This window comes from Pseudomonas vancouverensis (assembly GCF_004348895.1).
Classification (GTDB): domain Bacteria; phylum Pseudomonadota; class Gammaproteobacteria; order Pseudomonadales; family Pseudomonadaceae; genus Aquipseudomonas; species Aquipseudomonas vancouverensis.
Window position 1 is genome coordinate 1 of record NZ_RRZK01000008.1, and the last position, 55,583, is coordinate 55,583.

At 62.2% G+C, this 55,583-nt stretch carries 57 protein-coding genes (1 of these 57 running past the window's edge); 41 read left to right on the forward strand and 16 right to left on the reverse strand.

Features of this window, described 5'->3' with window-relative positions; genetic code table 11:
• The first annotated feature begins 834 nt into the window (after window positions 1–834).
• From EIY72_RS07690 to ycaC, 4 genes are all read left to right on the forward strand, one after another.
• The gene (locus EIY72_RS07690; protein WP_093218427.1) at window positions 835–1,251 is read left to right on the forward strand and encodes a DoxX family protein; all 417 of its coding nucleotides are present in this window, start codon (window positions 835–837) and stop codon (window positions 1,249–1,251) included.
• Complete coding sequence (locus EIY72_RS07695) at window positions 1,244–1,852, forward strand: antibiotic biosynthesis monooxygenase (RefSeq protein WP_093218430.1); 609 nt, start codon at window positions 1,244–1,246, stop codon at window positions 1,850–1,852. The genes EIY72_RS07690 and EIY72_RS07695 overlap by 8 nt, the downstream gene beginning before the upstream one ends.
• Entirely contained in the window at window positions 1,852–3,690 is a 1,839-nt protein-coding gene (locus EIY72_RS07700; protein WP_093218432.1) for an amidohydrolase, read from the forward strand. The genes EIY72_RS07695 and EIY72_RS07700 overlap by 1 nt, the downstream gene beginning before the upstream one ends.
• A 69-nt stretch (window positions 3,691–3,759) precedes the next feature.
• Window positions 3,760–4,386 carry an isochorismate family cysteine hydrolase YcaC gene (gene ycaC / locus EIY72_RS07705; protein ID WP_093218435.1) on the forward strand — a complete coding sequence of 209 codons (627 nt, stop codon included), beginning with the start codon at window positions 3,760–3,762 and terminating at the stop codon, window positions 4,384–4,386.
• 124 nt (window positions 4,387–4,510) lie between these two features.
• Here the strand turns inward: ycaC and EIY72_RS07710 are convergent, their stop codons facing one another.
• Together EIY72_RS07710 and EIY72_RS07715 are read right to left on the reverse strand one after the other, a co-directional pair.
• On the reverse strand, window positions 4,511–5,938 hold the full coding sequence (locus EIY72_RS07710; protein ID WP_093218437.1) for a mechanosensitive ion channel family protein: 1,428 nt from the start codon (window positions 5,936–5,938) through the stop codon (window positions 4,511–4,513).
• Window positions 5,939–6,010: 72 nt separating this feature from the next.
• On the reverse strand, window positions 6,011–7,030 hold the full coding sequence (locus tag EIY72_RS07715; RefSeq protein WP_093218440.1) for an alpha/beta hydrolase: 1,020 nt from the start codon (window positions 7,028–7,030) through the stop codon (window positions 6,011–6,013).
• Window positions 7,031–7,188: 158 nt separating this feature from the next.
• On the opposite strand from EIY72_RS07715, the gene EIY72_RS07720 reads away from it, so the two are divergent.
• A complete protein-coding gene (locus tag EIY72_RS07720) occupies window positions 7,189–8,085 on the forward strand; it encodes a LysR family transcriptional regulator (protein WP_093218441.1) in 897 nt (298 codons plus the stop codon).
• A 152-nt stretch (window positions 8,086–8,237) separates the two neighbouring features.
• On the opposite strand, the gene EIY72_RS30085 is transcribed toward EIY72_RS07720, so the two are convergent.
• From EIY72_RS30085 to gspG, 3 genes are all read right to left on the reverse strand, one after another.
• On the reverse strand, window positions 8,238–8,942 hold the full coding sequence (locus EIY72_RS30085; RefSeq protein WP_231985547.1) for a hypothetical protein: 705 nt from the start codon (window positions 8,940–8,942) through the stop codon (window positions 8,238–8,240).
• Between the two features lie 148 nt (window positions 8,943–9,090).
• Window positions 9,091–10,278, reverse strand: a complete 1,188-nt coding sequence (locus EIY72_RS07735) for a type II secretion system F family protein (protein WP_093230405.1) — start codon at window positions 10,276–10,278, stop codon at window positions 9,091–9,093.
• A gap of 14 nt (window positions 10,279–10,292) precedes the next feature.
• Window positions 10,293–10,727, reverse strand: a complete 435-nt coding sequence (gene gspG, locus EIY72_RS07740; protein WP_093218455.1) for a type II secretion system major pseudopilin GspG — start codon at window positions 10,725–10,727, stop codon at window positions 10,293–10,295.
• 195 nt (window positions 10,728–10,922) lie between these two features.
• Between gspG and EIY72_RS07745 the strand changes: the two genes are divergently transcribed.
• The 20 genes from EIY72_RS07745 (at window position 10,923) to EIY72_RS07840 (ending at window position 33,316) form a co-directional block, all read left to right on the forward strand.
• Window positions 10,923–11,531, forward strand: a complete 609-nt coding sequence (locus EIY72_RS07745; protein ID WP_093218456.1) for a lytic transglycosylase domain-containing protein — start codon at window positions 10,923–10,925, stop codon at window positions 11,529–11,531.
• A 204-nt stretch (window positions 11,532–11,735) separates the two neighbouring features.
• Window positions 11,736–17,549, forward strand: a complete 5,814-nt coding sequence (mnxG, locus tag EIY72_RS07750) for a manganese-oxidizing multicopper oxidase MnxG (RefSeq protein WP_093218457.1) — start codon at window positions 11,736–11,738, stop codon at window positions 17,547–17,549.
• Window positions 17,550–17,713: 164 nt separating this feature from the next.
• Complete coding sequence (locus tag EIY72_RS07755; protein ID WP_093218458.1) at window positions 17,714–19,633, forward strand: YncE family protein; 1,920 nt, start codon at window positions 17,714–17,716, stop codon at window positions 19,631–19,633.
• A gap of 12 nt (window positions 19,634–19,645) precedes the next feature.
• A complete protein-coding gene (locus tag EIY72_RS07760) occupies window positions 19,646–20,302 on the forward strand; it encodes an SCO family protein (RefSeq protein WP_093218459.1) in 657 nt (218 codons plus the stop codon).
• The gene (locus tag EIY72_RS07765; RefSeq protein ID WP_093218464.1) at window positions 20,299–20,931 is read left to right on the forward strand and encodes an SCO family protein; all 633 of its coding nucleotides are present in this window, start codon (window positions 20,299–20,301) and stop codon (window positions 20,929–20,931) included. Before EIY72_RS07760 ends, EIY72_RS07765 begins: the two co-directional genes overlap by 4 nt.
• A gap of 9 nt (window positions 20,932–20,940) precedes the next feature.
• The gene (locus tag EIY72_RS07770; RefSeq protein WP_093218465.1) at window positions 20,941–22,491 is read left to right on the forward strand and encodes a cytochrome c/ABC transporter substrate-binding protein; all 1,551 of its coding nucleotides are present in this window, start codon (window positions 20,941–20,943) and stop codon (window positions 22,489–22,491) included.
• A gap of 13 nt (window positions 22,492–22,504) precedes the next feature.
• Window positions 22,505–23,458 carry a peptidylprolyl isomerase gene (locus EIY72_RS07775; protein ID WP_093218466.1) on the forward strand — a complete coding sequence of 318 codons (954 nt, stop codon included), beginning with the start codon at window positions 22,505–22,507 and terminating at the stop codon, window positions 23,456–23,458.
• 234 nt (window positions 23,459–23,692) lie between these two features.
• Window positions 23,693–24,223, forward strand: a complete 531-nt coding sequence (locus EIY72_RS07780; RefSeq protein WP_093218467.1) for a response regulator — start codon at window positions 23,693–23,695, stop codon at window positions 24,221–24,223.
• An 84-nt stretch (window positions 24,224–24,307) separates the two neighbouring features.
• On the forward strand, window positions 24,308–26,014 hold the full coding sequence (locus EIY72_RS07785) for a GspE/PulE family protein (RefSeq protein ID WP_093218470.1): 1,707 nt from the start codon (window positions 24,308–24,310) through the stop codon (window positions 26,012–26,014).
• A complete protein-coding gene (locus tag EIY72_RS07790) occupies window positions 25,995–26,798 on the forward strand; it encodes a hypothetical protein (RefSeq protein WP_093218471.1) in 804 nt (267 codons plus the stop codon). The genes EIY72_RS07785 and EIY72_RS07790 overlap by 20 nt, the downstream gene beginning before the upstream one ends.
• A 1-nt stretch (window position 26,799) precedes the next feature.
• Window positions 26,800–27,345 carry a pilus assembly protein gene (locus EIY72_RS07795; protein WP_093218472.1) on the forward strand — a complete coding sequence of 182 codons (546 nt, stop codon included), beginning with the start codon at window positions 26,800–26,802 and terminating at the stop codon, window positions 27,343–27,345.
• Complete coding sequence (locus EIY72_RS07800) at window positions 27,332–27,880, forward strand: pilus assembly protein PilO (protein WP_093218473.1); 549 nt, start codon at window positions 27,332–27,334, stop codon at window positions 27,878–27,880. Before EIY72_RS07795 ends, EIY72_RS07800 begins: the two co-directional genes overlap by 14 nt.
• A complete protein-coding gene (locus EIY72_RS07805; RefSeq protein WP_093218474.1) occupies window positions 27,880–28,398 on the forward strand; it encodes a hypothetical protein in 519 nt (172 codons plus the stop codon). Before EIY72_RS07800 ends, EIY72_RS07805 begins: the two co-directional genes overlap by 1 nt.
• Window positions 28,395–30,224 carry a secretin N-terminal domain-containing protein gene (locus tag EIY72_RS07810; RefSeq protein WP_093218475.1) on the forward strand — a complete coding sequence of 610 codons (1,830 nt, stop codon included), beginning with the start codon at window positions 28,395–28,397 and terminating at the stop codon, window positions 30,222–30,224. The genes EIY72_RS07805 and EIY72_RS07810 overlap by 4 nt, the downstream gene beginning before the upstream one ends.
• A gap of 2 nt (window positions 30,225–30,226) precedes the next feature.
• Window positions 30,227–30,700, forward strand: a complete 474-nt coding sequence (locus tag EIY72_RS07815) for a type II secretion system protein (protein WP_093218476.1) — start codon at window positions 30,227–30,229, stop codon at window positions 30,698–30,700.
• A 4-nt stretch (window positions 30,701–30,704) separates the two neighbouring features.
• Entirely contained in the window at window positions 30,705–31,079 is a 375-nt protein-coding gene (locus tag EIY72_RS07820) for a type II secretion system protein (protein ID WP_093218477.1), read from the forward strand.
• A complete protein-coding gene (locus tag EIY72_RS07825) occupies window positions 31,054–31,593 on the forward strand; it encodes a type II secretion system protein (protein WP_093218479.1) in 540 nt (179 codons plus the stop codon). The genes EIY72_RS07820 and EIY72_RS07825 overlap by 26 nt, the downstream gene beginning before the upstream one ends.
• Window positions 31,590–31,982, forward strand: a complete 393-nt coding sequence (gene csgE / locus EIY72_RS07830; RefSeq protein WP_093218481.1) for a curli production assembly/transport protein CsgE — start codon at window positions 31,590–31,592, stop codon at window positions 31,980–31,982. The genes EIY72_RS07825 and csgE overlap by 4 nt, the downstream gene beginning before the upstream one ends.
• Window positions 31,979–32,422 carry a curli assembly protein CsgF gene (locus EIY72_RS07835; protein ID WP_093218482.1) on the forward strand — a complete coding sequence of 148 codons (444 nt, stop codon included), beginning with the start codon at window positions 31,979–31,981 and terminating at the stop codon, window positions 32,420–32,422. Before csgE ends, EIY72_RS07835 begins: the two co-directional genes overlap by 4 nt.
• Before the next feature lie 30 nt (window positions 32,423–32,452).
• Complete coding sequence (locus EIY72_RS07840; RefSeq protein ID WP_093218483.1) at window positions 32,453–33,316, forward strand: CsgG/HfaB family protein; 864 nt, start codon at window positions 32,453–32,455, stop codon at window positions 33,314–33,316.
• 602 nt (window positions 33,317–33,918) lie between these two features.
• On the opposite strand, the gene EIY72_RS07845 is transcribed toward EIY72_RS07840, so the two are convergent.
• Together EIY72_RS07845 and ppnN are read right to left on the reverse strand one after the other, a co-directional pair.
• Window positions 33,919–34,359 carry an NUDIX hydrolase gene (locus EIY72_RS07845; protein WP_093218484.1) on the reverse strand — a complete coding sequence of 147 codons (441 nt, stop codon included), beginning with the start codon at window positions 34,357–34,359 and terminating at the stop codon, window positions 33,919–33,921.
• Between the two features lie 89 nt (window positions 34,360–34,448).
• Window positions 34,449–35,822: a nucleotide 5'-monophosphate nucleosidase PpnN gene (gene ppnN, locus EIY72_RS07850; protein ID WP_093218485.1), complete on the reverse strand. Its 1,374-nt coding sequence runs from the start codon at window positions 35,820–35,822 to the stop codon at window positions 34,449–34,451.
• Between the two features lie 214 nt (window positions 35,823–36,036).
• Here ppnN and EIY72_RS07855 point away from each other — a divergent pair, with 214 nt between their 5' ends.
• Together EIY72_RS07855 and EIY72_RS07860 are read left to right on the forward strand one after the other, a co-directional pair.
• Window positions 36,037–36,564, forward strand: a complete 528-nt coding sequence (locus tag EIY72_RS07855) for a DUF3087 domain-containing protein (RefSeq protein WP_093218486.1) — start codon at window positions 36,037–36,039, stop codon at window positions 36,562–36,564.
• A 76-nt stretch (window positions 36,565–36,640) separates the two neighbouring features.
• Entirely contained in the window at window positions 36,641–38,185 is a 1,545-nt protein-coding gene (locus tag EIY72_RS07860; protein WP_093218487.1) for a sensor domain-containing diguanylate cyclase, read from the forward strand.
• A gap of 12 nt (window positions 38,186–38,197) precedes the next feature.
• Here EIY72_RS07860 and EIY72_RS07865 read toward each other — a convergent pair whose 3' ends face one another.
• From EIY72_RS07865 to EIY72_RS07880, 4 genes are all read right to left on the reverse strand, one after another.
• Window positions 38,198–39,115 (reverse strand): LysR family transcriptional regulator, encoded by a 918-nt coding sequence (locus EIY72_RS07865; RefSeq protein ID WP_093218488.1) that lies wholly within the window; start codon window positions 39,113–39,115, stop codon window positions 38,198–38,200.
• A 23-nt stretch (window positions 39,116–39,138) separates the two neighbouring features.
• Window positions 39,139–39,513 (reverse strand): DUF2784 domain-containing protein, encoded by a 375-nt coding sequence (locus EIY72_RS07870; RefSeq protein ID WP_093218489.1) that lies wholly within the window; start codon window positions 39,511–39,513, stop codon window positions 39,139–39,141.
• 60 nt (window positions 39,514–39,573) lie between these two features.
• Window positions 39,574–40,449: a 4-hydroxy-tetrahydrodipicolinate synthase gene (gene dapA, locus EIY72_RS07875; RefSeq protein ID WP_093218490.1), complete on the reverse strand. Its 876-nt coding sequence runs from the start codon at window positions 40,447–40,449 to the stop codon at window positions 39,574–39,576.
• Window positions 40,450–40,734: 285 nt separating this feature from the next.
• On the reverse strand, window positions 40,735–41,670 hold the full coding sequence (locus tag EIY72_RS07880) for a GGDEF domain-containing protein (RefSeq protein WP_093230408.1): 936 nt from the start codon (window positions 41,668–41,670) through the stop codon (window positions 40,735–40,737).
• Between the two features lie 171 nt (window positions 41,671–41,841).
• Between EIY72_RS07880 and EIY72_RS07885 the strand changes: the two genes are divergently transcribed.
• The 3 genes from EIY72_RS07885 (at window position 41,842) to EIY72_RS29870 (ending at window position 43,063) form a co-directional block, all read left to right on the forward strand.
• The gene (locus EIY72_RS07885; RefSeq protein WP_093218491.1) at window positions 41,842–42,540 is read left to right on the forward strand and encodes an AzlC family ABC transporter permease; all 699 of its coding nucleotides are present in this window, start codon (window positions 41,842–41,844) and stop codon (window positions 42,538–42,540) included.
• Window positions 42,540–42,851, forward strand: a complete 312-nt coding sequence (locus tag EIY72_RS07890) for an AzlD domain-containing protein (RefSeq protein ID WP_093230411.1) — start codon at window positions 42,540–42,542, stop codon at window positions 42,849–42,851. The genes EIY72_RS07885 and EIY72_RS07890 overlap by 1 nt, the downstream gene beginning before the upstream one ends.
• A 65-nt stretch (window positions 42,852–42,916) precedes the next feature.
• Window positions 42,917–43,063, forward strand: a complete 147-nt coding sequence (locus EIY72_RS29870; protein WP_165939589.1) for a hypothetical protein — start codon at window positions 42,917–42,919, stop codon at window positions 43,061–43,063.
• Between the two features lie 47 nt (window positions 43,064–43,110).
• Here EIY72_RS29870 and EIY72_RS07895 read toward each other — a convergent pair whose 3' ends face one another.
• Window positions 43,111–43,386: a hypothetical protein gene (locus EIY72_RS07895; protein ID WP_093218493.1), complete on the reverse strand. Its 276-nt coding sequence runs from the start codon at window positions 43,384–43,386 to the stop codon at window positions 43,111–43,113.
• Between the two features lie 260 nt (window positions 43,387–43,646).
• Window positions 43,647–44,327, reverse strand: a complete 681-nt coding sequence (locus EIY72_RS07900) for an SOS response-associated peptidase family protein (protein WP_093218498.1) — start codon at window positions 44,325–44,327, stop codon at window positions 43,647–43,649.
• Between the two features lie 202 nt (window positions 44,328–44,529).
• Between EIY72_RS07900 and EIY72_RS07905 the strand changes: the two genes are divergently transcribed.
• Both EIY72_RS07905 and EIY72_RS07910 read left to right on the forward strand, forming a co-directional pair.
• Window positions 44,530–45,429 carry a polysaccharide deacetylase family protein gene (locus EIY72_RS07905; RefSeq protein ID WP_093218499.1) on the forward strand — a complete coding sequence of 300 codons (900 nt, stop codon included), beginning with the start codon at window positions 44,530–44,532 and terminating at the stop codon, window positions 45,427–45,429.
• A gap of 119 nt (window positions 45,430–45,548) precedes the next feature.
• On the forward strand, window positions 45,549–45,788 hold the full coding sequence (locus EIY72_RS07910) for a DUF1652 domain-containing protein (RefSeq protein WP_093230414.1): 240 nt from the start codon (window positions 45,549–45,551) through the stop codon (window positions 45,786–45,788).
• A gap of 6 nt (window positions 45,789–45,794) precedes the next feature.
• Here the strand turns inward: EIY72_RS07910 and EIY72_RS07915 are convergent, their stop codons facing one another.
• Entirely contained in the window at window positions 45,795–46,679 is an 885-nt protein-coding gene (locus EIY72_RS07915; protein WP_093218500.1) for a LysR family transcriptional regulator, read from the reverse strand.
• Between the two features lie 124 nt (window positions 46,680–46,803).
• Between EIY72_RS07915 and EIY72_RS07920 the strand changes: the two genes are divergently transcribed.
• The 8 genes from EIY72_RS07920 (at window position 46,804) to EIY72_RS07955 (ending at window position 54,474) form a co-directional block, all read left to right on the forward strand.
• A complete protein-coding gene (locus EIY72_RS07920) occupies window positions 46,804–47,952 on the forward strand; it encodes a muconate cycloisomerase family protein (protein ID WP_162276439.1) in 1,149 nt (382 codons plus the stop codon).
• Window positions 47,953–47,962: 10 nt separating this feature from the next.
• Complete coding sequence (gene catC / locus EIY72_RS07925; RefSeq protein WP_093218508.1) at window positions 47,963–48,253, forward strand: muconolactone Delta-isomerase; 291 nt, start codon at window positions 47,963–47,965, stop codon at window positions 48,251–48,253.
• A 55-nt stretch (window positions 48,254–48,308) separates the two neighbouring features.
• Window positions 48,309–49,238, forward strand: coding sequence for a catechol 1,2-dioxygenase (gene catA, locus EIY72_RS07930; protein WP_093218511.1), 930 nt, complete (start codon window positions 48,309–48,311; stop codon window positions 49,236–49,238).
• A gap of 209 nt (window positions 49,239–49,447) precedes the next feature.
• On the forward strand, window positions 49,448–50,407 hold the full coding sequence (locus tag EIY72_RS07935) for an AraC family transcriptional regulator (protein ID WP_093218514.1): 960 nt from the start codon (window positions 49,448–49,450) through the stop codon (window positions 50,405–50,407).
• A 344-nt stretch (window positions 50,408–50,751) separates the two neighbouring features.
• Entirely contained in the window at window positions 50,752–52,116 is a 1,365-nt protein-coding gene (gene benA / locus EIY72_RS07940; RefSeq protein ID WP_093218515.1) for a benzoate 1,2-dioxygenase large subunit, read from the forward strand.
• Entirely contained in the window at window positions 52,113–52,601 is a 489-nt protein-coding gene (gene benB / locus EIY72_RS07945; protein ID WP_093218516.1) for a benzoate 1,2-dioxygenase small subunit, read from the forward strand. Before benA ends, benB begins: the two co-directional genes overlap by 4 nt.
• A gap of 10 nt (window positions 52,602–52,611) precedes the next feature.
• Window positions 52,612–53,625, forward strand: a complete 1,014-nt coding sequence (gene benC / locus EIY72_RS07950) for a benzoate 1,2-dioxygenase electron transfer component BenC (RefSeq protein WP_093218523.1) — start codon at window positions 52,612–52,614, stop codon at window positions 53,623–53,625.
• Between the two features lie 75 nt (window positions 53,626–53,700).
• A complete protein-coding gene (locus tag EIY72_RS07955) occupies window positions 53,701–54,474 on the forward strand; it encodes a 1,6-dihydroxycyclohexa-2,4-diene-1-carboxylate dehydrogenase (protein WP_093218524.1) in 774 nt (257 codons plus the stop codon).
• A 10-nt stretch (window positions 54,475–54,484) separates the two neighbouring features.
• On the opposite strand, the gene EIY72_RS07960 is transcribed toward EIY72_RS07955, so the two are convergent.
• The gene (locus EIY72_RS07960) at window positions 54,485–54,847 is read right to left on the reverse strand and encodes an NUDIX hydrolase (RefSeq protein ID WP_093218526.1); all 363 of its coding nucleotides are present in this window, start codon (window positions 54,845–54,847) and stop codon (window positions 54,485–54,487) included.
• Between the two features lie 207 nt (window positions 54,848–55,054).
• On the opposite strand from EIY72_RS07960, the gene EIY72_RS07965 reads away from it, so the two are divergent.
• Window positions 55,055–55,255, forward strand: a complete 201-nt coding sequence (locus EIY72_RS07965) for an SPOR domain-containing protein (RefSeq protein ID WP_093218527.1) — start codon at window positions 55,055–55,057, stop codon at window positions 55,253–55,255.
• A 45-nt stretch (window positions 55,256–55,300) separates the two neighbouring features.
• On the opposite strand, the gene osmE is transcribed toward EIY72_RS07965, so the two are convergent.
• Window positions 55,301–55,583, reverse strand: partial view of an osmotically-inducible lipoprotein OsmE gene (gene osmE, locus EIY72_RS07970; RefSeq protein WP_093218529.1) — the 3' portion only. 68 nt of this gene lie beyond the right edge of the window; 283 of the gene's 351 nt are visible here — the last part of the coding sequence; its start codon lies beyond the right edge, outside the window; its stop codon occupies window positions 55,301–55,303.

The window sequence follows — 55,583 nt, forward strand, 5'->3', positions numbered from 1 at the left end:
ATTCATCCGGGGGCATCGCCTACGGTTTGCTTCGCTGCACCTCCTCTCGATGTGTGCGGCTTCGCCGCACGGTCGCTACGCTCCCACCCCCGGATAAACCCCTCCACTCAGCCTGCCGACGGGGCCTACAGATCAAAAGCTGCAGCCGAGCTAACGCTCATCCTGTTGAGTGGTGAAGAGCGGGCGGTGTGTGTGGTTCATGTTTTTGCTCTTGCTCTTGCTCTTCTGTGGGAGCGAGCTTGCTCCGGGCGGCGTTCCGACGATGACGGCCTACCAGCCGACCCAGCTCTCACTGTCGAACACATCTGCCAAACAGGCCGGCCGGTAGGCCGCCTCGGACGCTGTTGCGGTGCTCGCCCCATCGAGAGGCCGAGTGGAGGTTCTGCGCAGTGGGCAACCCGGCATGGATGCCGGGTTAGCCGCCCCCGGCCATGGATGGCCGATGGCGGCGGGCCCACGGAGCAGGACCGGAGCGAGGGCATGCCGAGCCTAGGCGAGGCACCGAACGAAAGGGGCAAGAGCCCTTGGTTACTTGGGGCTCTTCCAAGTGACCCGCTGTAAGAGCGGAACCCTAAGCGGCCGTTACCGCAGCAATGGATATGTACACCTGAAAAAACCACCTCGCCAGCCAGGCAGTCATCGCGAGCAAGCTCGCTCCCACAAGGCACAAAACCATCGCGAGAAAACCCACAAAAACCCCACTTCAACCACAGCCCCCCACCACACCCCGCAAAAAGAGCACGTACATCCAATTTTCCCCGCCGCCATCCCGTCACTATCCAAACCATTCCCGGTATCCCCACGCCGGTGGTTTTTCAATTGCACGGGCAGGCCATGGACGCTTCACAACGCAATGAATGGGCACAACACCTCGGGCTGCTGTTCCTGCGGGTCAGTGGCGGGCTGTTCCTGTTGTGGGTGCACGGCTTGCCCAAGCTGCTGCACTACAGCACCGAGCTGCAGAACATCGAAGACCCGTTCCACCTCGGCGCGAACCTCACGCTGATGCTGGCGATTTTCGCCGAGGTGCTGTGCCCGTTGCTGATCATCGCCGGGTTGCTGGTGCGTCTGGCATGTTTGCCTATTCTGTTTGTGCTGTGGGTGGCGATGTTGATCGTGCACCCGCAGTGGACATTGTTCGAAGGCCAGTTCGGCTGGCTGTTGCTGATTATCTTCACCAGCATTTTCATCGCCGGGCCAGGACGGCTGGCGCTCAATGGTCGTTTTGCCGGAGTTTTGCGTTATGTCTGATGCCAGCCGTCTCGAGCGGGCCAACCCGGGTCCTGATGAAGTGGTGACCCTGATCGTCAAGCACCGGGTCAAGGCCGGTTTTGAAGTGCCTTACGAGGCCTGGTTGCGCAACATCGTCAAGGTCGCGGGGCAGAACGTCGGGCACCTGGGGGTGGATGTGGTGCGCGGCAAGCATGCCGGGCTGGACACCTACACCTGCGTGCTGCGGTTCTGCTCCACCGAAGCGATGCAGGGCTGGCTCGACTCGCCGCAACGGCAAAAGCTGGTCGACGAAGCGGCGCCCATGCTCGCGGACGGCGACCAGACCGAGGTCAACCCCGTCAACGAGTTCTGGTTTGCCCCGCCGGCCGAGGCCGGTACGCCACCGCCGCGCTGGAAGCAGGCGGTGGTGACGCTGCTGGTGATCCTGCCGCACACCTTGCTGGTGCCGCTGCTCTGGGGGCCGTTGTTGCGCTTGCACGCTGTGCTCTCCAACTACGTGGTGGCCACGTTCCTGATCACCCTGACCATCGTCCTGTCGGTGGTGTACGTCTTCATGCCCATGGCGACGCGTCTGTTCGCGCCATGGCTGTCTCCCTCCACTTTGCATAAGGAACCGTGATGAACGCCGATCTGATTCTGTTCAACGGACAATTCCACACCGTTGACCGCGAAAACCCGCTTGCCAGTGCCGTGGCGATCCGCGACGGTCGTTTCGTCGCGGTGGGCGATGATGCCCAGGCCATGGCCCTGCGTGGCGCCAACACCCAGGTGATCGATCTCAAGGGCCGATGCGTCATCCCCGGCCTCAACGACTCGCACTTGCACCTGATCCGTGGCGGCCTGAACTACAACCTCGAACTGCGCTGGGAAGGCGTGCCGTCGCTGGCCGATGCCCTGCGCATGCTCAAGGATCAGGCCGACCGTACGCCGACGCCGCAATGGGTGCGGGTGGTCGGTGGCTGGAACGAGTTCCAGTTCGCCGAGAAGCGCATGCCGACCCTGGCCGAACTGAACCAGGCAGCACCGGACACCCCGGTGTTTGTCCTGCACCTGTACGACCGCGCTTTGCTCAACCGTGCCGCGCTGCGTGTGGCCGGCTACACCCGCGACACGCCGAACCCGCCGGGTGGCGAGATCGTCCGCGATGCCAATGGCGAACCGACCGGCATGCTGGTGGCGCGGCCGAACGCGATGATCCTCTACTCGACCCTGGCCAAGGGGCCGAAGCTGCCGCTGGAGTATCAGGTCAACTCGACGCGCCAGTTCATGCGTGAACTCAATCGCCTCGGCCTGACCAGTGCCATCGATGCCGGCGGTGGTTTCCAGAATTACCCGGACGACTATCAGGTGATCGAGCAGTTGGCCAAGGACCAGCAACTGACCGTGCGCATCGCCTACAACCTGTTCACCCAGAAGCCCAAGGAAGAGCTGACCGACTTCAAGAACTGGACTGGCAGCGTCAAGCTGCACCAGGGCGACGACTACCTGCGCCACAACGGTGCCGGGGAAATGCTGGTGTTCTCGGCGGCGGACTTCGAAGACTTCCTCGAACCGCGTCCGGACCTGCCACAAACCATGGAGGCCGAACTGGAGCCGGTGGTGCGTCACCTCGTCGAGCAACGCTGGCCGTTCCGCTTGCACGCGACCTACAACGAATCCATCAGCCGCATGCTCGACGTGTTCGAGAAGGTCAACCGGGACATTCCGTTCAACGGCCTGCCGTGGTTCTTCGACCATGCCGAAACCATCACCCCGCAGAACATCGAGCGGGTGAGGGCGTTGGGCGGGGGCATTGCGATCCAGGACCGCATGGCGTTCCAGGGCGAATACTTCGTCGAGCGCTACGGCGCGAAAGCGGCCGAAGCCACGCCACCGATCAAGCGCATGCTCGCCGAGGGCATTCCGGTCGGCGCGGGCACCGACGCCACCCGGGTGTCGAGCTACAACCCGTGGACTTCGCTGTACTGGATGGTCAGCGGCCGCACCGTTGGCGGCATGGAGCTGCACGCCGAGGGCCTGTCGCGTCTGACCGCACTGGAGCTGTTCACCCACGGCAGCGCCTGGTTCTCGTCCGAGCAGGGCAAGAAGGGCCAGATCAAGGTCGGGCAACTGGCCGACGTCGCTGCGCTCAGTGCGGACTTCTTCAGCGTCGATGAAGAGGCGATCAAGTGGATCGAGTCGGTCCTGACCGTGGTTGGCGGCAAGGTGGTGTACGGCGCCGGTGACTTCGAAAAACTCGGCCCGGCCAGTGTGCCGGTGCTGCCGGACTGGTCGCCGGTGGTGAAGGTACCGGGCCACTGGCGTCCGACATCCCCGATGCAGGCTCAGGTTCACCATTGCAGCGGCCCGTGCGCCGTGCACTCCCACAGCCATGAACGGGCGCGCCTGTCGAATGCGCCGGTCAGTGATTTTGCCGGTTTCTGGGGCGCCTTTGGCTGCTCGTGTTTCGCGTTCTGATGCATCCCGAAAAGCGCCGGCCACTCTGGTCGGCGCAACCCAATGTCTCACCCCCACGAGGAGTTTCACATGAGCAACGTTCCGTACAAACGTCTGAACAAGGATGATGCGGTTGTCCTGCTGGTCGACCACCAGACCGGCCTGATTTCGCTGGTGCAGGATTTCTCGCCGAACGAATTCAAGAACAACGTGCTGGCGCTGGGCGACATCGCCAAGTTCTTCAAGTTGCCGACCATCCTGACCACCAGTTTCGACAGCGGTCCGAACGGTCCGATCGTGCCGGAACTCAAGGCTCAGTTCCCGGACGCGCCGTTCATTGCCCGTCCGGGGCAGATCAACGCCTGGGACAACGAAGACTTCGTCAAGGCGGTGAAAGCCACCGGCCGCAAACAACTGATCATCGCCGGTGTCGTGACCGACGTGTGCGTGGCGTTCCCGACCCTGTCGGCCATCGCCGAAGGCTTTGAAGTGTTCGTGGTCACCGATGCCTCCGGTACCTTCAACACCACCGTGCAACAAGCCGCCTGGGCGCGCATGTCGGCGGCCGGTGCCCACCTGATCAACTGGTTCGCCGTGGCTTGCGAGCTGCAAGTCGACTGGCGCAACGACATGGAAGGACTGGCCAACCTGTTGTCCGAACGCCTGCCGAACTACCGCAACCTGATCAACAGCTACATGAAGTTCACCGCCAAGTAACACCGCCACACCTGTAGGAGCGAGCACGCTCGCGATGGCGGAGTGTCAGTCGGCAATTTCGTCACTGACATGCCATCACGAGCAGGCTCGCTCCTACAGTTTCTGGTTCGCTGTGCATTGGCTTTCAGCGACTCTGTAACCACCCCAAAAAACCACCTTTCCTGACCGGCACCGGTTTGGCCATCAACGCCAGCCGGCTGTTCTGCTGCCTCACTGCTTGCAGTTTGTGCAAGGCCCGATCGACTTCGCTGCGTTGTGCCATGCAGTGGCGAGTCAGGCTTTTGTCGAGACGATAGATGATGCTTGAAGTCATGGCTGTGAAGCGCGCCTGGGACGGCGTGTCGGCGAGGATGCTCTGCTCGCCCATCACTTCACTTGGCCCCATGCGACCTGCCTCGATCTGGCCATTGCCGTCAGGCACGGTGGCGCTGACTACGCCTGTGGCGATGACAAACAGGCTGTCGGGCACTTCTTCCAGGTCCAGCACCACATCACCGGCCGCGTATTGCTGTGCGACCATGCCCTGGGCCAGGCGATCGCGTTCATCGGCACTCAGGGAACGGAACACCTTCACTTCATCGAGCAAGGTTCGGGCGCGGCTTGAAGGCTCGATCACGCCATCGGGCTGGCGGGAAATGCCGGCAGCTTCCAGATGCCGATGAGCCAGATCGAACAGCTGATTGCGCACCTCACTCTTTTTGCCCAGCTCAGTGATGAACCCGCTGGCGACGTACTCGGACATGGTCTCGCCGGCTTCCTTGAGCACGGCTTTCGGCGCCGGGTCCAGCAGCAAACTGCTGCTGCCTTGCAGGGTACGGTCCAGCGCATCCAGAACGCGACGTGGGCGGATGTGGTTGGGTACCTGAATGCTGATCGAAACACCGTGCAGGTTGACCGGACGGCTGAGATTGACGATTTTCGCCTTGGCCGCCACCGAGTTGGGCACCACGGCCGTGCTGCCGGCGCTGGTGAGCAAATGGGTGGCGCGCCAGTCGATGTCCAGCACTTTGCCTTCAACACCGTCGATCGAGATCCAGTCATCGACCTGATAGGGTTTTGTGGTGTTGAGCACGATCCCGGAAAACACGTCACTCAAGGTGCTCTGCAGCGCCAGACCGACGACGATGGCGACAACACCGGAGGTCGCCAGCAGGCCTTTGACCGGCAGTTCCAGCACATAACCGGCGGCTGCGACTGTGGCTGCCAGAAACACCAGCGCGCCGATGACATCCTGCAACAACCGGCCGCTGTGGCCGATGCGGCGCATCAGGATCAGGCCGACGCCTTCGGTGAGGACCCGTGCGGCATACAGCCACCAGAGAATGCCCAGTGCGGTGGCCCCCAGTTGTGCCACTTGGTCATCGACAAACAATGGCGCCTGCAACGGACTGACACCGGCATTGATGAGCACGGCGCTGAACGACAGGAACAGCGCCAGGCGCACGCCGACGCGGCTGACGCGATGCTTGAACGGCGCGAGGTGCCAGAGCATGGCGTCGACGGCCAGCAGCAGCGCGCTCAGGGACAGGAGGTGATCGAGGAGGAAGGGCATGGGCAAAGCTCCCGCAGAAATGAGGTCCCACAGAAAAAAACAGGCCCGCTGTGTAGCGAGCCTGTTTTGCGCTTACCTCAGATGGGTCTTCAGTTCCAGCGCCGCCTGGCGCATCGCCGCTTGCACTTCGGGAATCTGGCTCAGCGGGTTGAGCAGGCCGAAGTCATGGATCATGCCGTTGTAGCGCACCGAGGTCACCGGCACACCGGCCGCATCGAGGTGACGGGCATAACCTTCGCCTTCGTCGCGCAACACATCAAGCTCGGCAGTCTGCACCAGTGCCGCCGGCAAGCCCTTGAGCTGTTCGCTGCTGGCATTGAGCGGCGAGGCATGTACCTGCGCGCGTTCGCCGGCATCGGTGGTGTAGTTGTCCCAGAACCACTTCATCATGTTCTGTGTGAGGAAATGGCCTTCGGCAAATTGCTGGTAGGACGCCGTGTCGAACTGCGCATTAGTGACCGGCCACATCAGCAATTGAAAGCGCAGGGCCGGGGTTTTCTGTTCCTTGGCCATCAAGGCCACGACCGCCGCCATGTTGCCGCCGACGCTGTTACCGGCCACCGCCAGGCGCTTGCCGTCAACGTTGATTTCCTTGCCATGTTCGGCCACCCAACGGGTTGCGGCGTAGGCCTGGTTGATCGCAGTCGGGTAGTGCGCTTCCGGCGACGGCGTGTAGTCGACGTACACCGCGACCGCACCGGAGCCCACCACCAGGTCACGAATCAGGCGTTGGTGAGTCGGGAAATCACCGAGCACCCAGCCACCACCGTGGAAGAACATGAACACTGGCAGTTCACCCTTGACCTTCGCTGGGCGGACCACTTTGAGGTTGATGGTTTGCCCGTCGACCTTGATCGCCTTGTCGCTGACTTCAACGCCGGACAGGTCCACTTTCACCGACGCCTGGGCACCGGTCAGCACCGCACGCGCATCTTTCGGGCTCAGTTGCTCGAGGGGTTTGCCACCACCGGCGGCGAGGGCATCGAGGAAGGCCTGGGTGTTGTGTTCGGCGACGGCACCGTCAGCGGCAAACGCATTGCCGATGGACAGGGCGAGGAGGGAAGCGGTCAGGGTTTTTTGTGCGAAGTTCATGGGTAAATCCTTTTTAGCCGATTGATTTGAGTGCTTCGGTAGAGGTCGCTGCCGGCTCTGTATTTCAGGCTTCAGCAACACCGTGAGCACAGATTAATAGGGTGCCGGAAGGCGAAAAAGCGGCTATAAAGTGTTTAACTGTCCACCAGGATGTGACAATGAACCCCTTCGAAGATATGCGTATTTTTTGCCAGGTGATGGACTCCGGCAGCTTTACCGCCGCGGCCGATCAACTGGGCTTGTCCAAGCAGTTTGTCAGCCGTCGCCTGATGCAACTCGAAGAGCGCCTGGGCGTGCGCTTGCTCAACCGCTCGACCCGGCGCCTGGATGTGACGCCGCTGGGGCAGAGTTACTACGAGTCGGCCATGCGCTTGCTCAACGAAGTCGAGCAGGTGGAGCAGGGCATCGCCGGGCAGACCACCGAACCGCGCGGCACCATCCGCTTGAGTGCGCCGTTGTCCTTTGCGCTGGCGCATCTGGGCTGCTTACTGCCGGTGTTCTTGCAGCGCTATCGGGACGTGACGGTGGAAGTCGATTTGAGCGATCGCCCGGTCGACCTGCTCGGCGAAGGCTACGACCTGGCACTGCGTATCGGCACGCTCGAAGATTCGACGCTGATTGCCCGGCGCATTGCCTCGATCCAGCGGGTGTATTGCGCAAGTCCTGCGTACCTGGCCGAGCGCGGTACGCCGCTCAAGCCCGATGACTTGCACAACCACGACTGCTTGCCCTATGGCCACGGCCGGCAAGTGCAATGGCGTTTCGCCGGGCAGGGCAAGCCAATGTCGGTGAATGTCACCGGACGGATGCGGGTCAACAACGGCGAGTTGCTCAAGGACGCGGCGATTGCCGGTTTGGGGATTACCTACCTGCCGACCTTCATTGTCGGCGCAGCATTGAAGGATGGCCGGTTGCTGCCGGTGCTGGAGGATTACCAGCCCGAGCCATTGACCTTGTCGGCGGTGTATCCGCAACACCGTCAGGGCTCGCGGCCGGTGCAGGCGTTTGTCGAGTTTCTGCGCGAACGGCTGGATCGGGTAGAGGGTGGCCTGTAGGGACGCAGATTGTCTTAACCCTGAAAAACCTGTGGGAGCGAGCTTGCTCGCGAAGGCGGAGTGTCAGTCGACATCAGTATTGACTGAACTAATGCATTCGCGAGCAAGCTCGCTCCCACAAGGGATTTATGTTGCCAGGATGTCAGGCTCTGTCAGGTCCTGTCGTCGCCCGGCTCGCCACCGACATGCACGCCGCGATCGTCGCCAATCTCACCGGCCCGATGCACGCCACGGTCATCGCCGACTTCGCCGGCCCGATGTACGCCGCGGTCATCGCCGACTTCACCGGCCCGATGTACGCCACGGTCATCGCCGACTTCACCGGCCCGATGCACGCCACGGTCATCACCGACTTCGCCGGCGCGGTGCACGCCACGGTCATCGCCGACCTCGCCAGCGCGGTGTACGCCACGATCATCTCCAGGCTCATTGTGGGTGCCGTTGCGACCGGAGGACGATACGGCGCCGGTGTGGCTGGAGCCGCTGTTGGCACTGCCGGGGCCGCTGTTGCTGCCGTGGTCGCCGCTATGGCCGCTGCCGCTGTTGCCGCCGCTGCCGCTGTTGCCACCACCGCCATTGCCGCCACCACCACTACCGCCGCTTCCACCGCCACCACCATTTCCGCCGCCACCTCCACCGTGGCCGCCACCATTTCCACCGCCACCGCCACCGCCACCGCCACTACCGCCGCCACCTCCACCGTGGCCGCCACCCCCTCCGCTGCCGCCACCACCGCCACCACTACCGTCCTTGGCCATCGCGCTGGAGACTCCGGACAGGCTGTCCGGAATCAAAACGGTAGACGCCGACAAAACTGCGCCAATAGCTACTGCAAGTAAAAGCTTGTTGATGTGCATGTCGTTCTCCGTCTTCATATTCGGGTTGGAACGTTGATGAACATTGCAACGTGCTGCCAGGTTCATTTCATCAACACGCCAGCGCCGGGGTTTATTCGGAAACATTCCGGATAAAAATGCGACGTAACAGCAGATCCCTTGCCAAAGGTCAGTGAATACTGGAGGCCAGCTCGAAAATCGGGATGTACATCAGGATCACGATCACCCCGATCAACAGGCCGATGAAGGTCATCAACAGGGGCTCGAACAAGCGTACGAACCACTCGATCCAGCGACTGATTTCTTCGTCGTAGAAGTCGGCGCTGCGCTCCATCATCTGTCCCAGGTTGCCGGACTGCTCACCTGCGCGTAGCAGGCGCAGGGACACGGGGGTGACCAGGTGATTGAGCTCCAGCGCGGTCGACAGCGATTGCCCCTCACGCACCCGGTCGCAGGCCTGATCCAGGCGTCCGCGCGAGGCCACGGTGAGCAGGTTGCGCACCATGCCCATGGCGGTGACGAGGGGAATGCCGCCCTGCAACAGAATCCCCAGCGACCGATAGAAGCGCGCCAGTTCGTACATGAAGATGCGTTGATGCACCGCCGGCAATTTTTCGATCAGGCGATCCAGTCCCCGACGAAAGGCCGGGTGACGCTTGAGCAGGACAAGCGTGGTGATGATCGCCAGCAAACCGCCGAAGAACTCACCCTGGTGCGCGTGCAGGAACATGCCGCTGCTCATCAGGATCTGCGACAGCCACGGCAGGTTCGAGCCCAGCCCTTCGAACACCAGGCTGAAACGCGGCACCACGTAACCCATCAGAAACAGCACCACGCCACCGCCCACCACCAACAGCAGCATCGGGTAGATCGAGGCGCTGATAATCTTTTGGCGAACCTCGTCCATGCGCTGGCGATAGCTGACGTAGCGGCCCAGGGCATCACCCACGGCGCCGGTCTTTTCGCTCGATTGCACCAGTGCCACATACAGCGGCGGGAACACCGCCGACAACTGCCCCAGCGCCTGGGAAAACGACTTGCCCTCGTACAGCAATCGCACCAGCTCACTGAGGGTCTTGCGTGCCTGGGGCGCGGATTCCTTTTCCGCCAGGCTTTCCAGCGCATCGATCAATGGCAGCCCGGCATTGAGCAGCGTGGTCAGCTCCTGGCTGAACAACACCAGGTTGAAGCTCTCGCGCTGATGCAGGCGCAACGCTCGCCAATGACGCTCGGCGTGCAGGCTGACCACGCGCAGGCCCTGGTCTTCGGCAATGCGCCGGGCTTCGCTGTCACCCGGTGCTTCGACGGTCATCGAGACGACACCGGCCTTGCCGACGGCTTTGATGTGAAAACGCAGGCTGGCCATGGCGGTCAGTTCCAGTTGGTGACTTCGGCGTTTTCGCCTTCGCCGCCGGGCTGTCCGTCCTTGCCCAGGGACAGCAGGTCGTACTCGCTGTTTTCACCGGGATAGCGATAGGTGTAGTTGCGGCCCCAAGGGTCCAGCGGCAGTTTTTTCTGCAGATAAGGGCCGGTCCAGCGCGGCTCGTCCGCAGGTGCGGTGACCAGCGCCTGCAAGCCTTGTTCGGTCGACGGGTAATGGCCGACCTCCAGCCGGTACAGGTCCAGCGCCTTGCTCAAACCTTCTATTTGCGCCTTGGCCACTTTCACTTCCGAGCGGCCCAACTGGGCGAAATACTTCGGCGCCACGATGCCGGCCAACAGCCCCAGCACCACCAGTACCACCAACAGTTCGAGCAGGGTGAACCCGGATTGGGTTGGCCGGGCACAGCACAGACGCTGATTCATGATGACCTCACACAGTCGGCAGAAGAGTCGCTGGGTGTGCTCATGCAATTGCCATGCTCACACTCGGTCATCCTTCTGTACCCCCCGTTCTACGGGCCTTTGCCGTTACGGCACAGTGCTTGCGTATGGCTGATTTACCAAAGGTCAGTGGGGCATTAGCCCCAATTTTCGGGGCCGGGCAGGGGAGGCACAGACATGAAAACAATCGCCACAGGATTGCTCGGTTTGCTCGTGTTGAGCGGTGCCGCCCAGGCTGACGTGTTTGTCTCCCGGGACGCCAAGGGCGGCTATGTGCTGTCCAACGTCCACCGCCCCGGCCGCCACTATGAAAAGGTCATCCGCGAGCCCGCAGCGGCGGTTGTGAGTCTCGATCAGCAACCGCAAATGATCGCCGCGCAACCCTATGCCGAGCTGGTCTCGGCAGCGGCCACCGCCAACGAACTACCCGCCGCGTTGCTGCACGCGGTGATCAAGACCGAATCGGCCTACAACCCCAGCGCGCTGTCCCCCAAGGGCGCTGGCGGCCTGATGCAACTGATGCCCGAAACCGCCCGTGAAATGGGCGTGACCAACGTCTACGACCCCAAGGCCAACATCCAGGGTGGAGCACGTTATCTCAAGCGCTTGATGACGATGTTCGACAACGATATTCGCCTCGCCGTGGCGGCCTACAACGCCGGGCCGCAAGCGGTGCTCAGCCGCGGCAACGTGGTCCCGCCGTTCGCCGAAACCCAGCGTTATGTGCCCAGCGTCCTCAACCAGTACCGGCGCTTGCAGGGGCTGTCGGCGGATGCACCGTTGTGAGCGGTTTTACCGGGCCGGTTTTCCCCAATAGTGGGGACATGATGGCCCCGGCGAGAAAGTGGGGATTGGGTGGGGAATTTCCCCCGACTTATCAACTCGCACTTATAACTTACTGATTAATCGAATGATTTTTTGTGGCATGCGGATTGCTCTGGACGATTTGACGAGAACCGTTCCCTGTTAACCGCAGCGAGGTCCGAGACCATGATCGGCATAACCCACGCTCCGTCCCTGATCAATTTGCTGTTGTTGGTGACCTCGATGCTCGGCATCGAAATCGCCAACGCGGCGGCACGTTGTGAACGCAACCTGGTGGCCAACGTCGTGGCGTTCGATCAGCCGCTGATGTTCAATCGCCTGGGTGCGCAGAACGTCAACGGCATGATGTTCGCCCTGCGTCGTGACGTAGTCGATGACCATGATCGCTCGCTGGCCCAGGGCGGCGTCGCGGTGCCGGGTAAAGTCTCGCTGCGTCCGGACAAGCGTCCACGCCCGTTGGTGCTGCGGGTCGCTGCCGGTGACTGCCTGACCATCAATCTGCAGAACCTGCTGGCGTATCAGGCCAACCCCGGCTCCGGCTCCCACAACGAGGGTGAGGAGGGCGAAGTCGAATTCGGTAAAAACGCCGAGAACTTCAAGGCCGATGAGCAGGTCGCTGACCGCCATGTCGGCTTTCAGGTCAATGGCCTGCAGGCGGTCAACAGCATCGATGACATCGCCTCCTTTACCGGGCGCAACGGCAACAGCCTGATCGCGCCCGGCGGCAGTCGCTCCTACACCTTGTACGCCGAACGTGAGGGGGCGTTCGACGTCAGCAGCCGTGGGGCGACCTTCGGTGGCGAGGGCGGTGCCGGCAACAACGCCAACGGCCTGTTCGCGCAAGTGGTGGTGGTACCCAAGGGTGGACGTACCTACCGCAATACCCTGACCGAAGAAGAAATGCGCCTGGCCAGCACCGGTCGCACGCCCGCCGGCCAGCCCATCGTCGACTACCAGGCGCGCTACCCGCAACGCGAGCCGTGGATTCGTGAAGGCAAGGCCGGTGCGCCGATCATCAACATGGTCGACGGCAACGAAATCATCTCCAGTGAAAGCGATGCGATCGTGATGGGCAGCAACCCTGACGGCAGCTTCCCGCCGTCGACCTATCCGCTGGAAGCCCTGGGCAAACGCAACCCGGCGCTGCCCAATCGGCTGGAGCCGTTCCGTGATTTCGCCGCGCAGTTCCAGGATGAAACCGCCGTCACCCAGGCCTTCCCGGGTTACTGGGCAGACCCGGTCATGGGCCATGTGCTGGAGCCGACCCGCGACTCCTTCATGATCAACTACGGTTCCGGTGGCATGGGCGCCGAGGTGGTCGCCAACCGTCTTGGCGTGGGGCCGATGCACGATTGCCTGTCGTGCGCTTATGAAGAATTCTTCCTCAGCTCGCACACCGTCGGCGACGTGGCAATGCTGGTGGACGTGCCGGCCAACGCCGGCCTGGAAAACATCCGCCCAGGCGAAGTACCACGCGCCGATCAGGTTGGGGTCAAGGCCACCATGGCGCTGTACCCGTCGGAGCCGTCCAACGTCGCCCACAGCTACATCGGCGACTTCGTCAAATTCCGCAACACCCACAACGGCTACGAACACCACATCTTCCATTTGCACGGCCATCAGTGGCTGTACAACCCCAACGATGACAACACCGACTACCTCGACGCCCAGGGCATCGGCCCGGGCGCCGGTTATACCTATGAAATCGCCAACGGCGGCTCGGGCAACCGCAACCGCGTGGCCGGCGATGCCATTTACCACTGCCACTTCTACCCGCACTTCGCCCAGGGCATGTGGGCGATGTGGCGGGTGCACGACGTATTTGAGGAAGGCACCAAACTAGAAGTTTCCCAGCAGGGCGGCGACGGTTTCCACCAGGAACCTTATGCGCTGCGCAGTGGTAAACCGGCAGCTGGGGCGCGGGCTTTGCCCGATGGTGAAATCATTGCCGGCACGCCGATTCCAGCGGTCGTACCCTTGCCCGGCAAAGCCATGGCACCGATGCCCGGCAAAGTCGCCGTGGTACCGAAAGTCGGCGAGGCGCTGGTCGCCAGGGGCGATGACGAGGCAGAGGGCGACGATGACGGCGAGCATCAGGGCGGACCCCGTGCGGTCGGCTCGCTGGCGCTGGTCGATCGCAGCGAAGCCAACCGCAATGCCGACGGCAGCCTGAAAAACCCCGGCTATCCGTTCTGGATCGGCGGCATGGAAACCTCGGTTGGCCAGCGTCCACCGACGCCACCACTGGACATGCTCGACGCCGCCAAGGCCACGTCCCTGAAAAACAGCGGCAACAGCCTCTGGGCCAACCTCGACCCGACTCAATCGGGCGGCTGGGATGGAGGTCTGGGGCGGCACTCGCTGGACGGTTACTCCGCCGGTGGCGAAGCCAACACCGTGACCACCTCCCTGGACTTCTCCAAGTCCGTGACCCGGGCCAAACCGCTGTACCTGCCGGAAGAGGGCACCGAAGTCGAACAGGCGGCCATGGCCTTCCACGCCAAGAAAGACCACCCCAGCTTCGCCCTGTTGCCGGGCAATCAAGTGGTGGCGAAAAACTTCCGCACCAACGGTGCCTTGCCGATTGCCGGCGCGCCTTATTACGAGCCGTGCATGGATGACCGCGCCAAACGCCTGACCAGCAGCGCCGGTGTCGGTGAGTTCAACAGCGGCGAGCGTCTGGACGGCATGTCCTTCACCGGGGCTTCGGCGTTCACCGCCGATCGCCCGCGCATCTACAAGGCGGCGAACATCCAGTTCGACGCGGTGTACAACAAGGTCGGCTACCACTTCCCGCAAGCGCGCATCCTCGCGTTGTGGGAAGACGCTTGGCCTGTGATCAGCAAGCAGCGTCCGCCAGAGCCGCTGGTGATGCGCATGAACACCTTCGACTGCGTGCAGTACCAGCAGACCAACCTGGTGCCCGCCACCTATGAGATGGACGACTACCAAGTGCGCACGCCGACCGATGTGATCGGCCAGCACATTCACCTGCCCAAGTGGGACCTGACCTCGGCGGACGGCTCGTCCAACGGCTGGAACTACGAAGACGGCGTGCTTTCCCCCGGCGCCGTGGTTGAACGTATTCACGCTATTCGCGAATTCAACCAGTGCGAAGGCGCTGACCCGCGTGACGGTACGCCGGCCTGTCCGCAAGCCAAGGCGCATCCGTTCTTCGGCCAATACGGCCGGGCCGACTGGATGGGCGCGCGCACGGCGATGCAACGCTGGTTTGTCGATCCGGTGATCAACACCAAGGGTGTCGACCGAGGCCTGGGCACCATTTTCACCCACGACCACCTCGGCCCATCGACGCACCAGCAGATCGGTCTGTACGCCACGGTGCTGGCGGAGCCGGCCGGTTCCACCTGGTTCCATGCCGAAACCGGCGAGCCGTTGTACAGCGGCGCGCGCTCGGACGGCGGGCCGACTTCATGGCAAGCGGTGATCTCCACCGGTGACCTGGACGGTGACGGCAAGAACGACAGCTTCCGTGAGTTCTTCCTCGAGTACAGCGACTTCCAGCACGCCTATGAAGCCGGGGTCTATGTCGGTGCCGGTCCCAATGGCATTCCCAATCCGCAGGCGTTCCCGGCGACCGCCGACAGCTTCCGCTACGCGATCAATCCACCGGTGCGCAACAACGCCGGCACGCTGCTTGAGTTGGTGGTCGAGGCCCGTGGCGGGATCAAGCCAGGCTGCCCGAGCCGACCCTGCCCGCAGGCCATCTCGGTGGATGACCCGGGCATGTTCGTGGTCAATTACCGCAACGAACCGCTGGGCCTGAGGGTGTTCGACCCGAACAAGGTCGGTCCGGACGGCAAGCGTGGCATGCAGGCCGACGGCCTCGGTGGCGACCTCTCGTACGCCATGCAGAGCCGTACCGACCGTGCCATCCCGGCAATGAACCTGGCGCCGAACCTGGTGACCTCGGCCACCGGCCCCACTGGCGGCACCACGCTGTTCCCGCCGCACATCAACCGTGGCGGTGCGGAGCCGGGCGACCCGTTCACGCCGATGCTGCGCACCTACACCGGTGACAACGTGCGACTGCGGGTGCATGCCGGCGGTCACGAGGAGGAGCACAACGTCACCCTGCACGGCGTGAAGTGGCTGCAAAGCGGAACCGGCTACGGCAACAGCTCCAACTCGGGCTGGCGTGCGTCGCAGATGGTCGGGATCTCCGAGCAGATGGGCTTCATTGCTCCGGTGTCGATGCTCTCCAGTTCCGCGGCGACCACCGGTGATTACCTGTACTCGATGGACGCCTCCATCGAAGGCTACTGGAATGGTATCTGGGGTGTGATGCGCAACTACACGGCGCAACGCAACGACCTGTTCGCCCTGCCGAACAACCCGAAACCGGCGGGCATGCGCAACACCGTGGCGTTCGATGGCACCTGCCCACGGATCAGCGCCAACCCCAACGGCATCGGTACGCGCCCGACCGTGCAGCGCAATTACGAGGTGGTGGCGGCGCTGGCCAACGACATCCTGAGCAATCCGCTGGGGCTGTCGATCGGCGACCCGGCCGGTCTTGGCCAGCACGTCGGCGGGCCGTTGAATCCGGCCGGTGGCACCCTGGTGTTCAACTCGCGCACGGTGAGCATTCCACAGGTCACCGTGACCGATCCGGAGGACGGCGAGACCGTCACCATCGGTGGCCAGAGCGGGCCGCTCCATGACCCGACCGCGATCCTCTACGTGCGCAAATCCGACCTTGATCCCACCACCGGCAAGCTCAAGCCCGGTGTGCCGGTCGAGCCGCTGGTACTGCGAGCGGCGGCAGGTGACTGCCTCAACATCACCCTGGAAAACCGTCTGCCGAGCGTGATGCCGGACCTCGCCCAGACCGCGATCCTGCAGGGCCTGGTCAAGCGTGATCGCAACGGTGGCGACGGCTCGACCACCTTCAACAACAACCTGCTGCGGCCGTCCAGCCATGTGGGACTGCATGCGCAGTTGCTGGCCTATGACATCACCAAGTCCGACGGCACCAACGTCGGTGCCAACCCGATCCAGACCGTGCCACCGCGAGTCGGCAACAGCGGCGCCTACCCGACGCGAACCTACCAGTACTACGCCGGGCACCTGGAGCGTGAAGGCAAGCCGATCACTCAACTGGGCCGCAGCGTCGACAACATCAACGCCACGGCGGTGGAGTTTGGCGGGCTGAACTTCACCCCGGCGGACGTGATCAAGCAGCCGCAAAAAGGCCTCGGCGGTGCGATGAGCGTCCTGCCGGTCGGCGCCACCTGGGTTGAGGATGCCAAGCGTGCGTCGGCCACGGTCACGGCAGCGGGGCAGGCGGTTTATCGCGACTTCGCGATGGTCTGGCAACGCGCCTTGAACCTGCGCTGGGCCAATGGTCGGCCGGTGGAAGGCATCGCGTCCGAAGGCCTGGGGGTGCCGAACGATCCGAAGGACAACGCCGGCATGGCCATCAACTACAAGACCGAGCCACTGTGGTATCGCTTCGGCCTCGCCCCGGACGCGCCGTTCGGTCGCGCCGACGGTGCCGGCTACGGTGACGTGCCTAACGCGCACATGGCCTACAGCAATGCGCTGGTCGGTGGCGATCCGCAGACGCCGGTGTTCTACGTCAAGCCGGGGCAACCGTTCCGCACCCACGTGCTGATGCCCACCGGCGGCAGTCGCGGCGCGACCTTCCAGCTCGACGGTCACGTCTGGTCGGTCAACCCGTTCCTGGCGGAGAAGAACGACGTCGACGGCTACCCGATGGGGGCGCCGGGGGTGGGCTCCGTACGCTTCGGCCTGAACCCGATGTCGATGTACATCGGTGCCCGCGAGAGCGTGCTGCCGGCGGCGCACTTCAGCGCCATGCACCCGAGCGCCGGTGGCGCCAATGCGATCGCCGGGGACTACCTGTTCCGCGACAACGCATCGTTCGGCAATGCCGCCGGGTTGTGGGGGTTGTTGCGGGTGACCAATGAACCGGAGCCGGCACCGGCGCCTTAGCGGTAGATGAATGAGGAGGGCATGGCCCTCCTGTGGGAGCGAGCTTGCTCGCGATGAATACACCGCGGTTTTGCGTGGTGCGGCGGATGACGCCATCGCGAGCAAGCTCGCTCCCACAAGGGATGCGCTTGAGGCTGGAACAGTTCTGCAAGGGGAGATGTGACATGGACAGGATCATCAAAACGGCGAGCGCCAGGCTGATTGCCACGGCAGCGCTGATCGGGCTTGGCATTTGCCAGGCGGCGCCTTCCGGCGCCAGCAGTCAGACCCTGGAACGCGAAGGCCTGTCCGTTGCGTTCAGCGTGAAACCCCTGGCCTCGGACGGCGTACTGCGCGAAGGCGAGTTCGCCGATGTGCAGTTCCGGGTCACGGACAAAGCCTCGGGGCAACCGCTGTCCGGCGTTGCGCCGGGGGCCTGGATCGACCCGGAAACGGTCAGCGCCGACCAGGCCCAGGGCCGTGACAAGAGTTGCAAGTCGCGGGTCGGCACATTCCTCAGGTCGAACATCGGCGCCCGTCCTCTGCTCGACCTCAACAGCTACTTCCTGTTGGTGATGAACCGCGATGCCAGCGTCTCGGTGGTCGACCCTTCGGTGTCGGTGGGCGGGATCACCAGCACCCTGACCCGGATCGACCTGAAACAGCCGCCGATGGACTGGGTGACGACCCGGGACAACAAGCAGGTGTTTGTCTCGATGCCCAAGGCGGGCGAAGTGGCGTTGATCGACAGCGCGCAATTCAAGGTGACCCAGACCCTGACTGCGGGCAGCAATCCGGTGCGGGTGGCGCTGCAACCGGATGAGCGCCTGTTGTGGGTCGGCAATAACGCCAAGGGCGAGGCTTCCGGGGTCACGGTGATCGACACCGGCAGCCTCAAGACCCTCAAATTCCTCCCTACCGGCGCCGGGCACCACGAAATCGCCTTCAGCAAGGACAGTCGATTTGCCTTCGTTACCAACCGCGACGACGGCACCCTGAGCATCGTCGATATCGCCAGCCTGACCATCAGCAAGCAGCTCAAGACCGGTTCGCACCCCCTGTCGGTGGCGTATTCGCCCTTGTCCGGTGCCGCCTACGTCGCCGACGGAAAGGACGGCACGGTGACCGTGGTCGATGGTGCCAGCCAGTCCGTGCGCCGGGTGATCCAACTCAAGCAGGGGCTTGGGCCGATGGGCTTCAGCGCCGACGGCCGCTTCGGCATCGTGCTCAACACCCTGGAGAATCAGGCCGCGGTGATCGACACCGCCAACGACGCTTCAATCCACGAACTGGACGTGTCCGCCGAACCGTACCAGGTGTCGTTCACCAAGGCCTATGCCTACGTGCGCGGACTGGCATCGGCCAAGGTGACGATGATCAACCTGGCGTCCCTTGGTGAAGGTCACAAGCCGATCATCCAGGGCTTCGAAGCCGGGCCACAGGCACCGCGGATGGCCGGTGACCTGCCGCTGGCTTCAAGCCTGGCAGTGTCGAAGGACGATAACGCGGTGTTCGTGGTCAACCCGGTGGACAACACCACCTACTTCTACGCCGAGGGCATGAACGCGCCGATGTCCGGTTACCCCAATCGCGGGCAGGTGGCGCGGGCGGCCATGGTGATTGATCGCAGCCTGCGGGAGGTCGAGCCGGGGCTGTACAGCTCGCGAGTCAGGCTGCCGGCGGCGGGGCGTTTCGACGTGGCGTTCCTGCTCAATCAACCGAACATCATCCACTGCTTCAGCACGGTGGTCGAAGCGGACAAAAACCTCGACCGCTCCCGTGGCGTGCCGAAAGTCGAATTCATGCTCGACACCTCCACCGCCGCGCTCGGCAGCCCCTACGTGGTGCGTTTCCGCATCGTCGAAGGCAAGCACAAGGCGCAGCGCAGCGGGGTCAAGGATGCACAGGTGCGCTACTTCCGCGCACCGACTTCGCGGCCGCAGGAGGTGGCGGCGCTGGAGGTCGCGGACGGCGTCTACGAAGCCCCGCTGACCCTCGACCGCGACGGCGCCTGGTACCTGCACGTACGGGCCGCGTCCCTGGGCGCGGGTTTCGATGACCAGACCTTCGCCAGCGTGCGGGTCCTGCCCGGCGATACCCATTAGGAGGACACTGACATGAATCGATTCGCCCATCGCAGCCTGTTGGCGTGCTGCCTGCTGACCCTGGCGATCGGCCAGGCCCTGGCGCACTCGGCGGATGAACATGCCGGACACGACATGACATCCAAGGTGGCCAAGCCGGAAACGGCGCAGATCAAGTTTGCCGATGTCGCGCTGCTGGACCAGAGCGGCAAAGTGGTAAGCCTGGAAAAAGACCTGGTGAGCAACAAGATCGTGGTCATGGGCTTCATCTACACCAGCTGCACCACGGTGTGCCCGGTGGTGTCCTCGATCATGGCCAAGGTGCAGAAACAATTGGGTCACCGGGTCGGCACCGAAGTGCAACTGGTGTCGATCAGCATCGACCCGCAGCGGGACGACCCCAAGCGTCTGAACGACTATGCCAGCACCTTCCAGAAAGGCCCGGGCTGGAGCTGGCTGACCGGTTCGCCGCAATCGGTCACGGCGACCCTCAAGGGCCTGGGCGCCTACAGCGCCGACTTCAAGAACCATTCGCCGCTGATTCTGGTGGGCGATGGCAACAGCCGTTTCTGGACCCGCTACTACGGTTTCACCGACCCCGGAGAACTGGCCCGCGCGGTCGAGAGGATCAGTGGCGAACGCAACGCCCACGCCAAACACACCGCCATCGCCATGGAGCATCAGCCATGAGAGCCATCGACTGGTTTGCCCTGAGCATCTGCTTCTGGATTTTCAGCTCCGTGGCCTTTGCCCATGAAGGGCACCAACAAGCTGCCGGCCCATCGACCTCTGCCGCAGTGGCCGCGCAGCCAACGACAGGCACCCGCGATGCGAAAACCTGGTTCACCGACACGCCCTTGCAGGACCAGAACGGCAACACGCTGCGCTTCTACAGCGATGCCCTGCAAAATCGCGTGGTCCTGCTCAACGTGATTTTCACCAGTTGCAACGATGCCTGCCCGCTGATCACCCAGAAGCTCAAGGACGTGCGTGAAGTGCTGGGCGACAAGGCGGACGGCATCACCTTCATCTCCCTTACCAGTGATCCGCTGCGGGACACGCCGGCGGTACTCAAGGCTTACACCTTGAAGCAGGGCGTCGATGGGCCCCACTGGCTTTTTCTTACCGGCGACAAGGCGAGCATGGACCTCGTACTCGGTCGCATCGGGCAGGTGATTCCGAGCCCTGAGCAACACTCCACGCAATTGATCGTCGGTGACGTGGCGAACAAACGCTGGAGCAAGATCCGTCCCGATGCCCCGGCCGCCGCCATTGCCCAGCGCTTGCAGTTGCTGACAATGCCCGTGGTCGATCGCTGAGTCCGGGCCATGAACACTGCCCTCGTCTTCGGCCTGCTGCTCTTGAGTGGCCTCAGCCTGACCGCCCAGGCGCTTGAACTGACGCCCAGCGAAAGTGCCGGTAAACGGCTGTACCGCGAAGGCGTGTCGGCCAGCGGCGAGCCGATCATGGCCCGGGTCGGTGCGGCGGACATGGAGCTGCCGGCCAGCAGTCTGCCGTGCGCCAATTGTCACGGCGCCGACGGACTGGGGCGGCCCGAGGGCGGGGTGCGGCCGCCGGACCTGAGCTGGTCGCGGCTGTCCAGCAGCTACGGTCAGCAACATATCAACGGGCGCAGTTACCCGGCGTACAGCGACGCCAGCCTGGCGCGAGCAGTGCAGCAAGGCCGTGATCCCGGCAACAACCGGCTCGACCCGTCGATGCCGCGCTTCGTGTTGTCGATGAACGATCAACGCAACCTCACGGCCTACCTCAAACGCCTGGCCGATGAACGCGACCCGGGCCTGACCCCGGACAGCCTGCACCTGGGCACCTTGCTGCCGGGCTCGGGGCCGCTGAGTGAAGAGGGCGCGACCGTGGCCGCGGTGCTCAAGGGCAGTGTGGCGCGGATCAACGAGGCCGGCGGCATCCATGGCCGCCAGTTGCGCCTGACGATTGTCGACCCCGGCCCTGACCGCGCCAGTGCCGAACAGGCGCTGGACCGCTTGATCCAGCAAGAGCAGGTGTTCGCCCTGATCGCCCCCTTGGCCCCGGCGCTGGATTCGGACCTGGTCACTCGCCTGGAACAAGCCGGCATTCCGCTGATCGGGCCGTTGTCCTTGCAGGGCACCACCGCCACCAGTCGACAGATTTTCGAGCCCTTGCCGGGCCTGCGTGAGCAACTGATTGCCCTGGCCGATTACGCCGGCGCCAGCCTCAAGGTGCTGCAGGGGCCGACACTGATCGCCTACCCGGATGAGCCTGGCCAGCGGCTGGCTGCACAGGAGCTGAGCGAATACCTGAACGAGCATGCCTGGCAGAAAGTTCGCCTGCAGATCTACGACCCGATCAGGGATCAATTGCCGTTGGGCTCGCGCTCGGTGTTCTACCTGGGCAGTAGCGACGGTTTCAGTCGACTCGCCGAGCGTCTGCAATCGGCAGGGCAGGTGCCTTACCTGTTCGCCGCGTCGAATCAGGTGGCGGGCAAGCTGTTGCAGGTGCCCAGTGGGTTTTCCCGGCGGGTGTTCCTGGCTTATCCGTTCGTGCCCAGCGACTGGACCCTCGCCGGACGCCTGGCGCTGACGCAATTGCGCGAGCACCAGGGCCTCGGCGGCCAGCACGCGGTGCTGCAAGTGGGGGCCTACAGCTCGATGATGCTGCTCAGCGAGGGTATGAAGCAGGCCGGTCGTGACGCCAGCCGCGAGAAGCTGGTCAGTGCCCTGGAAGGCTTGCGTGACTTTGATACCGGGCTGACGCCGCTGATCAGTTTCGGCCCTGGTCGTCGCCTGGGCCTGAGTGGCGCACACGTCGTCACCGTGGATTTGCCGGACCAGCGTTTCTATCTGGTCGCGCCCTACAAACCTGTTGCTGCCATGCCTTGACCGGAGGTCGATCATGATACTCAACGTTTTGCTGGTGCTGTTCGCGTTGTGGGTACCCATGGTGTGGGCCAGTAATGGCCCGGCGGCTGCGCGGGTCAATGGCGAGGAAATTTCCCAGTTGCGCCTGGAGCGCTACTTCGCCGAGTTCCTCGAGGATCAGGGCCGGGCGGTGGGCAGCATCCGCAATCCCACGGCCTACAAACAGCTGCGCAAGGCCGCCCTGGACGCGTTGATCGACCGCGAGTTGTTGTGGCAGGAAGCGCTCAAGCGCGGCGTGGTGATCAGTGATGCCCAGGTGCAAAGCCAGGTCGAGCAGACCCGCCAGGCCATGGGCGGCGCCGAGGTGTTCAGCCGCCGCCTGCAGGATGCCGGTTTCGATGAAGCCGCCTACACCGAATACACCCGCCGTGAACTGGCCGCCCGCCAGGTGTTCACCGAGCTGACCCAGGTCGATGCGCCGGACGAGAAAAAAGTCCGCGCGTTCTATGCCGAACACCGTGCCGAGATGGCCCGTCCGGAACAGGTGCAGGCCCGGCATATCCTGATCAAGGTAGCCCCCGGGGCAGACGCTTCCACAGTCGAAGCCGCACGACTACGCTTAATGAAGATGCACGCGCAAATTGTCGCTGGCGCCGACTTTGCCAGTGTCGCCCGCAGCGGTTCCGAAGACGCGTCTGCCAGCGTCGGTGGTGAATTGGGCTACTTTGCACGTGGGCACATGTTGCCTGAGTTCGAGGCAGCGGCTTTCGCCCTGAGCCCAGGGGCTGTCAGTGAACCGGTGCGCACCTCGGCAGGCTGGCACCTGATTAATTTACAGAACCACTTGGAGGCTGCCGATGTCACAGAGGAGCAAGGACTTGACATGGTTCGGGCATACCTTGCCCGACAGCAACAGGTTCAAGCTCGTTCTCAGGCATTGGCACAGCTGCGTGCAAACAATCGAATCGAGCGGATCGACGACGAATAGGGGGCTTCCCCAACTTTGGGGGAAAAACTTCAATGCCGATCCGATCGCTTTCCCCGAGTTTGGGGGAAGGGCGACCTGTACGAGTCTGTACGAGAAAGCATTGTTTTTAAATTCAAGGACATGAAGACTTAAAATTACCGGCGCCCAGCCTGGCATGAAGTGTGCGTTAGACCTGTTGAAGGCGCGCACTCCGCCAGGTTCGAAACCCGGACCTGCGGTTTCAAGGAGTCCACCTTGTTAAACAAAGTACTGGTTGTCGAAGACGAACAGCTGCTTGCACAAAACCTTCAGGATTATCTGCAGGCGCAAGGGCTGGAAGTCCGAGTTGCTCATAACGGGGCTGAAGGTATCGGCGAAGCCGAGAAATTCGACCCTAATGTGATGGTGTTCGATTACCGCTTGCCCGATATAGAAGGCTTTGAGGTGCTCGATGCCGTCCGCCAGAACAGGAAGTGTCATTTTGTGCTGATTACCGGGCACCCAACCGCTGAAGTCTGTGAGCGGGCCCGGCAGATGGGCGTCAGCCATATCCTGTTCAAACCCTTTCCATTGGCGGAATTGGCCCGTGCAGTCTGTGATCTTCTGGGGGTGGAGCGCGAACCCAAAGCGGGTGTGAGCAGCTCTGAAGGCTTTGTCGAACGACGCCAGAGCAGGACCGAGAGTTTCCCGCTGCAGTTGTACGACGGTAGTTGGGTGCTTGCAGATCGCCGACGAAATTCGGCCTCCATGGCGCCAGACGACGAACAATTGCTCACCGGGGAGTAATGGCGCGACAAGAGGTTCCGGCCCCCGCCGAAATTGCTCGCCGCGCCGACAGGGCTCAAAGCCCCGGGCGTTGGAGAGCAAGCCATGGACCGTCTGTCCCTTGCCGTAGAACCGGCACAAACGGAAGCTGTACCGACTCGTTTTTCCAGTGAGCAACTGGCCCGGGCCCGGGCCCTGGCCACCACCTCCGGCGAGCGCATGCTCGATGCCCTCGGTGAGCTCAGCCAACTGGCGCCGATGCCATTCATTCAGTGCCTGGGCGTCACGCTGCACTACCCGGTGCTCGACACCGACAGCCTGTTCAATTCCACCCCGGTGTTTGACCGGGTCACCCTGGCCCAGTGCCTCAAGCGCGAATTTATCCTGTTGCGTCACGACGATGCCGTCATCGGTGTGTTCGCCGACCCGTTCGACAGCGCACGCCTGGCCTGGATCGACGACTGCCTGCACGGCGCGCCGCTGTACCTGGTGCATGCCGACGACCTCAAGGCTTACCTGGCACGTCACGAAGAAAGCTTCCACGCCGTGGAATCGCTCAACGCCCAGGCCGAAGCCGGTGCTGAAATCGACACCCTGCAAAGCCTGTCCCTGACCAGCATCAGTGAAGACGCCAGCGTGGTGGTCAAACTGGTCAACTCGACCCTGTACGACGCGCTGAAAATGCACGCCAGCGACATCCACCTGGGCACCACCGGCAGCGGCCTGGTGATCAAGTACCGCATCGATGGCGTGCTCAACAACATCAGCAAGATCCAGGGCAGCGAGTTCGCCGAACAGGTGATTTCCCGGGTCAAGGTCATGGCCGAACTGGACATCGGCGAGAAACGCGTACCCCAGGATGGCCGTTTCAAGATCGGCATCAGCGGCCGCCAGATCGACTTCCGGGTGTCGATCATGCCGAGCATTTTTGGCGAAGACGCCGTGCTGCGGGTGCTCGACAAACAGGACCTGGCCGACAAAGTCTGCGGTGTGCAACTGCAAGCGCTGGGCTTTGAAGACGAGACCCTGCGGCAATTGCGCCGCCTTGCCGCCGAACCCTACGGCATGGTGCTGGTGACAGGTCCCACCGGCAGCGGCAAGACCACCACCCTCTACGCGATGATCACCGAGATCAACCACGGCGTGGACAAGATCATCACCATCGAAGACCCGGTGGAGTATCAACTGCCCGGCGTGCTGCAGATCCCGGTCAACGAGAAAAAGGGCCTGACCTTCGCCCGGGGCCTGCGCTCGATCCTGCGTCACGACCCGGACAAGATCATGGTCGGTGAAATCCGTGACCCGGACACCGCGCAGATCGCCGTGCAATCGGCACTCACCGGTCACCTGGTGTTCACCACCATCCACGCCAACAACGTGTTCGACGTGATCGGCCGCTTCACCCAGATGGAAATCGACCCCTACAGCCTGGTCTCGGCACTCAACGCGGTGCTGGCCCAGCGCTTGATTCGCCTGGTGTGCAGCAGTTGCAGCGCGCCTTACAGCCCGACTGACGAAGAGCTGGAAGTCTCCGGGCTCGATCCGCAGCAGGTCGCGCACTTCCAGTTCGTTCACGGCAAGGGTTGCGGCCATTGCCGCGGCACCGGCTACCGCGGGCGCAGTGCGATTGCCGAGCTGCTGCACCTGGACGATGAGCTGCGGCAGATGATCGTCGAGCGCCAACCCATTTCGAAAATCAAGGCACATGCCTGCAAACGTGGCTTGCGCCTGCTGCGCGAGTCAGCCCTGGAACTGGTGCAACAAGGCCGGACCACGCTCGAGGAGATCAATCGTGTCACTTTTATCTCGTGAGCAATACGTCGCCGTACTCGGCGCCAGCGGTGTCGGCCTGGGCCGGCGGCAGGGTGGGGAAACCCATTGGCTGGGCAGCGTCGGTTACATCGACGAAGGCTTCCAGGCCTGGACCGTCGCCCTCGATACCCTTGATCGTCTGCTGGCCGAGCACACCTCGGCCAGGGCGGAGCTGACCGTGGTGATTTCCGGGCACTTCAGCCGCTTTTGCCTGGTGCCCTGGAGCGATCAGATCAGCAGCCCGGCGGAACTGCTCGGCTTCGCCCATCTGTGCTTCGAAGACCTCTATGGTGCGCCTTCGCAACCCTGGAGCCTGGTGTTGTCGGCGGAACCGGCCGGTTACGACCGCATCGCCAGCGCGCTGCCCCAGGACCTGCTGGAACACCTGCGCACACTGGTCGGCAATCGTGGCCTTCGCCTGCGTTCGGTGCAGCCGTACCTGATGGCGGCCTTCAACCATTTCGACAAGAGCTTCGAGGCCGGCGACTTCCTGTTTGTGGTCGCCGAGCCGGTGCGCAGCGTGTTGCTGCTGGCGCGGGAAGGGCGCTGGACCTCGGTACGCTCGGTTGGCAGCAACGACAGCGATGCCGCCCTGACTGCACTGATCGGTCGGGAAAGCCAGTTGCAGGCCGCCAACAGCGAACGGCCGTTGCATGTCTACCTGCATGCACCAGCGCGGATCGACTCGCATCCCGAAGTGCCCGGTGTGCACCTGCGCACCCTTGAAGAGGACCGGACGGCCGTACGCGATTGCCTGTACGTCATGTCTCGGGCGGTGGCCTGACATGCGCGCGCTGATGCTCGACTTTCAACCGCGCCCGCGTTCGGGGCCGCTGGGCTGGAGCCTGCTGGCCGCTGGCGTGTTGCTGAGCCTGACCTGCCTGCTGATCCAGCAGCACTTGAGCGATGAGTCCGAACAACAGCAGGGCCACCTGCAAACCGCGCAACGGGTGCTCACCGGCGACACCGGTGGCAAGGTCAGCCTGACCCCGGCGGAAACCCGCGAGCAAGCGCAGAACCTGGCGGAAATGCGCAAGGTGTCGCAGCAACTGCGCCGGCCCTGGGAGCGTCTGTTCGCCACCCTCGAAGCCATGCCCCGGGAAAACGTGGCCTTGCTGACCCTGACCCCGGATGCACGCAAGGGCCAGCTGCGGATCAGTGCCGAAGCGCGGGACCTGGACGCCATGCTGGATTTCCACCGCCGTCTCGAAGCCACTGGCGAGCTGTCCGATGTGTCGCTGCTGAGCCACGAAATCGTTGCCAACGTGCCGGAGCATCCGGTGCAGTTCAACCTGTCGGCTACCTGGGAGATTGGCGATGCAAATCCCTAGACTGATCGTCCACGAATACCTGCAGGGCCTCGGCGTACCGGGCCTGGCCGGCATGGTGCTGGTGGTGCTGGCGCTGACCTGGGGCCTGGCCGGATTGTTGCCGGACTGGCAATCGCTGCAGCACCTCAGCCAGCAGACCCGCGAAGCCAGCGAATACCTGGCCAAGGTCGAGAACGGCACGGTGGCCGCACCGGTGGTACCACAGCGTCAGCTCGACGATTTCCGCAGCAAGTTGCCGTCGCAGCCGCAGGCCACGGTGGCCATCGACAAGATCTACGCCCTGGCCGCCCAGGAGCGCATCACCCTGTCCCGGGGCGAATATTCCCTGGGCATCGATCCCAAGACTCACCTGGCGCGCTATCAGATCCTGTTGCCGGTGCGTGGCAGCTATCCGCAGCTGCGGCGCTTTCTCCACGCCTTGCTCGGCCAGTTGCCAGCGGTGGTGCTGGAGGACGTCGAGTTCCAACGCAAGAAAATCGCCGATACCGACCTGACCGGGCGGATCCGCATGACCCTTTACCTGTCGAGGTCATGATGAACAACAAACGGGTGGTGGGTTGGTTGGCGTTCTTCGGCGTAGCCGCGGCGCTGGCCTGGTTGCCGGAATATTTCCAGCAGGCAGACGACGGAGATGCAGTGGTCACGACCACGGCAACTTCGGCCAAAGACAAGAAAGCGGCTGCACAGACCACCACAGCGGTGGCGGGTGCAACGGCCGCCATCAAGGACCTGAGCCCGGCAGGCGATCTGTTTGCCGCCCGCAGCTGGAAAGCGGCGCCGGCCCTGGGCACCGTTGTCGAGCAACCGGTCAACGTGACACCGGTGGTGCAAGCCCCCACTGCACCGCCCCTGCCTTTCCAGTTTGTCGGAAGGCTGGATGACCGCTCCGATCTGCAGGTGTTTTTGCAGAACGGGGAAAAAATCTACGTCGTGCGCAAAGGGGATGTAATCGACGAAACCTGGCGGATCGAGCGGATTTCCGATGTGGAATTGAGCCTGGTCTACCTGCCTCTGCATTTATCGCAGACCTTGTCTGTGGGGAGCACGCAATGAACCGATCCCGTTTGCTGTTGAGCCTGTGTGTCTGTGCAGGGCTGGTGGCGTGCAGTACGGCGCAGGTCGCCAACCAGGAAGCGTCCGCGCTGATCGAGCAGGGCCAGTACGAAGCCGGCCTGGCGCGGATCGAAGAGGGGTTGCGGGAGAATCCCCGGGACACCGAATTGCACCTGCTCCTCAACAGTGGTCGTCTGAAGGCGGTGACCGCGCTGCTGACCCAGGCCGACAACGCTCGCGCCCAACGGGATTTCGCCACGGCACGCATGACCTACGGCCGGGTGCTCAACATCGAACCGAACAACCGCCGTGCCCAGGACTCCCTGCGCCAGCTTGATTACCTGCGCAGCATGGATGAAAAACTCGAACTGGCCCGGGGTGACCTGCGCCGTGGTGACATCTACGGTGCCGACCGCCAGGTCAAACAGATCCTCGAACTGGACCCGAAAAACGAAGGCGCCCTGGAGCTGCAAGGCAACATCCGCCTGGTGCAGAGCCGCAACGTGGTGCAGTACCCACAGCTGCGTACACGCCTGGATCGGCCGGTAACCCTGGAGTTTCGCGATGCCAACCTGAAAACCATTTTCGAAGTGCTGTCGCAAGTCGCGGGCCTGAACTTCATCTTCGACAAAGACCTGCGCCCCGACATGAAAGCGACCATCTTCGTGCGCGACGTGCGCATCGAGGATGCCGTCGAATTGCTGCTGCAACAGAACCAGCTGCACCAGAAAGTGGTGAATGAAAACACCTTGCTGATCTACCCCGACTCACCGCAGAAGCTCAAGGATTATCAAGAGCTGGTGATGCGCACCTTCTACCTGACTAGCATCGATGCCAACACCGCGCTGAACATGGTCAAGACCATGCTCAAGACCCGCGACGTGTTCGTCGACGAACGCCTCAATACCCTGACCATGCGCGACACCGGCGACGCCGTGCGCATGGCGGAAAAACTTCTGCAATCCCAGGACCAGTCCAACCCTGAAGTGGTGCTGGAAGTGGAAGTCATGGAAGTCGCGCACCAGCGCATTCTCGACCTCGGTCTGCAATGGCCGAACACCTTCGGCGTGCTCAACACCGACGGCCAGCCGGTGTCGGTGCTCGACCAGCTCAAGGGCATCGATTCCAGCCGGATCTCCATCAACCCGGCGCCACAGGCCAAGATCAACGCGGCGGACAAGGACATCAACACCCTCGCCAGTCCGGTGATCCGCGTGAGCAACCGCGAGCAGGCACGCATCCACATCGGTCAGCGTGTGCCGATCATCAGTGCGACCTCGGTGCCGTCGACCCAGGGCCCGGTGATCACCGAGAGCGTGACCTACCTCGATGTCGGTCTTAAGCTGGAAGTGCAACCGATCGTGCACCTGAACAACGAAGTGGCGATCAAGATCGCCCTGGAAGTCAGTAACGCCACCTCGCTGGAACCGACTCGCCAGGGCACCATCCCGGTCCAGGTTGACACCCGCAACGCCCAGACCACCTTGCGCCTGCACGACGGTGAAACCCAGATCCTCGCCGGCCTGATGCGCAACGACCGTGGTTCGACCGGTAACAAGATCCCTGGTCTTGGCGACATTCCTGGCCTGGGTCGTCTGTTCGGCAGCAACAAGGACGATGTCAGCAAGTCCGAGCTGGTGCTGTCGATCACCCCGCGGATCGTGCGCAACCTGCCGTACCAGAGCCCGTCGGACATGGAATTCCCGACCGGCACCGAAACCAGCATGCACATCCAGGCTCCGGACCGTTCGATGGGTGAATCAGTACAGACCGACAGCCGTCTGGACAACTCCGTCGCCACCCACGTTGTCGTCGAGAAGCCTTGATCATGAACGCCTCGCAACGCGGTTTTACCTTGATCGAAGTCGTGGTGACGCTGGCCCTGATCGGCCTGCTGGCCGGTATGGCCGCACCGCTGACCGAGACCCTGGTGCGCCGGGGCAAGGAGCAGGACCTGCGCACCGCGCTGTACCAGATTCGCGATGCCATCGACGCCTACAAACGTGCCTACGACGCCGGCTACATCGAGAAGTCCCTGGACAGCAGCGGCTACCCGCCGAGCCTGAAAGTACTGGTCGATGGCGTGCGTGACGTGCGCAGTGCCAAGGGGGCCAAGTTCTATTTCCTGCGGCGCATCCCCCGTGACCCGCTGGTGACGGCCAAGCGTGACGACGAAGGTGGTTGGGGGTTGCGTTCCTATGACAGTTCGGCCGAAAACCCACGCGAAGGTGAAGACGTCTTTGACGTTTACTCCAAGGCGCGGGGCAAGGGCCTCAACGGCATCGCGTACCGGGAGTGGTGACATCATGCGCCGGGAAAAGGGCTTTACCTTGCTGGAATTGATGGTGGTCATGGCAATCATCGCCACCCTGATGACCATCGCCTTGCCGCGTTATTTCAACAGCCTGGAGGCGTCCAAGGAGACCACCCTGCGCCAGAGCCTGTCGGCCATGCGCGAGGCGCTGGATCACTACTACGGCGACACCGGGCGCTACCCCGATTCCCTCGACCAACTGGTGGAACTGCGCTACCTGCGCGTGCAGCCGACCGACCCGATTGCCGAGCGCAAGGACACCTGGGTACTGGTCGCACCGCCGGACGGCGTGGCGGGCGGCGTCGCCGATATCAAGAGCGGTGCTTCAGGGAGGGCCCGTGATGGCAGCCTTTATTCCGAGTGGTAGCGCCTCGCACCAGGACGGCTTCACCTACCTGGGTGTGCTGTTCCTGATCATGGTGATGGGCATGGGCCTGGCCAGCGCTGCCGAATTGTGGGCCACCGCGGCACGGCGTGATCGCGAGCGCCAGCTGCTGTGGGTCGGTACCCAGTACGCTCAGGCGTTGCGCAGTTACTACCGCAGCTCGCCCGGTGTGGCGCTGTACCCCAAGGAGCTGGCGGACCTGTTGCAGGACGAGCGTTTTCCATCGCCCAAGCACCACATGCGCCACCTGTATCCGGACCCGATCGGCGGCGGGGAGTGGGCGCTGATGCGCGGTGTCGACGGACGCATCACCGGGGTCTATTGCCCTTCGACCGAGAAGCCGTTGAAGCAGGTGAACTTCCCCAGCCAGTGGTCGGATTTCAACGGCATGGCCAGCTACAAGGACTGGCAGTTCGTCGCCGAGAAAGCCTTCCTCGACGGCCCTTCGGGACCGGTGAAAGGCCAATCCACTTCACCCCAGGCGTTGCAGCCATGAACCGGCACTGGCTGATGGCACTGCTCCTGTCGCTGCTGGCGAGCTGCGCCTGGGCGGGTGAAGAAGACGAGATGCTCGGCTTCATCATCGACGACACGATTTCGCACATCGGCCACGATTTTTACTACTCGTTCAGTGAACGCCTGCGCGCCACCAGCCGCATGGATTTCAACCTGGTGGTCCGGGAAAGACCGTCGGCACGCTGGGGCAGCCTGGTGACCGTGGAGTTTCAGCAAAGACTGGTTTATCGGCGATTCCTGCCGCCGAACACCGTGGAGTTGAAGGACGAGGCTTATGAGGCCGCCGATCTGGTTCGCATGGAGATCGTGCGGCGCAAGCTGGAAGCCTTGTTGCAGGACACCACCGACCTTGAGAGGGACGAACTATGAACACCGCACACTTCTCGACGCGCAGGGGCAGCCAGTGGTTGATCGGGCTGGTGTTATTGGGGGCTGGCAGTTGCGGCGTGGTCCAGGCGACAGAACTGGTCTACACGCCCATCAACCCCTCGTTTGGCGGCAACCCGTTGAACGGCACCTGGTTGCTCAACAACGCCCAGGCGCAGAACGATTTCGACGACCCTGACCTGAAAAAACGCACCACGGTGGCCGGCACTTCGGCCCTGGAACGTTTTACCTCGCAGTTGCAGTCACGGTTGCTGGGGCAACTGCTCGACAACATCTCCACCGGCAATACGGGGAGCCTGTCCACGGACGCTTTCATCGTCAACGTCGTCGACGACTCCGGCGCCCTGACGATCAACGTCACCGACCGGGCAACCGGTGAAGTCTCGGAAATTCAGGTTAACGGCGTTACTACCTCCCCTTGACGGGGATCGGGCCGATGGGGAGTTACGGACATGAAAAAAATAATTTTGCTAGGGATGCTGCTGGCGCTGCTGCAAGGCTGTGGTCTGCGCGAACCGATGCCTGCCGAGCAGGACACCGATACGCCGACCCTGACCCCCAGGGCCTCGACCTACTATGACTTGCTGAACATGCCTCGGCCCAAGGGCAAGCTGATGGCGGTGGTCTACGGTTTCCGCGACCAGACCGGGCAGTACAAGCCGACCCCTGCCAGCTCGTTTTCCACCAGCGTCACCCAAGGCGCGGCGAGCATGTTGATGGATGCCTTGCAGGCCAGTGGCTGGTTTGTGGTGCTGGAACGTGAAGGGCTGCAGAACCTGCTGACCGAGCGCAAGATCATTCGCGCCTCGCAGAAGAAACCCAATACCCCGGTGAACATCCTCGGTGAGCTGCCACCCTTGCAGGCGGCGAACATGATGCTCGAGGGCGGCATCATCGCCTACGACACCAACGTGCGCAGCGGCGGGGAAGGGGCGCGGTATCTGGGCATCGACATTTCCCGGGAGTATCGCGTCGATCAGGTGACGGTGAACCTGCGGGCGGTGGATGTGCGCAGTGGGCAGGTGCTGGCCAACGTGATGACCAGCAAGACCATCTATTCGGTGGGTCGTAGTGCCGGGGTGTTCAAGTTCATCGAGTTCAAGAAGTTGTTGGAGGCTGAGGTGGGTTACACCACTAACGAGCCGGCGCAGTTGTGTGTGTTGTCGGCGATCGAGGCGGCGGTGGGGCATTTGCTGGCGCAGGGGATCGAGCGGCATTTGTGGCAGGTGGCGGGGGATAATTCGCAGCCGGCGCAGAATGAGACTCTGGATCGGTATTTGACTCAGAACAAGGTTGATCCTGAGAGTTCGCAGTGAGCTTGGTTTGTGAGCCTTGGCGGCCTTCGGGCCGACCAGGCTTTGGGTTGATGGTGTGCATATCCGTTGCTGAGGTAACGGCGGCTTATGGTTCCGCTCTTACAGCGGGTCACTTTTGACAAACGCCTCAAAAGTAACCAAAAGGGCTTGCCCCGGCGTTCGGCCCCTCGCTGGGGCTCGGGGTCCCTTCGTTCCGGGATTCATCCGGGGGCATCGCCTACGGTTTGCTTCGCTGCACCTCCTCTCGATGTGTGCGGCTTCGCCGCACGGTCGCTACGCTCCCACCCCCGGATAAACCCCTCCACTCAGCCTGCCGAAGGGGCCGGCAGATCAAGAGCTTTTGTCGAGCTAACGCTCATCCTGTTGAGTGGTTAGGAGCGGGCGGTGGGCACGGCTGTTGCTGTTGCTGGCCTTCCAGCCGACATGAATCTTGCGGCTGCATCTATTCCAAATGTGGGAGCGAGCTTGCTCCGGGCGGTGTTCCTTCGAAGGCGGCCTGCCAGCCGACCTGAATCTTGCGGATGCATCTAATCCAATTGTGGGAGCGAGCTTGCTCGCGATGACGTCCGTTCATCCAAAAAATCTTTCCCTGACACAACCCTTTAAACCCGCTCCAACATCTCAACAAGTTTCTCCGGCCACACCGTTTCCCTGGTCTCCCTTAACTCCGCCACCGACCACCATTTATGCTCCGCCATCACCCGCACTTCATGCGCTGTCCACCCCTCGCGGGACAGTGCCTCACCCTCGGTCCGCACGACAAAATACCGCTCCACCGACAACACGGTTTCACCACTGGGCAGCAGCATCGCAAAGCGTCGCTCTGCAATGCTCGATCCCACGGCTTCAACCTGAATCCCTGTCTCTTCGAACAACTCGCGAACCGCAGCCTCTTCAAATGTTTCCCCCGGCTCAAGACCACCGCCCGGTGTCGCCCAATGGTTTTTCCCGTCCAGTGCATCGCCCTTGTGGCGAAAGTGGAACAGCAGCACCTGGTTCGCTGGGTTGATCACCAGCAGGCGCGCTGAATCTCGTTGGCGCATGATTTTCCGTCCATGAAAGTAAAGAAGCCGCAGGGGTCGCTGCGGCTCGAAAGGTTAGGGTTCAGATTGGCAAAGCGATAACGGGAGGGTTACGCCACCACCCGATAACACGGCACATAGGCCGCGCCACCCGGCAGTTTCATCCGGTGTTGGGCGACGAAGGCTTTGAGCAGTTGATCCAGCGGTTGCATGATCGCGGGGTCGCCGTGGATTTGGTACGGGCCGTGTTCTTCGATCAGGCGGATGCCCTTGTCCTTGACGTTGCCGGCGACGATGCCGGAGAAGGCGCGGCGCAGGTTGGCCGCCAGTTCGTGGGGTGGCAGGTCGTGGCTGAGTTTCAGGTTGGCCATGTTTTCGTGGGTCGGGTCGAACGGGCGCTGGAAGCCTTCGTCGATTTTCAACAGCCAGTTGAAGTGGAACGCGTCGTTGCGCTCGCGGCGGAATTGCTTCACGGCCTTGAGGCCCTGGGTCATCTGGCGGGCGACTTCGACCGGGTCGTCGATGATGATCTGGTAGTGCTGGCGGGCCGCTTCGCCGAGGGTGGCGGTGACGAAGGCGTCCAGTTGTTCCAGGTACGCCGCGGCGTGTTTCGGGCCGGTGAGGATGACCGGGAAGGGCAGGCCTTCGTTGCCCGGGTGCATGAGGATGCCGAGCAGGTAGAGGAACTCTTCGGCGGTGCCGGCGCCGCCCGGGAAGATGATGATGCCGTGGCCGACGCGGACGAAGGCTTCCAGGCGTTTTTCGATGTCCGGCAGGATCACCAGTTCGTTGACGATCGGGTTCGGCGCTTCGGCGGCGATGATGCCGGGTTCCGTCAGGCCCAGGTAGCGGCCGCCGTGGATGCGTTGCTTGGCGTGGGCGATGGTGGCGCCTTTCATCGGGCCTTTCATCACGCCGGGGCCGCAGCCGGTGCAGATGTCGAGGCTGCGCAGGCCCAGTTCGTGGCCGACTTTTTTGGTGTATTTGTATTCTTCGGTGTTGATCGAGTGGCCGCCCCAGCACACCACGATCTTCGGCTCGACGCCGGGGCGCAGGGTGCGGGCGTTGCGCAGCAGGTGGAAGACGTAGTCGCTGATGCCCTGGGAGTTGCTCAGGTCGATGCGCTGGCTGTCGAGTTCGTTCTCGGTGTAGACGATGTCACGCAGGGCGCTGAACAGCATTTCCCGGGTGCTGGCGATCATTTCGCCGTCGACGAAGGCATCGGCGGGGGCATTGAGCAGTTCCAGGCGCACGCCGCGGTCCTGCTGGTGAATGCGGATTTCAAAGTCTTTATAGGCTTCAAGGATGGTCTTGGCGTTGTCGACATGGGCGCCGGTGTTGAGGATGGCCAGGGCGCACTGGCGGAAGATGTTGTAAGTGCTGCCGGAACCGGCTTCGCTCAATTGCTGCACTTCGCGTTGCGAGAGGGTTTCCAGGCTGCCCTTCGGGCTGACCGAGGCGTTGATTACTTGTCGTTGGGTCATTCAGTGATCCTTAAAACGATGTCACCCGCGCACAACAACGAATGGCATCCGAATAAAATGTATCCATGAAAGAAGATGGCACGAACCGCACAGTCTCGCCATGTCCCCGAATGACGATGAAAAGGTGAAAAGGCGCTCCAGCATAGCTAAATCCCTCGCAGAGGCGATAATGGCCCGCTGCCTTTTTGCCCCTGACCCAAGGAAACCCGACGTAATGTTCGAAATCCAGCCGATGAACGCCGATGTTTACCGGCAACAGACACGGCGCAGTACGCTGATCATTGCCCTGATATTCCTCGCGCTGGCCATGGTTTTGTCCACGGCGGCGGTGGCCTTGTTCGGCGAGCCCGGGGGCGACAACCTGCGGTTCAACGTCGGTGGCGTGTTCGTCGCGGTCCTGCTGATGGCGGCGTTGATGCGCAAGGTGTTCTGGACCCAGGCGTGGATGGCCCCGGCCGTCTACAGCTGGCGGCTCAAGCGCAGCCTGATGGCCATCACCAACGTCATGCACCATGTGAAAACGGCTGTTGAGGCGGGTGATCCGACGGCCATGAAGCTGCTGCGTTTCTACCATCTTGGGTTGAACCAGATGCATCAACTGGACGGCAACTCCAGCGATCATGGGCAATTGATCCGGGAAATGGATGAGCACAAGGAACGGATGGAGGCGTTGGCGATCGATATCGACCAGACCCGATTCGATCCGGCCTGGATCGAGGCAATGAAGTCGGCCTCGCGTTGACACGGCCTGCGATCAGGCCAATGAGCATAAAAGGCGGCCAGGATCGGTCGTCGGTAAACGAAAACCAGGGAGCCGCATGAGGAATCCGTTGATCAATCAACCCGTTACAGAACATCCGTCGAAAGTCACCCGGCTCAAGGTCCGCTCGGCGGTCACTTTGTTGATTGCCGTGTGCCTGTCGATGGCGCTGATTGTGGTCTGGGAGGCCTGGAGCTCGCGTCAGTACCGCCTGCATGACAAGGAAGTGGCGATGTCCAACCTGGCGCAGACCCTGGCGTCCCAGGCCCAGGCGTCGATCAAGCAGGCCGATACGCTGCTGTACGCGCTGGTCGACCGTCTGGAACACGAAGGTGTCGATGACCACCGTCTGCCGCTGCTGCTCAACGCCCAGCGCGCCGAGCTGAGCCAGATCCACGGCTTGTTCGTCTTCGATGAAAACGGCAAGTGGCTGGCCAACTCCAATGGCGCCGGGCAGACCGGGGTCAACAACTCCGACCGTGAATACTTCATTTTCCATCGCGACAACCCCAGTCGTGGTCCGCACATCGGTCCATCGATCAAGAGCCGTTCGAGCGGCGAGTGGATCCTGACGGTGTCGCGGCGGGTCAATCACCCGGACGGCAGCTTTGCCGGGGTGGCACTGGCGACCATCTACCTCAGCCACTTCCTGCAGCTCTACGACAGCATCGACATGGGCGATGACGGGGTGATCAGCCTGGTTGCCGACAACGCCACCATCATCCTTCGGCGGCCGTTCAAGGAATCGGAAATCGGCACCAGCATTGCCAAGAGCCCGCTGTTCACTGAGTTGTTGCCCAAAGGCGACGCGGGGACGGCCACCATCGTCTCGACCATCGACGGCGTCGAGCGGGTGTTGGGTTATCGCCGGGTCGAGAGTTATCCGTTGATCGCCTTCGCCGCGTTGAACAAGGACGAGATCCTCGACAGTTGGCGCAAGGAAACCCTGTTCAGTGTCGGCATTGTCAGCGTGTTGCTGGCCTTTCTCGGCGTGCTCGGACGGCGCCTGATCAAGCTGATGCAGCGGCAGAACCGGGTGCAGGCCGAGTTGCTGCAAACCCAGGGAAAGCTCATTGAGTCCAATCGCAACCTTGAGGGCCTGGCCCTGGAGGATGCGCTGACCGGCCTGGCCAACCGCCGCCAGCTGGACCTGTTCATCGACGCCGAACTGGGCCGTGCGCGGCGCCACGGCAGCGATCTGGCGCTGTTGATGCTCGATGTCGATCACTTCAAGGCCTACAACGATTGTTATGGGCATCTGACCGGAGACGATTGCCTGCGCCAGGTCAGCGCGATCATCACCGCCAACATCGAGCGCCCCGGTGATCTGGCGGCGCGTTTCGGTGGCGAGGAGTTTGCCGTGGTGCTGCCGGGCACTGACTACGTGGGGGCTTTCCTGGTGGCGGAAAAGATACGCAAGGCGGTGCAGGATGCGGCCATCGCCCACAGCGACAGCCCGCTTGGGGTGATCACGGTCAGCCTCGGGATCAGTGCCTGTGGTACGGACACGCAGATCGAAGCGCAGGCGCTCATCGGCGCGGCGGACAAGGCGCTTTACGTGGCCAAGACCAGCGGCCGTAACATGAGCGTGATTGCCAACTGATCGCCAGCGGACTCAGGCGAAGCGGTCGATGCCCTGAACCAGTTGCGTGGCCAGGTACGACTGCTTGAGTTGTTCCAGCCACCAGCCCAGGGCGCGGCCATCATGATCGCCGCGCCAGCCGGCGTAGAGGATGTTCGGCTCGCGCGGGTCGGCCATCTGTTTTTCCACCAGTGTGCCGTTTTTCAGCAGCGAGCCGACCCGGTGCCGCGGCAGCCAGCCGACCCCGAGCCCATCGCACTGGGCAAGGATTTTCGCGCCCATGGTCGGCACGGCCAGCACGGCTTGCCCGCCGGAGACACCGTAGGTGCTGCCCTCGCTGACCCGCGATGAATCCGCCACCACAATCGCCCGATGTTGCGTGACCATGGCCCGGGTGATCGGCTCTTTGGCCTTGGCCAGCGGGTGTTTGGGCGAGACCGCAAACACCCACTCCATTTCCCCCAACTGCATCCAGCGCAAGCTCGGGATCGCCGGCGGCTCGTTGGTGGCACCGATGATCAGGTCCGCCTGGCCCTCGCGCAGGGCTTCCCAGACACCTTTGAGCACTTCCTGGGTGATGCGCAGCGGCACGCCCGATTGCAGCGCATCGAATTGGCGGATCACCGGGATCAAAGTGTCGAACTCCAGCAGCTCGTCGGTGACGATCCACAAGCGGCTCTCCCAGCCATTGGCCACCTGCTGCACCCGCTGGGTCAGGCGCGAAACGTCCTGCATCAGCCGCGCCGCTTCGTTGACCAGCAACTCACCCGCCGGGGTCAGTTGCAGGCGGTAGCGACGGCGGTCGAACAGCAGCGCATCAAAACGCTCCTCCAGCTGCCGCGCCGCATAAGACACGGTCGACGGCGCCTTGCCCAGCTGCGCGGCGGCACGGGACAGACTGCCGGTTTCGCGGATGGCTTCGAGCAGGGCGAGGTCTTCGGTCGACAGCATGCAGGCAATTCTCGGATCGGCTATCAGGGTGTGCGGCGCATGTTGCGCTGGCGGATCAATCGAAGATAGACCAAGCCATTGATCAGCAGCACCACGCAGCCCAGGACAATCTGGATACCCGGCGTCAGGCCCGCCGGGTAGATCACCGGCAGGATGTAATGCTCGATGAAGCCGCCGCCATAGCCGGTCTGCCCGGCACCCTGGCGCAGGCGGTTTTCCCATTCGGTGAGCGGGCAGGGCAGGTGGAAGAACTCCACCGCCATACCCCACAGCGCCGCCGGTGGGTGCCACCAGATCAGCGGGCGCCACCTGAGTACCAGCAGCCCGCCCAGCACCGCGAACAGAATGAACAGCAGGTGAAACAGCACCAATCCATCGGCGGCGATGCGGTACAGCATGTCGGTGTCCCTGACGGCTGAGCGAATCGCCTCATGTTACCCGTAGCGATCAAAGGCGCTCTATCGAATGTCGTCGCCCAACTCGCGCAATACCTGCTTCAGGCGCTCGACCATGACTTCGCTGCTGCGTTGCATCGGCGCACGCAGTTCATCACCGATCAGGCCTTCAAGGGCCAGGGCGGTTTTCACCGGTGCCGGGTTGGGTTCGATAAACAGGCTGTTGATCAGCGGCAGCAAGCGGAAGAAGGTGGCGCGGCCTTCTGCCAGCCGACCGTCGCGAATCTGCTGGCAGAGCTGCACGAACAGTTCTGGATGCACATGGGCCGAGGCGGCAATCGCGCCTTTGGCCCCCAGGCACAGCGCGTTGAAAATCTGGTTGTCCTCACCACATAACACGTCGACATTGCCGCTGTTCAGCAGTGCCAGGGTGTTGGCCAGGTTGCCGCCGCAATCCTTGATCGCGACGATGCGTTCGTGGGCAACGATGTTGAGCAGCGTCGCCTGTTCGAAGGCCACGCCGGTGCGGTAGGGAATGTCGTAGAGAATCAGCGGCACGCTGGAAGCATCGGCAACGGTGTTGAAAAAGGCTTCAAGGCCGGCCTGGGATGGGCGGATGTAATAGGGCGCCGGCACCAGCAGCCCGGCCACTGGACGCTTGAGAATCTCGCTCTCGAATTGCAGCAGCTCGGTCAGGTTGTTGCCCGCCAGGCCCATGACCACCCGCTCGGCAGGCACCAGTTCCAGCACGGCATCGAGCACCGCCAGTTGTTCGTGCTTGCCCATGGCCGCCGGCTCCCCGGTGGTGCCGCAGACGATGAGACCGTCGACGCCCTTTTCCAGCAGGTGGCTGACCAGGCGGCGCAAACCGACAAAATCGATGGCGCCGTTATGGAACGGCGTGACCAGTGGAACCCAGATACCTTGAAACGATGACATGCACTTTCTCCTGATGGTTGACCGATGTCGTCACCGTCAGGAGTGATCAAGGAGTGAAAGCAAGGGGAGGGTGGTCCGTCGCGCTCAATGTCCTGTCAGCTCATCTGACGGGACAGCGCGCCCCGGTCACATGAGCGACTGTTTCTTCGATTTGAGGGCGTGCGCAACGCAACCTTGCGCCTTGGCAATCAAGCCAATGACGGAAGTGTTGAGGTTGAAGGTTGCGGACATACTTGCTTACACCCTGAGTGAGGCGCCCAGTTTTAAAAGGCGCCGGTGCGTTTGTCAATCACGAAAATCGGCGAACTCGGCGCGCATGCGTCCGTTGTGCTTGGCCTTGTAGAGCAACTGGTCGACCTGTTCGACGAATTCCAGCGCCGTGGCGTGCGCGGAGGCGGCCGTGGTGCCGACGCCGAGGCTGACGCTGAGCAGCTCTGAAACAGCGGAGTGCTCGTGGACGATCTGTTGCTGGCGAATCAGGTTCAGGCATTTGTGCGCCACCAGTCGGGCGGACTCGGCATCGGTTTCCGGCAGCAGCCAGACGAACTCTTCGCCACCGATCCGGGCGATGAAATCCCGTGGTCGATTGGCCGCCCTCGACAGGGTTTGCGCAACGCGACGCAGGCACTCGTCGCCCTTGATGTGGCCGTAGTGGTCGTTGTACTGCTTGAAAAAATCGATATCCAGCACGATCACCGACAGTGGCAGACCGCTGCGTTGGGCATGGCTCCATTCGCGCTCCAGCACCGTGTCGAACATGCGTCGGTTGGCGATGCCGGTCAGGCCGTCCTGGAAGGAATATTCTTCGAGCTGCTTCTGCAGGCGGATCAGGTGTTCTTCGGTTTTCTTGCGTTCGCTGATGTCGAACATGAAGCCGACCAACGCCTCGACCTCACCGTCCTTGCGCACCACGTGCACCACATCGCGGATCCACACGTACTCGCCGCTGTCGGTCAGCGCGCGATAGTCAGCTTCGTGATCGACGCCGGCCCGGGATTGCGAGACGCAGAAATCCACCACGTAGTCGCGATCGTCCGGGTGCATGCGCTCGACCCAGTCGTTGACCGACAGCCAGCTGTCCTGCTGCCAGCCCAGCAATTGCTCGATCTGCGGACCGATGTAGCTGAACGTCATGGTTTTCCAGTCGATGCGCCAGGGGATCGCCCGGGTCGATTCAAGCAGGGTCTTGTACACGTCGCTGTCGGTTTCGATCGAACTCATGAACGGCCGGGCCTCGCTGGAAAAATGCAGCGCCATCATGTTGCTAGCACCGAGCCGAAGCAAGCCACAGCCCGCGGGAAGGCGATGAATGGCCAATTGCGCAAGATTGTTCAAGCCATGGGCCGCCGCAGCTGGCACAGTTTGAGGTCTGTCCCCTGTCTGTAGAACGTCATGTCCAATTCGATCATGCCGCGCAGTGCGTTTCTGCGTGGCGCTGCCGCAATCATGCCGCTGTCCCTGGCCACCGCGCCCTGGGGTCTGCTGGCCGGTTCCATGGCCATCGAGGCCAACCTCACACCCCTGCAAGGTCAGGGTCTGTCCAGCATCGTCTTTGCGGGAGCCGCACAACTGGTGGCCATCGGCATGCTCAAGGGCGGTGCCGGGATCTTTTCGATCCTGCTGACCACTTTGCTGCTGACCTCCCAGCATCTGCTCTACGGGATGAGCATGCGTTCGGTGATTTCACCCTTGCCGGGACGCTGGCGCATCGGTTTGGGCTTCCTGCTGACCGATGAGTTGTTCGCCCTCACCAGCCAGCACGATAAACAACAGTTCAATCGCTGGTACGCGCTGGGTGTCGGCCTGACGTTCTACGTCGCCTGGAACCTGTTCACCCTCGCCGGCATCGTCCTGGGCAGCAGCATTCCGGGGCTGGAACACCTGGGCCTGGATTTTTCCATCGCCGCGACCTTCATCGCCCTGATCACCCCGGTGGTGCGCAACGTGCCAACCGTGGTGTGCGTAGCGGTCTCGCTGTTCTGCTCGGTGTTGTTCAGCTACTGGCAATGGGGTTCGGCGCTGGTGTTGTCGGGGCTGGCGGGCATGACCGCCGGGTTTGTCTGCAATAAATTCCATGGGGGCCGCGCATGATGGTCTGGGCAGTGATTTTCGGTATGGGCGCGTTGGTCTTTCTCAACCGCTATGTCTTCCTCGAACCGCGTTTGCCGGTGCGCCTGAGCAGCAATGCCCGGCAGTTTCTCGGTTTTGCCGTGCCGGGCATGTTGACGGCGATCTGCGGGCCGATCGTGTTCATGCCGGAAAAGCAGCTGAACCTGCACTGGGATAATCCCTACCTGATCAGCTCGCTGGTGGCCGTCGGCCTGGTGCTCTACACGCGCAATACCTTGCTCAGCATGTTGTTGAGCATGGCGTTCTTCTTCGTGCTGCGCTGGTGGCTGTGAGCCGGGGGAGAAAATCTGTTCTACGCTGAAAAGGATGACCGATCCCTTCAGGAAGAGAGGTGAACATGGCCAACGAACCGAAACGTCCGGACCCGGAGGAAGACGTCGAAGACGAACCGACGGAAGAGGAAATCGAACGGCAGAAACGTGCCGAAAAGACCTGGAAACATGACGACAGCAGCGAACTGTCGGAACCTGACCGCAAATTCTGAGCTGCAAGTACGACAAAGCCCCGCCATCGAGCGGGGCTTTGTCGTGATCACCCGTGTTCCGGGACCTCTGGAAATTCGGGGTGGGCTGCACGGTATCCCAATGTCTTGTCGATCCAGGCGTTCAGCTCGTTGACCATCACCGGCGGCCTGCCGGGGTAATGTTCAAGGGTTGAACTGAGGATCTCGTGGATATCGGGAACTGATCGCAAGTTACGGGTTTCTATGTATTGCTTGATAAAGCAAGTGAGTTGGTAGTGCTCCGTCTTTGTAAGATGAATGCACGCCAGACCCACGACTTTGTCGTTGGTATAGTCTTCGCGCAATTTAGTTCTCTGCAAGGCATGTGGTACGAGATTTCCTTAGTGTTGACTCTTTGGTCAACTGTGGGTGTTGCTGGAAATTCGGCGCGAATGCTAGCTGTAGTGACATAAAATGTATGCAATGCGACTCTTTGGTCAGACAAGCGGTACAAACCTTAAAGTCGCTGTGTAAGCGTGTTGAAACACTTGGTGTAACGTTCCGTTATAAGTCTTTGTATATACAACTGTTATTAATGATTACATTGCTGTCGTTATTGATAAGTTCATTTCAGTTCATTGATCAACGACGCGCTCTGGTTCCGCACATTGCCCACCGCCTTGTCGACCCTGTACCACTCAAAAACGTCACTGACCTCGCCCTGGGACAACGCCATCTCTTCGGCGCGTTCCTTGGGGGTGGCCGGGTCGAGCCATTCCCGCGCCAGTTCGGGCGAGAACACCACCGGTCGCCGGTCATGCACATCGAGCATGCCCCCGGCGCTGTCGGCGGTGAGAATCACGAATCCGTCGTGTTCCCTGATGGGCGCACCGCCGATGGGGTATTGGCCGATGGCGGCGCAGAGCACCGGTTTGCGGTCCCGGCGGCGAATCAGCCAGGGTTGCTTGCCAGCCTCGCCGCCATCGACCCATTCGAACCAGTTATCGATCGGACAGATCGCTCGGTGCGGCCAGATCGCCCGGAAGTAGGGGCCGTGGGCGACTTTCTCGACCCGCGCATTGATCGGCGCCACGCGGTCGGTGGCCCAGTGCGGGCGCCAACCCCAGCGCACCGGATCGGCGTGCAGGCGCTCGTTTTCCAGATGCAGCAGGGCCAGTTGTGTGGTGGGCGCGGCGTTGTAGCGCGCCAGGGGTTCGTCGCCGACGTGATTGATCAGCGCGTCGGGGATGCTCAGCACCGCGACGAAATCGTGGATACCGCGGTATTGCGACAGTCGTCCGCACATGGCCTGACACTCGGGTAAAGGCTCGCTGGCCGGAGTCTTCAGTTTAGTTGCTGGCGAGCAATCAGGCGGGCGAGCGGCGGAACCAAAGCCTGTGTACCCTATCCAACCTCGGCCCATTGCACAGGTGGGACGGTGATGGATGAACGGGCGAAGGAATTGCCGTTTGACCCAGTGACCCGAGTGGTCTGGCCCAAGGCAAACAATGAAACAGTGGTTCAAGGCAGTGTTGATGTGCGCCATGGCGGTCGGTCTGCTGGGCTGCATCGCCGCCCCCATCGAAATGACCCCGCAGACTGAACAACGCCTGAGCGCGCAACCGCCCGTGCGCTTCCTGCTGACCTTCGATGATGGCCCCAGTGCCTCCAGTTGGTGGAACCCGACGGTTACCGTGCTCGACAGCCTCAAGCAAAACCCGCTGCAGGCGAACATCAAGGCGGTGTTCTTCGTGCAGACCCGCGCGCCCCGCGCCGGTGGCAGCGACCTCGGCCGGGAGATCATGCGCCGCGAGCACGCCGAGGGGCACATCCTCGGTTTTCATACCGCGACGCCCTGGCACAGCAACCATCGCTCCCTGGACCCGGCAGAATTCGAGCAATCGCTGGTCAACGGCAGCGCCGATATCGCCGCGATCACCGGGGCGCCGCCGGTGTTGCTGCGCCCGCCGTTCTGGAACTACGACAAGCGCACCTTCGCCGCTTATCAGCAACATGGCTTGCACGTGCTGTTGACGGACCTCAGCGCCAACGACGGCAAGATCTGGGGTTTCAACGCCAGCCCGCGACGGCGTTCGCACATGCTGCGCTCGATGTCCGAGGTGCGTGAACGCATTGCCCTGGGCGAGTTACCGGTGGTCGACGGGGTGATCCCGGTGGTGGTGACCTTTCACGACCTGAACCGCTACACCGCCCGGCATACCCGCGAATACCTGCAGATCCTCCTCGACAGCGCCCGGGAGACCGGGGTGAGGGTCGCCGACCAGCCGTTTTATGACGATCGGGCGGCATTGATGCGCGCCGCCATGGCGCGAACCGTCAAGGATGACACCCAGCCGGTGGCGCTGCCGGGCCTGTGGAACTGGATCTGGCGCGGCAATTCAGAGTAATCCGGGTCAAAGTGCGAGCCAGCTAACATTTTTGACGACAGTTGGCTGGCGCAAATTCAGTAAGTGTATCTATGCTGAAACGGATCCAATTCGATCACCTTTCGTCCGAGGCACCGGCCATGCTTCCTATCTCAGTGCTCTGCAATATTGTCGAATCCGGTTTTGAACCCTTGTCCTGCGAGTGCACCGAGAGCCTCGGGTTGTTGCGTATCGAGGTGTACGAGCCAGCCACTGGCCGGGTCGAACTGCTGATCAACGGCGTCTCGACCGCCGAGCTGACCAGCGTGCGCGCCATCTCCGATTTCATTGGCGAATTGCGCACTGAAATGAGCGCCGGTCGCCGGGCCTTCGCCGGCTGACGCGGTTCAGGCGCCGGGCAGCAGCTCATCAATCATGCGCAGACAATGATTCAACCCCGGTGACACATCACCGACCCGCCGACTGAGAATGATCGGTGAGGTCGCGTTGTCTTCCAGCAGAGGCGTGAAACCGATGTCGTCGCGGTGCAGCAATTGCACCGAGGCCGGCACCAGGGTGACGCCGATTCCCGCCCCCACCAGACCGATGGCCGTTTGCAGCTCGTTGGTCCATTGCGCCACATGAATGCTCACCCCACAGGATTCGAACAGTGCGATCACGTGATCGGCATAACTCGGACGGGGGTTGCCGGGGTACAGCACAAAGGGTTCTTTGGCCAGTTGCCGCAGGCTGATGGGGCCGGCCAGCAACGGATGGCCAGCGGGGAGGGCGGCGACCAGGCGATCCTCGGTCAACACGGTCTGAACGATGGCCGGGTCGTCGATACGGATGCGGCCGAAACCGATGTCGATGCGCCCGGCCTTCAGGGCGTGCACCTGTTGCAAGGTGGTCAGTTCCGACAGCCCCAGTTCCAGTTCCAACGGCTCACCGCTGCGCAGGCGGCGGATCAGTTCCGGCAGCACGCCGTACAGGGTCGACGGCGCGAAGCCGATGCCCAGCCAGGTTTTTTCCCCGAGGCCAATACGCCGGGTGTTGTCGCAGACCTTGTTCAGCTGTTCGAGCAGTGCGGTGGAGTGTTCATGGAAGAAACGCCCGGCGTCGGTCAACTTCAGCGGGCGGCCGCGTTCGAGCAGCATCACCCCCAGTTCGTCCTCCAGTTGCTGGATCTGCCGGCTCAGGGGCGGCTGGGCGATGTGCAGGCGCTCGGCGGCGCGGGTGAAGTTGAGGGTCTGAGCCAGCACCTGAAAGTACCGCAGGTGACGCAATTCCATGGGGCCTCCGCATGTCGTATTGAATACCTTTAAGGTATCAAGCCAGACCAATTCTATATTGGCCGCCCGGAAAAAGCCGTATGAGAATCGGAGCCAGAACTCCAAGAACCTGACGGGTATCGAAATGCGTGCAACTGCCATTGAGTCGATCGAGACAATCATCGTCGACCTGCCGACCATCCGCCCGCACAAGCTGGCCATGCACACCATGCAGAACCAGACCCTGGTGATCATCCGTGTGCGTTGCGCCGACGGCATCGAAGGCATCGGCGAATCCACCACCATCGGTGGCCTGGCCTATGGCAATGAAAGCCCGGACAGCATCAAGACCAACATCGACGCACACTTCGCGCCGCTGTTGATCGGCCAGGACAGCAATAACGTCAACGCCGCCATGTTGCGCCTGGAGCGCAGTATCCGTGGCAATACCTTCGCCAAATCCGGTATCGAAACCGCACTGCTCGACGCACTGGGCAAACGCCTGGGCCTGCCGGTCAGCGAGTTGCTTGGCGGCCGTGTTCGCGATGCGCTGCCGGTGGCCTGGACCCTGGCCAGCGGCGACACCGAAAAAGACATCGCCGAAGCGGAAAAAATGCTCGACCTTCGTCGTCACCGCATCTTCAAACTGAAAATCGGCGCCGGCGAAGTCAACCGCGACCTGGCCCACGTCATCGCCATCAAGAAAGCCCTGGGCGATCGCGCCAGTGTGCGGGTCGACGTCAACCAGGCCTGGGACGAAGCGGTAGCACTGCGCGCCTGCCGGATTCTGGGCAGTAATGGCATCGACCTGATCGAGCAGCCGATCTCGCGCAACAACCGCAGCGGCATGGCGCGCCTGAATGCGATGAGCCCGGCGCCGATCATGGCCGATGAATCCATCGAGTGCGTGGAGGACGCGTTTAACCTGGCGCGGGAAGGCGCAGCTTCGGTGTTCGCCCTCAAGATCGCCAAGAACGGTGGCCCGCGTGCCGTACTGCGCACCGCCTCCATCGCCGAAGCGGCCGGCATCGCCCTGTACGGCGGCACCATGCTCGAAGGCGGCATCGGCACCATGGCTTCGGCCCAGGCCTTCGTCACCCTGAACAAACTGGCTTGGGACACCGAGCTGTTCGGCCCGCTGCTGCTGACCGAAGACATTCTCAGCGAGCCGCTGGTGTACCGCGATTTCGAACTGCATGTGCCGAACACACCGGGTCTGGGCCTGAGCCTGGATGAAGAGCGCCTGGCGTTTTTCCGCCGCGACAAGACTTCCACCGCCATTCATCAAGCCTGAGGAGAGCCTTATGCTGTTCCACGTAAAAATGACCGTGAACCTGCCGGTCGACATGAATCCGGAAGCGGCCGCCAAACTCAAGGCGGACGAAAAGGCCCTGGCCTCTCGCCTGCAGGAGCAGGGCAAGTGGCGTCACCTGTGGCGCATCGCCGGGCACTACGCCAACTACAGCGTGTTTGATGTCGACAGCGTTCAGGAACTGCATGACCTGCTGATGCAATTGCCACTGTTTCCGTACATGGCTATCGAAATCGATGCGATGTGCCGTCATCCTTCTTCCATCCGTGACGATGACCGCTGAGCCCAGCCTGCCCAGCTCGCTACGCCAATAATTACAAGATGAGGAACCGATCAACATGAACGTCAAGATTTCCCAGACTGCCGAAGTACAGAAATTCCTTGAAGAGGCCAGCGGCCTGCACAACGATGGCGGCAGCCCGCGCGCCAAGGCGTTGATTCACCGCATCCTCAAGGATTCGGTGGCGATCATCGAAGACCTGGCAGTGACTCCGGAAGAATTCTGGAAAGCGGTCAACTACCTCAACGTACTGGGTGCACGCCAGGAAGCCGGGCTGATCGTCGCCGGTTTGGGCCTGGAGCATTACCTCGACCTGCTGATGGATGCCCAGGACGAGCAAGCCGGCAAGACCGGCGGCACCCCGCGCACCATCGAAGGCCCGCTGTATGTGGCCGGCGCACCGCTGTCCGAGGGCGAAGCGCGTCTGGACGATGGCGTCGACCCGGGCGTCAACCTGTTCATGCAGGGCCGTGTGTTCAACACCGCCGGCGAACCTCTGGCCGGTGCGGTGGTGGACGTGTGGCACGCCAACACCGGTGGCACCTACTCGTACTTCGACACCACGCAATCGGAATACAACCTGCGTCGCCGTATCGTCACCGACGCTGAAGGTCGCTACCGTTTCCGCAGCATCGTGCCGTCGGGCTACGGCTGCCCACCGGACGGTCCGACCCAGCAACTGCTCGATCAACTGGGCCGTCACGGCCAGCGCCCGGCGCACATCCACTTCTTCATCTCTGCGCCGGATCATCGCCACCTGACCACCCAGATCAACCTGGATGGCGATCAATACCTGCACGACGACTTTGCCTACGCCACCCGTGACGAGCTGATCGCCAAGATCACTTTCAGCGACGACCAGCAACGTGCTGCCGCCCATGGCGTGAGCGGTCGTTTTGCCGAAATCGAGTTCGATTTCACCCTGCAGGGCTCGGCCCAGCCTGAGGAGCAGCAGCGTCAGGAGCGTGTGCGCGCCCTCGAGGACTGATATCGATTCGGTATCGACCTTGTGGGAGCGAGCTTGCTCGCGAAGGGGACATCAGCTTCAACATCATGTTGACTGACACACCCCCTTCGCGAGCAAGCTCGCTCCCACAGGGTATTTTGTGTAACTGGATTTGAGTGAGTTGGCATCACGCTGCCAGCACTGTCTTAGAATGGCCCGACGTACACCATAAAAATAACGAGAGTGACCTGATGATGAACGCGCAACTGTTGAGCCAGCACAGCAGGGTGTTCGACCAAGCCGACCCCTATGCGGTGTCGGATTACGTCAATCAGCATGTCGGTAACCACAGCATTCTGATGCCTCGCGCCGGCCGTCCGCTGGCCAGCCTGGGCCATCGCAAATTCGCCAGCCTCGACCTCTGCCGCATCAGCTATGGCGCCAGTGTGCGGGTCAGATCAGGCGCCCTGGAAAACATCTACCACCTGCAAGTGTTGCTGCGCGGTAACTGCCTGTGGCGCGGTTACGGTCAGGAACATTACTTTGCGCCGGGTGAACTGCTGCTGATCAACCCCGATGATCCGGTGGACCTGACGTACTCCGACGATTGCGAGAAATTCATCCTCAAGGTGCCCACCCGCCTGTTCGAAACAGTCTGCGACGAGCAACGCTGGCGTTATCCGGGGCAGGGCGTGCGGTTCCTGGAAAACCGCTATCAACTGAACGAGCTGGAAGGCTTCATCAACCTGCTGGCGATGATCTGCCAGGAGGCCGAAGCCAGTGAGCAGGTGCCCCGGGTGCAGGAGCACTACACGCAAATCATCGTCAGCAAGATGCTCAGCCTGATGAAGACCAACGTCAGCCGCCTGAGTCCTGGCTCGCAGACCATGACCTTCGAGGCCATCGCCGACTACATCGCCCAGCATCTCAAGCAGGACATCGACAGTGATGAGCTGGCCCGTCAGGCGAGCATGAGCCTGCGTTCGCTGTACGGCCTGTTCGAGCGCCATGCCGGGCAGACGCCGAAGAACTACGTGCGGCAGAAACGCCTGGAACGCATTCACGCCTGCTTGAGCGACCCGACCTGCAACGTGCGCAACGTCACCGAAGTGGCAATGGACTATGGCTTCCTGCATTTGGGCAGGTTTTCCGACAGTTATCGCAAGCAGTTTGGCGAGTTGCCTTCGGATACCCTCAAGCGGCGGCATTGATCCAAACCGGCGGCAATACACGTTGGTGAGATACGGTCTGTGTAAAGGTGCATCCTGTGGCGAGGGAGCTTGTCGGATCGCCGCACCGTCCCGTCCGGCTGCGCAGCCGTCGTAAATATGGAGGATGCGGTTCATCTGAATCACTGCGATCTCAGGATTCTGGGGCCGCTTCGCAGCCCAACGGGAGCAAGCTCCCTCGCCACAAAAGCTTCTCCTCAACTGAGGCTCCCCGCACTTCAGGTATTGCACAAAACGGATAAAGGTCTGCACCCCGCGGATAGTCCGGCGCTTCGCCCCCTCCTAGCATGGCCTTGCCTGAAATAAAAACAATGGAGGCGGCGGCCATGACCCTGCGACCCGAATACCTTCACTCCCTGCTTGAAGACAATCCTGAGCAAGGCATCTATCGCTGCAAGCGCGAGATGTTCACCGATCCGCGCCTGTTCGATCTGGAGATGGAACACATCTTCGAAGGCAACTGGTTGTATCTGGCGCATGAAAGCCAGATCCCCAACAAAAACGATTTCTACACCACCACCATGGGGCGCCAGTCGATCTTCATCGCGCGCAACAAGGACGGTGAACTGAACGCCTTCATCAACGCCTGCAGCCACCGCGGCGCGATGCTTTGCCGGCACAAGTCCGGCAACAAGAGCTCCTACACCTGCCCGTTCCACGGCTGGACCTTCAACAACTCCGGCAAGCTGCTCAAGGTCAAGGACCCGGCCAACGCGGGTTACCCGTCGAGCTTCAATTGCGAAGGCTCCCACGACCTGACTCGCGTCGCGCGTTTCGAATCCTACCGAGGCTTTCTGTTCGGCAGTCTGAAGGCCGATGTGGTGCCGCTGGTCGAGCACCTGGGCGAATCGGCGAAGATCATCGACATGATCGTCGACCAGTCCGTCGATGGCCTGGAAGTGCTGCGCGGTTCCTCCAGCTACATCTACGAAGGCAACTGGAAACTCACGGCGGAAAACGGCGCCGACGGCTATCACGTCAGCTCCGTGCACTGGAACTACGCCGCCACCCAGAACCAGCGCAAGCAGCGCGAGGCCGGTGACGAAAACCCGACCATGAGCGCCGGCAGCTGGGCCAAGCAGGGCGGTGGTTTCTACTCCTTCGACAAAGGCCACATGCTGCTCTGGACCCGTTGGGCCAACCCCGAGGACCGTCCGCTGTACGAGCGTCGCGACGAGCTGGCCCGGGATTTCGGCAAGGCGCGCGCTGACTGGATGATCGAGAACTCGCGCAACCTGTGCCTGTACCCGAACGTCTACCTGATGGACCAGTTCAGCTCGCAGATCCGCATCGCCCGGCCGATTTCGGTGAACCGCACGGAAATCACCATTTACTGCATCGCCCCCAAAGGCGAAAGCGACCAGGCGCGGTCGAGCCGGATTCGCCAGTACGAGGACTTCTTCAACGTCAGCGGCATGGCCACCCCGGATGACCTGGAGGAATTCCGGTCCTGCCAGACCGGTTATCAAGGCAGCGTCACCACCTGGAACGACATGTCCCGTGGGGCCGAGCACTGGGTCGAGGGCGCCGATGAGGCCGCGCAGGAAATCGACTTGCACCCATTGCTCAGCGGTGTGCGCACCGAAGACGAAGGCCTGTTCGTACTGCAGCACAAGTACTGGCAGCAGACCATGCTCAAGGCCCTGGCCGCCGAGCAGTCGAAATTGATCGCCGTGGAGGACGTGCAATGAGCATTTCTTACGATGCAGTGCGCGACTTCCTCTACCGCGAAGCACGCTACCTCGATGACCGTCAGTGGGACGAATGGCTGGAGCTGTACGCCCCGGACGCGACTTTCTGGATGCCGTCCTGGGACGACAATGACGAATTGACCGAAGACCCGCAGCGGGAAATCTCGCTGATCTGGTACGGCAACCGCACCGGCCTCGAAGACCGCATCTTCCGCATCAAGACCGAGCGTTCCAGCGCCAGCGTGCCGGACACCCGCACTTCGCACAACATCAGCAATATCGAGCTGCTCGAACAGGCCGACGGGCTGTGTCAGGTGCGCTTCAACTGGCACACCCTGAGCTTTCGCTACAAGACCGTCGACAGCTATTTCGGCAGCAGTTTCTACACCCTCGATGTGCGTGGTGAAAACCCACTGATCAAGGCCAAGAAAGTGATCCTGAAGAACGACTACGTTCGTCAGGTCATCGATATCTATCACCTGTGAGACCGCGGTCATGACCCATTCCATCGCATTCAATTTCGAAGACGGCGTCACCCGCTTCATTGACGCAGCGGCCGGTGAAACCGTGGCCGACGCCGCCTACCGCCAGGGCATCAATATTCCGCTGGACTGCCGCGACGGCGCCTGCGGCACCTGCAAGTGTTTCGCCGAGGCCGGCCAGTACGATCTGGGTGAGGAATACATCGACGATGCCTTGAGCGCCGAAGAAGCCGAACAGGGTTTTGTGCTGACCTGCCAGATGCGCGCCCAGTCCGATTGCGTGGTGCGCGTACCGGCTTCCTCCGAGGTTTGCCGTACCCGCCAGGCCAGTTACGACGCGACCATCAGCGCCGTGCGGCAGCTGTCCGACAGCACCATTGCCTTGTCGATCAAGGGCGAGGCGCTGAGCAAATTGGCGTTCCTGCCGGGGCAGTACGTGAACCTGGGGATACCCGGCAGCGAGCAGACCCGTGCGTACTCGTTCAGCTCGTTGCAGCGCGATGGCGAGGTCAGCTTCCTGATCCGCAACGTGCCCGGCGGCCTGATGAGCAGTTTTCTCACCGGCATGGCCAAGGCGGGTGACAGCATGAGCCTGGCCGGTCCCCTGGGCAGTTTCTACCTGCGCGATATTCGCCGGCCACTGTTGTTGCTGGCCGGTGGCACAGGCCTGGCACCGTTCACCGCGATGCTGGAGAAAATCGCCGAGCAGGGCAGCGCACACCCGTTGCATCTGATCTACGGCGTGACCAACGACTTCGACCTGGTGGAACTCGACCGTCTCGAAGCCTTCGCCGCACGCATCCCCAATTTCACCTTCAGTGCCTGCGTCGCCAGCCCGGACAGCCAGCACCCGCTCAAGGGCTATGTGACCCAGCACATCGAACCCAAGCACCTGAACGAAGGCGACGTCGACGTCTACCTGTGCGGCCCGCCGCCGATGGTCGAGGCGGTCAGCCAGTTCATTCGCGAACAAGGCATCGCCCCGGCGAACTTCTATTACGAGAAATTCGCCGCCAGCGCGGCGTGAGCAACGCTTCTGTGGGAGCGAGCCTGATCCCACAGGACCGCGTTGCAGCCGGCTTCATTTTTTCATGAGGTACACATGAACAGATTCCAGGACAAAGTGGCACTGATCACCGGCGCCGCCCAGGGCATCGGTCGGCGGGTGGCCGAACGCATGGCGGCACAGGGGGCGAAACTGATTCTGGTGGATCGCGCCGAGCTGGTGTTTGAGGTGCAGCAGGAACTGGCAGCGTTCAGCGAGGTGCTGGCGCTGACCGCGGACCTCGAGCAATACGAGGAGTGCAGCCGGGTGATGCAAATTGCCGTCGAACGCTTCGGGCGTCTCGATGTGCTGATCAACAACGTCGGCGGCACCATCTGGGCCAAGCCGTTCGAGCACTACGAAGCCGGGCAGATCGAGGCTGAGGTGCGCCGCTCACTGTTCCCGACACTGTGGTGCTGCCATGCCGCACTGCCGTTCATGCTGGAGCAGGGCAGTGGCGCCATCGTCAACGTGTCTTCCATCGCCACCCGCAGCATCAACCGCGTGCCGTACGGCGCGGCGAAGGGTGGGGTGAACGCGTTGACCGCTTGCCTGGCGTTCGAGACCGCCGGTCGCGGCGTGCGGGTCAACGCCACCGCGCCCGGTGGCACTGAAGCACCCGCGCGGCGCATTCCGCGCAACGCTGCCGAGCAGAGCGAACAGGAAAAAGTCTGGTACCAGCAGATCGTCGATCAAACCATCGACAGCAGCCTGATGAAGCGCTACGGCACACTGGACGAGCAGACAGACGCTATCCTGTTTCTGGCCAGCGACGAGGCGTCCTACATCACCGGCATGGTCATGCCCGTGGGCGGTGGCGATCAGGGCTGACAATGTCAGATTACAAGCGACGCTGAAACGTCCTCAGGATGCTGAGTGCGGCATCGCTGATGTTCAGATTGTGCACCGAGTCCAGCGGGTGCCAGATGCAGTCGGCGATTTCATTCTGCGGCCGGGCCTGATCGAGGTTCAGCACCGACACCTCGTAGACGTGGTGTCGGGTGCCACCCGAATCCAGCACCATCAGGTACACCAATTCGTCGACAATCAGGCTGGTTTCTTCCTGCAGTTCGCGAATGGCCGCGTTGGGCACGGTTTCATCCCGTTCGACCTTGCCTCCGGGCAGCGTCCAGCGGCTCTCGGGCTTTCGCACCAACAGCACTCGTCTGTCCTGCTCGCAAATGACGGTCGCGCGTATTTTCATCGGTTACCGGGGTTGGCTGGTCCTTGATCAGGCAGCGTCAGGGGAGGGCCTTTTGCGCCGCCATCGAAGTAGTTTGAGCGGCGAATGTGACGGAAAGTGCAGCCACACCGAAGGAATTTTCGCGACGACGGCTGGTCGGTACTTTTGAGGAGGGGAGGCGTAAGGTAGCGCCTCTACCTGATTTCACTGCCGTAAAAGGAGGTGACCATGAGCGTACCGATGCTGAACAAGATGCACATGAACGGGTATGACGTACTCAGCGTCAACAACGGCCCCTGGCGGGTCTGCACCCAGGGTGATCGGCTGGGTTCGTTCGACAGTCGGGAAGAGGCGCTGGCCTTTGCCGCGTCGTTGCCTGGCTATCGGGCCAGGGCCGGCAAGCCTGCGGGCGGCCATCACGCCAAATGAAGCAAGCCTCAAGCCCCGGTTTTCCGGGGCTTTTTCATGTCAGCGCTAATAACCGCCGCCACTGGCGTGATGGGAAGGGTGCATTTCCTTTTCCTGAATGCGGCTCCATTCCGGGCAGCTCAGGAAACTGGTGTGGTCCACCAGGCCACGGTTATCGAAGCTGACGTTGAAGTTCTGTTGATGACCATCCTGCGTCAACTTGTAGTCAAAGCAGGTACCGGGCACGGCGGTGCGTGTGCTGATCGCCAATGGCGGGCCACCAATTTGCTGAACCTGCTCCTTGGTCATGCCTTCATCGACTTTTGCGACCAGCGGCTGATTGTCGTAC

Bases quoted from the DNA above. Each gene is read 5' to 3' on its own strand.
- EIY72_RS07955 (WP_093218524.1), top strand. From the start codon at position 53,701: ATGAACAGATTCCAGGACAAAGTGGCACTGATCACCGGCGCCGCCCAG.
- EIY72_RS07700 (WP_093218432.1), top strand. From the start codon at position 1,852: ATGAACGCCGATCTGATTCTGTTCAACGGACAATTCCACACCGTTGAC.
- EIY72_RS07695 (WP_093218430.1), top strand. From the start codon at position 1,244: ATGTCTGATGCCAGCCGTCTCGAGCGGGCCAACCCGGGTCCTGATGAA.
- ycaC (WP_093218435.1), top strand. From the start codon at position 3,760: ATGAGCAACGTTCCGTACAAACGTCTGAACAAGGATGATGCGGTTGTC.
- EIY72_RS07840 (WP_093218483.1), top strand. From the start codon at position 32,453: ATGAAAAAAATAATTTTGCTAGGGATGCTGCTGGCGCTGCTGCAAGGC.
- EIY72_RS07760 (WP_093218459.1), top strand. From the start codon at position 19,646: ATGAATCGATTCGCCCATCGCAGCCTGTTGGCGTGCTGCCTGCTGACC.
- EIY72_RS07865 (WP_093218488.1), bottom strand. From the start codon at position 39,115: ATGCTGTCGACCGAAGACCTCGCCCTGCTCGAAGCCATCCGCGAAACC.
- benA (WP_093218515.1), top strand. From the start codon at position 50,752: ATGACCCTGCGACCCGAATACCTTCACTCCCTGCTTGAAGACAATCCT.
- EIY72_RS07900 (WP_093218498.1), bottom strand. From the start codon at position 44,327: ATGTGCGGACGACTGTCGCAATACCGCGGTATCCACGATTTCGTCGCG.
- EIY72_RS07800 (WP_093218473.1), top strand. From the start codon at position 27,332: ATGCAAATCCCTAGACTGATCGTCCACGAATACCTGCAGGGCCTCGGC.
- EIY72_RS07920 (WP_162276439.1), top strand. From the start codon at position 46,804: ATGCGTGCAACTGCCATTGAGTCGATCGAGACAATCATCGTCGACCTG.
- gspG (WP_093218455.1), bottom strand. From the start codon at position 10,727: ATGAATCAGCGTCTGTGCTGTGCCCGGCCAACCCAATCCGGGTTCACC.
- EIY72_RS07775 (WP_093218466.1), top strand. From the start codon at position 22,505: ATGATACTCAACGTTTTGCTGGTGCTGTTCGCGTTGTGGGTACCCATG.
- EIY72_RS07765 (WP_093218464.1), top strand. From the start codon at position 20,299: ATGAGAGCCATCGACTGGTTTGCCCTGAGCATCTGCTTCTGGATTTTC.
- EIY72_RS07960 (WP_093218526.1), bottom strand. From the start codon at position 54,847: ATGAAAATACGCGCGACCGTCATTTGCGAGCAGGACAGACGAGTGCTG.
- EIY72_RS07965 (WP_093218527.1), top strand. From the start codon at position 55,055: ATGAGCGTACCGATGCTGAACAAGATGCACATGAACGGGTATGACGTA.
- EIY72_RS07795 (WP_093218472.1), top strand. From the start codon at position 26,800: ATGCGCGCGCTGATGCTCGACTTTCAACCGCGCCCGCGTTCGGGGCCG.
- EIY72_RS07715 (WP_093218440.1), bottom strand. From the start codon at position 7,030: ATGAACTTCGCACAAAAAACCCTGACCGCTTCCCTCCTCGCCCTGTCC.
- EIY72_RS07820 (WP_093218477.1), top strand. From the start codon at position 30,705: ATGCGCCGGGAAAAGGGCTTTACCTTGCTGGAATTGATGGTGGTCATG.
- ppnN (WP_093218485.1), bottom strand. From the start codon at position 35,822: ATGACCCAACGACAAGTAATCAACGCCTCGGTCAGCCCGAAGGGCAGC.
- benC (WP_093218523.1), top strand. From the start codon at position 52,612: ATGACCCATTCCATCGCATTCAATTTCGAAGACGGCGTCACCCGCTTC.
- EIY72_RS07755 (WP_093218458.1), top strand. From the start codon at position 17,714: ATGGACAGGATCATCAAAACGGCGAGCGCCAGGCTGATTGCCACGGCA.
- EIY72_RS07860 (WP_093218487.1), top strand. From the start codon at position 36,641: ATGAGGAATCCGTTGATCAATCAACCCGTTACAGAACATCCGTCGAAA.
- EIY72_RS07810 (WP_093218475.1), top strand. From the start codon at position 28,395: ATGAACCGATCCCGTTTGCTGTTGAGCCTGTGTGTCTGTGCAGGGCTG.
- EIY72_RS07805 (WP_093218474.1), top strand. From the start codon at position 27,880: ATGAACAACAAACGGGTGGTGGGTTGGTTGGCGTTCTTCGGCGTAGCC.
- EIY72_RS07825 (WP_093218479.1), top strand. From the start codon at position 31,054: ATGGCAGCCTTTATTCCGAGTGGTAGCGCCTCGCACCAGGACGGCTTC.
- EIY72_RS07690 (WP_093218427.1), top strand. From the start codon at position 835: ATGGACGCTTCACAACGCAATGAATGGGCACAACACCTCGGGCTGCTG.
- EIY72_RS29870 (WP_165939589.1), top strand. From the start codon at position 42,917: ATGGCCAACGAACCGAAACGTCCGGACCCGGAGGAAGACGTCGAAGAC.
- EIY72_RS07910 (WP_093230414.1), top strand. From the start codon at position 45,549: ATGCTTCCTATCTCAGTGCTCTGCAATATTGTCGAATCCGGTTTTGAA.
- EIY72_RS07710 (WP_093218437.1), bottom strand. From the start codon at position 5,938: ATGCCCTTCCTCCTCGATCACCTCCTGTCCCTGAGCGCGCTGCTGCTG.
- EIY72_RS07890 (WP_093230411.1), top strand. From the start codon at position 42,540: ATGGTCTGGGCAGTGATTTTCGGTATGGGCGCGTTGGTCTTTCTCAAC.
- EIY72_RS07845 (WP_093218484.1), bottom strand. From the start codon at position 34,359: ATGCGCCAACGAGATTCAGCGCGCCTGCTGGTGATCAACCCAGCGAAC.
- EIY72_RS07880 (WP_093230408.1), bottom strand. From the start codon at position 41,670: ATGAGTTCGATCGAAACCGACAGCGACGTGTACAAGACCCTGCTTGAA.
- EIY72_RS07785 (WP_093218470.1), top strand. From the start codon at position 24,308: ATGGACCGTCTGTCCCTTGCCGTAGAACCGGCACAAACGGAAGCTGTA.
- benB (WP_093218516.1), top strand. From the start codon at position 52,113: ATGAGCATTTCTTACGATGCAGTGCGCGACTTCCTCTACCGCGAAGCA.
- EIY72_RS07815 (WP_093218476.1), top strand. From the start codon at position 30,227: ATGAACGCCTCGCAACGCGGTTTTACCTTGATCGAAGTCGTGGTGACG.
- EIY72_RS07720 (WP_093218441.1), top strand. From the start codon at position 7,189: ATGAACCCCTTCGAAGATATGCGTATTTTTTGCCAGGTGATGGACTCC.
- catC (WP_093218508.1), top strand. From the start codon at position 47,963: ATGCTGTTCCACGTAAAAATGACCGTGAACCTGCCGGTCGACATGAAT.
- mnxG (WP_093218457.1), top strand. From the start codon at position 11,736: ATGATCGGCATAACCCACGCTCCGTCCCTGATCAATTTGCTGTTGTTG.
- EIY72_RS07745 (WP_093218456.1), top strand. From the start codon at position 10,923: ATGAAAACAATCGCCACAGGATTGCTCGGTTTGCTCGTGTTGAGCGGT.
- EIY72_RS07770 (WP_093218465.1), top strand. From the start codon at position 20,941: ATGAACACTGCCCTCGTCTTCGGCCTGCTGCTCTTGAGTGGCCTCAGC.
- EIY72_RS07870 (WP_093218489.1), bottom strand. From the start codon at position 39,513: ATGCTGTACCGCATCGCCGCCGATGGATTGGTGCTGTTTCACCTGCTG.
- csgE (WP_093218481.1), top strand. From the start codon at position 31,590: ATGAACCGGCACTGGCTGATGGCACTGCTCCTGTCGCTGCTGGCGAGC.
- EIY72_RS07835 (WP_093218482.1), top strand. From the start codon at position 31,979: ATGAACACCGCACACTTCTCGACGCGCAGGGGCAGCCAGTGGTTGATC.
- catA (WP_093218511.1), top strand. From the start codon at position 48,309: ATGAACGTCAAGATTTCCCAGACTGCCGAAGTACAGAAATTCCTTGAA.
- EIY72_RS30085 (WP_231985547.1), bottom strand. From the start codon at position 8,942: ATGCACATCAACAAGCTTTTACTTGCAGTAGCTATTGGCGCAGTTTTG.
- EIY72_RS07905 (WP_093218499.1), top strand. From the start codon at position 44,530: ATGAAACAGTGGTTCAAGGCAGTGTTGATGTGCGCCATGGCGGTCGGT.
- EIY72_RS07855 (WP_093218486.1), top strand. From the start codon at position 36,037: ATGTTCGAAATCCAGCCGATGAACGCCGATGTTTACCGGCAACAGACA.
- EIY72_RS07935 (WP_093218514.1), top strand. From the start codon at position 49,448: ATGATGAACGCGCAACTGTTGAGCCAGCACAGCAGGGTGTTCGACCAA.
- EIY72_RS07915 (WP_093218500.1), bottom strand. From the start codon at position 46,679: ATGGAATTGCGTCACCTGCGGTACTTTCAGGTGCTGGCTCAGACCCTC.
- dapA (WP_093218490.1), bottom strand. From the start codon at position 40,449: ATGTCATCGTTTCAAGGTATCTGGGTTCCACTGGTCACGCCGTTCCAT.
- EIY72_RS07885 (WP_093218491.1), top strand. From the start codon at position 41,842: ATGTCCAATTCGATCATGCCGCGCAGTGCGTTTCTGCGTGGCGCTGCC.